The sequence below is a fragment of the Mycobacterium intracellulare ATCC 13950 genome (assembly GCF_000277125.1).
Classification (GTDB): domain Bacteria; phylum Actinomycetota; class Actinomycetes; order Mycobacteriales; family Mycobacteriaceae; genus Mycobacterium; species Mycobacterium intracellulare.
Genome location: NC_016946.1, coordinates 845,887 through 901,349, shown reverse-complemented (window position 1 = coordinate 901,349; position 55,463 = coordinate 845,887). Strand labels below are relative to the sequence as shown.

The following is a 55,463-nucleotide window of genomic DNA, read 5'->3' as shown; positions in this document are numbered from 1 at the left end:
CGCCGCTTTCCTCGACCATGTCGACGTCGCGGTGTCGCTGCACGGCTATGGCCGCGACGGGCGCAGCACACAGCTGCTGGCCGGTGGTCGCAACCGGGAGCTGGCTGCCCATTTGGCCCGCCACATCCGGCTGACCGGCTATCAGGTCATCACCGACCTCGACGACGTGCCACCGGAATTGCGCGGGCTGCACCCGCGGAACCCGGTGAACCGGGTGCGTCAGGGCGGAACCCAGCTGGAGCTCTCGGCGCGGGTCCGCGGGATCAGCCCGCGCAGCCCGCTGCCCGGCGATGACGGTTTGTCGTCGGTCACCAGCGTGCTGATCCAAGGGCTGGCCGAGGCCGCTCGTCGTTGGTCTATGTCGTCGGATCGCTAAAACGGAGGTTGTTGGTGGCCAAGGATTTTCGCTTCGGAATGAGCATGCGGTTCTTTAAGTCCCGCGAGGCGCTGCTCGACAAGGCCAAGCGGGCTGAAGACGCCGGTTTCGACATTCTTTGTGTGCCGGACCATTTGGGCGCGGCGGCGCCCTTCCCGACGCTGACCGCGGTCGCGATGGTCACCACCACGCTGAAGCTGAGCATGTATGTGCTCAACTCCGCCTTCTACAAGCCGGCCCTGCTCAGCCGGGACATGCAGGCCCTCGATCTGCTCAGCGACGGCCGCCTCGAAATCGGGCTGGGCACCGGCTACGTCCGCGAAGAGTTCGAAGCCGCCGAGATCCCCTATCCCAGCGCCGGTGCCCGCGTCGACTACCTCGAACACATGACGAAGTACCTGAAGGAACACCACCCGTCGACGCCGCTCATCATCGCCGGCAACGGCGACCGGGTGCTGACCATCGCCGCCCGCAACGCCGACATCATCGGCCTGACCGGCTCCAAGGTGCGCGCGGTCGAGGACCCATTCGCCGAACGTGTCGATTTCGTCCGCAACGCCGCGGGGGATCGCTTCGACGCCCTGGAGCTGAATCTGGCGATCACGGCGATGCCGCGGGTCGGCGAGACCGAGCCGGACCTGAAGCTGACCCGCAGCTACGCGCCGGACCTGTCCGATGAGGAGATCCTGTCCCAGCCCTCGGTGCTCAGCGGTTCCCCCCGCGAAATCGCCGAGACGTTGATCGCGTACCGCGACAAGTACGGTGTCTCATCCTTCACCGTGCAGGACAACAACATCGAGAACTTCTCGAAGGTGATCGCCGAACTGCGCTGACGCCGTGGCCCTCGGCTTTTGATCCAGCCCGGTAAGCTCAGGCCGTCCGCCCTCGTAGCTCAGGGGATAGAGCACGGCTCTCCTAAAGCCGGTGTCGCAGGTTCGAATCCTGCCGGGGGCACTTTTGTTGTATGACGTCGGTTGATGCTTGTCGTTTCGCCTTCGGGTGATGCTTGACGGTGTTTCGGCAGATGCTTGACAGCTACTTCGGCTGATCCTTGACACTCCCTAGATGAGGGAGTTGAGGACGAGGATGTTCCTATGACCACTGCACCGAACAGCGCCCTCATCCCCACATTCGCCGCACTGCGATTCGCCACCGGTGTCGCCGCATGGGCTGTACCGGCGAGGGCGGCGCGTCTGTTTGGGCTCGCTTCCGCGAGACAGCAGCCATTCATTACTCAGTTGTTCGGGTCTCGCGAACTGACTCTGGCGCTCGCGGTCACGGACCCGTCACAGCAGCTACGCACCCGGGCGTTGCAACTGGGGCTGCTCACCGACGCACTGGACATCGTTGCAGCACTCCGCGGCGTCCAACGCCAGACCTTGCCGCCAGCCGGCGCAATCGTTACCGGGGGTGGCGCAGCGCTGTTTCTTGGCTTAGGCCTTACTGCGTTGGCCAATCAACAACGCGCAAATGCTTCAACGGGATAAGCCGGTGGTGAGTTAGGCCCCTTCTCACTATCCCCACGTTGCCCGTGGCGGTGTGGCCTTGGACTTGTCGGCCGAGGACAAGTGCACCGCGTGGACACCCGGCTTCTTCGACAGCTGATCCAAAAGGCTTTCCAGGTGCGCCTTGTCGGTGTGCCAGTGCTGAACCGACTCCGGCGCCTCCTGCAGTTCCGCCAGGACCGTCTTCAGTTTGTCCGGGGTCTTGTCGTCGTTGTCCGACGAGCGGCGGCCCAATCCCCGGGTGGGGCTTGCGGCGACCGCGCGGGGCACCGCACCACCCAGCGCTCCTCCGGCCAGGCCCGCCAAGCCCAGCTGACCGAGGGCACCCGCGCCGGCCGCGACCGTCGGCGCGGCACCCGCGCTGGTGTACTCCAACACGGTGGCGGCCAGCTTGACCGCGGGACTGGCCACGGCCCAGCTCGGCGGTACCGACAACGCCCCCGCCAGACCCGCATTGCCGAGACCTGCGGTCACCGCAGACGCGCCAACGGCTCCTACGGCCGGGGTGCTCGAACCCAGCGAAGCGAACAGCGGCCCTTCGAGTTCGACGGCGGTGTCACCCCACGTCCGTGCCGTTGCCACCAGGCCCAAACTGAGGCTCAGCAACGTGTCGTTGACCGGGCGGATGCCTTTGGTGACGAACTCGATGTTCGCGGCGATCTTCGCCAACGGCGTGGAATTCAGGTTGTTCAACCATGTCGCCAATGACGACGGATCGGCCGCCGGCAATGCGGAAGGCGACGCGAAGCTTTGCAGCGTTCGCGGGGTCGACGACATCAGCTGCGACAAGGCCGACTGCTCGTGGGCGGGCGCCGTACCGGCGGCTTGGGCGACCGCGCCTGATTGGGCGGCTCCTCCCGCTGGGTTGGTGGTTTGCGGTGGCGCGTTGAAGGGCTCCAATTGCGCAGCGATCGCCGAAGATCCGGCGTAGCCGTACATCGCGGCGGCGTCTTGCGCCCACATCTGTGCGTACTCCGCCTCGCTGGCCGCGATCGCGGCGGTGTTCTGCCCGAGAAGGTTCGTCGCCACCAGCGACGCCAGCCGGCCGCGGTTCTCCGCGATCGCCACCGGGGGAACCGTCGCCGTGAAGGCGGCCTCGTACGCCGCCGCGGCCGCTCTGGCCCGAGAGGCAGCCTGTTCGGCTTGAGCGGCGGTCGTGCTCATCCACGCCGCATACGGCGCGGCCGCACCGGCCATGGTCAGCGAGGACGGCCCCTGCCAACCGCTGGTCAAGTTCGAGATCACCGACTCATACGACGTCGCCGCAGAGTGCAGTTGGGCGGCCAACCCATCCCATGCCGACGCCGCGGCCAACATTGAGCCTGCGCCTTCACCGGCGTACATTCGACCAGAGTTGATCTCCGGCGGAAATGCTCCGAAATCCATTGTCACTCCATGTTCTTCGCGATAAATAGTGCGTGCTATTCCTGCGGGTCGTCCGCGTTGATGACGATGATCGTGGCCGTGGTCGCGGCGCGCCCGAAACCGGCGCCGATGCCCGATGCCCGCGCGGAGCCACCGCCGGTGGCGGCCATGGCGCGCCCGGCCAGACCCGACGCGGCCATGCTGGAGAACAGCGATCCCTCTCCTTCGGCCGCGAGGGCCGAAGGAGCGCCGGCAAAAGCGGTTTGTGGAATCACCGTGGCGACCGGCCGGATCTCCGGGGCGGCCGCCGCCCATCCCGGCGGCACCGACAAGCGCCCGACGACGCCGGCACGACCGATGGCCGGCGACATTCCGGTTCCAGCGGCTCTCGGCGAGCTCACCATTTGCGTCCCCGAATTGGCCTCGCCGCCCAACCGCCCCAGCGCCGACCGGTCCCGGTCCAGCCTTTGCCGGGCACTGTTCACATTCGCCACGTTTTGGGGCACCAGGTAGTTTTCGACGCCCAGCAGATACGGGCTGCCCCCGATGCCGAACAATGACACCGGACCCAACGGGCCCGTGAGCGCCGAGTCGAATGCTGACAGCAGCGATGGTGGATCGGCGGCGGCGGCAGGCGTTGTCAGGGTCTGCAACGATTGCGGCACGGCCGACATCAGTTGCGGAAGAGCCGATTCCGTGTTCGTCGCGACCGAGCCGCCGGTGGCCTGCGCGACGGCGGCGGCCTGTCCCGCGGTCCCGGCCGGATTGGTGCTACGCGGCGGCGGGGCGAATGGCGTCACCTGCGCGGCGGCCGCCGAGGCACCGGCGTAGCCGTACATCGCCGCGGCATCCTGGGCCCACATCTCGGCGTACTGGGCCTCGGTGGCCATGATCGCCGGGGTGTTCTGACCCAGAAAATTGGTCGCGATCAGCGCCATCAACTGCGCCCGATTGGCCGCGATGACCGGTGGCGGCACCGTCGCGAGGAACGCCGCCTCGTACGCGACCACCGCCGCCCTCGCCTGGCTGGCGGTCTGCTCGGCCTGGGCGGCGGTCGCACTCATCCATGCCGCATACGGCGCCGCCGCGGCGGCCATCATGCTCGATGAAGGACCGCGCCACCCGGCGGTCAGGTTCGAGATCACCGACTCGTAAGACGCTGCGGCGGCGTGCAACTGGGCTGCCAGCGCGTCCCACGCCGCGGCGGCGGCCAGCATCGGCCCCGCCCCGGGGCCAGAGTACATTCGACCGGAGTTGACCTCCGGCGGCATCCCTCCGAAATCCATTGCCATACCTCATAACTCGGTGCGCGACGCCCGAGGGCGACGTGAGTCGACCGCTGCATCGCCTGAATGATTTGATGAACTTCTGTAACCGCGCCCTATCGACGCGCGACTCGGCCGGATCGTTTGAGCGGTTATCCGCTGCGGCCCCGGCGATGTGCCGTTATCGTTGTAGCGCAGGGTGATTCAACGACGGGCACATGCATCCCCCGGCTGAGCTGACATGGTTAGTACCGATGCCGCGACCAGATACGTTGCCGCGGTGTGAACTTGCTAGCTGGACACCGGTGTGCATCATCGGCGTGACGAAGCGTCACCGACCGTCGTCGACATGAAGGTCAAAGCCGAAGGCTAGGAACCCCGGTTGCGCCACGGGCGGTGCCGCCGACGCTGCAGATAGGACTCGACGCGGCGGTTGTGCGTATTGGCGATGATTTCAATTGCGCGCCAGCTGTCTTGGCGTGTTTGCTCACGGGCGACCGAGGCGAGGCATAGCCGCACCCGCCCGAGCCGACGGCCGGCCAACGGGGCAAAACTGCGCGCGGCGATCGGACAAGCGCTCACCGCCGTCGATGACGGCAAACCCTCATCGACAGATCTCATCGCGGTGCTCCTGCTTGCATATCAGATAAATGACAGACCACGATCGTACTTATTCCGGTCAGGCCGTGTCCAGTTTGCGTTCACGCCATACCAGCAGGTCGGCGCGCGTCCGCACCTACGCAAACCCGCTCACGATCCCCCACCAGAGCGGCACCCGAAATGCCCAGAGCAAATGCAATCAAGTCCCACAAAGCGCAGGAATGCGGACTACCATCGATACCGTGCGCGTAAGGGAAGAAACGTAGCGACCGTCGCTTCGTTGGGGCATAGCACTTGCCGGGCCTGCGATGCGGAAGCTAGTCGCCACACAGATGGCCGTTGGGGCTTTAATGCTCAGCGGGGCGATCGCACACGCTGAGGACCAGCCGCCACCGCCTCCTCCCGCCCCTTCGTTCTACGCACCGAAGTGCCTGAGTTTCGACCCCAATCCGCCGGCGCACTGGAACTACCTGCCGTGCGGATGGACAACGGATGGCAAGCGGTGGATTCCGCTGCCTCCGTAGCCGATACCGCGTGACCTCGCCCCGCGAAATCCCCTCAGCCGCTGACTAACTGGCCTTGAGGTGTCCGCCTCCCCGGCAGCTAACGCCGCAGACGCCCGCATCCCCCCGGGCGTCTGCGAGCGAAAGCGCCTGGTCAATCGGGAGCCCGCTGCAATCCAAACCGTTGACCACCAGGCCCAGACTGATGGCGCCGTCCGCGCGGGCGCTCTCGATGCACACCTCGATGTCTCGGAGCCCCGGCCTGCCCACGGTCCAGTAATCCGGGCGGTGCCCATCGAACACCGTGTGATCGTCCGCGCCGTCACCGTTCTCCCGCAGTTCGCCCGCCGATGAGGCAGGCACGTCGTCGGGTAACGCGGCCGCGGCGAGAGGAGTGAGCGGATCAGCAAGACCGCAACAGTTGTCGTGATACTCCAAGGCGATCATCATCGCCCTCCTCTCACCAGACCATCGTATCTTCGACGGCGACGTTTCCTACGGCAACACGGTGTGCATCAGCATCACGTCGTACGCCGACCACAGCGACAGGTTGAAGTACAGGTCCCGTCCCGACGACCAGGGATGGATCATCGGCGCATAGATGCCGCCGGGCATCTGGAACGAGGACACCAGCGGTTGCGGGGGACTCCACGGCCCCTGCGGCGCCGGCGCGGTCCGTGCGATGACGTCGTTGCTGCCGCCGTCGGTGTAGAGCACCAGGTATTGCTTGAGGTAACTGTTGTACTGGGCCGACATTTCGCCCACCGGCGCCGGGAAGATCGGCGTCGCCGCACCCGGATTGTTCGGGATCCAACGACCGCCCTCGTCGCCGTTCCAGTACTGGTACTTGGTCAGGTCGGGCAACTGGTTCGGTGGAACCCGCGACAGGAAGGCCGCGCCGCCGCGACCCGACGGCGTCCCGAACTGGTAGATGTAGCCGTCCTTGCCCTTCAAGAAGGCGCCCATCTGGAAGTTCTCGTTTCCAGGCGTAAACCCGGCTCCCGGAATGGCATCCGCGGACGCCGTGCGGATCGTGGTGGGGAAGATCCCCCAGTTCTGGCCGTTGTCGTTGGACCGCGCGATCGCCGAATAGTTCGTTGTCCATTCGCCGTCACGGCCCCACTGGCGGATGGACATGTAGCTCATGTACTGGGTTCTGCCCATCGACATCGCCCCGGTCGGAATGATTCCCGTCTCGTGCGCGGCCTTGTGGATGGTGTTGACGACCTGTTTGGAGAGCCCGGGCGCCCACACCGGCGAGCCGGAATACTTGTCGTTCGGCACGCCGTCGGCGATGTGGATTCCCTTGGACAGATCGCGATCGTTGCTGCGGAACAGGGTGTTGTAGCGCCACTGCTGGCCGTGCACCTTGCAGTAGCCGAAGGTGTCACCGAAGGCCATCAGCACCTGGCGGTTGACGGGATCGCCGTTGTCCCAGGCAATCCCGAGGTCGGTGCCGGAGATGCCGAACCGTTGCAGCGTTTTGTTGGGGCCGTCCGGCCCGGTGACCCAGTCGACGAGGGACGTCGGGGCGCCCGCGATCGACGGAGGCGGCGGGCCCGGCTCGGGTTGCGGCTGCGGCACCGGGGCGGCGTTCGGCCGTAGCGGGTTGGCGTTCGGCAGTTGCGGGACCGCGGGCGGGTTGGGAGCCGGCGGCAGGACCTCGGCTTGCTGTTGCAGCGGCGCGGAGGGTCCGGGTCCCGGCGTCGGCCCCTCGGCTCGCGGATGGACCGGCGCGGAGTAGCGCTGCCCCGGCGTCGCCGGCTTGAGCAACGAGGAGATCAGCGGACCCAGCCTCGGCAGCGGCGCCTGGTCATTCGTGTGACTGGGCCTGCGCCCGGTCGGCGGCTGCACGACCGGTTGAGGTGCGGGCATCGCCGGCTGCGCGGCGGGTGGGTCGACGTTTGCCTCGGGGGCACCGCACGGCGTGGCGTGGGCGGTAGGCGCGGGCCCCACCACGAGGACGAATCCGACAGCGGCCGCCGACGCCATCGATAGCGACACACTTCGAAGAATCGCCGACATGTAACACCTTTCGAGGGGTAGGACACCGCGCTGACGTCCGTAGTTGGCTCATGTGACGATAGTGATCTGCGGGGCATATGTGACCAACGATGAACCGATAGGTATGCATCCGTGACCGTGTCGCAACGCGGCAGTCGCCACCCCGACTTCCCTCGCGCGGCATTAGCTGGAAGCAATATGCAAGCTGTTAATCGGCGTTTCTGATTTTGCCAACGCTGCCACTGGCTGGGTCGGGTATCGACCCGCGAGATGTCACGATGGACCGCAGACCGACCTGCCCCGGGGGTGAGCCCGCCCCGGGCCTTCCACCCGGTCGCCAAGAGCCGGTCGCGTCCTCACGAGCGGCCGCCGGCCCCCGCGGGGTCGTCGCCGGCCCGGGGGTTGACGTCGCGGCCACTTTGCTGGGACGGCCGCAAAACGAACGGCCGACGGGTGCGCATATCGGCTTACACCGCAGCCTCGTGCGACGCCACGATGCGGGGTGGCCGCTTCGCGGTGGGACTGGCCGCACGACGGCGCAACCCCACCACATCGCCGCAGCTCAGACTTCCGGCCGACCGCCTGCCCGAGTGGCCCGCGCGCACCCGGAAAAGGTGAATCGACGTTAACCAGACCCGGCGCCGTCGGCGGCCCGGCATCAACGAGACGTCAAATAGATTGAGGCCGCATGTTTGTCGGCACCGCTGGGGGGCAATGATCCAACAGTAGGCGAGTGCGTCGGCCGGCCTTCGCGCCCGCCTAGGTCCCGTCGGTTCAGCCCGAGAGCCGACGGGGCCGCCCTCTTTGGACCACCCAGGGAGCCGCGGCGGCCCGCCGATAGGCCTCAACAACCGCCGCGCCCGGGAGTACCGTCGGCGTATGGATCGCTCCTCCGGTGTGTGGATTCTCGGCGGTTACCAAAGCGATTTTGCTCGCAACCTCATCAGGGAAGGCCACGACTTCGCCGCGCTGACCGCCGAGGTCGTCGACGCGACGCTGGCGACGGCCAAGCTGGACGCGGCCGACATCGAAGTGGTGCATGTCGGCAACGCGTTCGGCGAGATGTTCGCCCGGCAGGGCCACCTCGGGGCGATGCCCGCCACGGTCTGCGAAGGCCTCTGGGACACCCCGGCGTCGCGCCACGAAGCCGCCTGCGCCTCCGGCAGCGTGGCGGCGCTGGCGGCGATGGCCGATCTGCGGTCGGGCGCCTACGACACCGCGCTGGTAGTGGGCATCGAGCTCGAGAAAACAGTCCCGGGCGACACCGCCGCGCAGCATCTGGGGGCCGCGGCGTGGACCGGTCACGAGGGGGCCGACGCGCGCTACCTGTGGCCGTCCATGTTCGCCCGGGTGGCCGACGAGTACGACCGCCGGTACGGACTGGACGACGCGCACCTGCGGGCCATCGCCCAGCTCAACTTCGCCAACGCCCGCCGCAACCCCAACGCCCAGACCCGCGGGTGGACCGTCCCCGATCCCATCACCGACGACGACGACGCCAACCCGATCACCGAGGGCCGGCTGCGACGCTTCGACTGCAGCCAAATGACCGACGGCGGCGCGGGATTGGTGCTCGTCAACGACGCCTACCTGCGCAACCACCCCGACGCGCGCCCGATCGGCCGGATCGAGGGCTGGGGTCATCGCACCGTCGGGCTGGGGCTGCAGCAGAAACTGGACCGTGCCGGCGACGATCTTTACGTGTTGCCGCATGTGCGGGCGGCGGTGCTCGACGCGCTGCGCCGGGCGGGGCGCGGCCTCGACGACATCGACGGGTTCGAGGTGCACGACTGCTTCACTCCCAGCGAGTACTTGGCCATCGACCACATCGGGTTGACCGGCCCGGGCGAGTCATGGAAGGCGATCGAAAACGGCGAGATCGAGATCGGGGGGAGGCTGCCGATCAATCCCAGCGGCGGGTTGATCGGTGGCGGGCATCCGGTGGGCGCCTCCGGGGTGCGGATGCTGCTCGACGCGGCCAAGCAGGTCAGCGGCGCCGCCGGCGACTATCAGGTCGACGGTGCGCAAACCTTCGGGACCCTCAATTTCGGCGGCAGCACCGCCACCACCGTGAGTTTCGTTGTCAGCAAAGGCGGTTGAGATGGACTTGCCAAAAGATATAGCGATCGTCGGCAAGTTCCTGTCCACCCTTCCCGAGGACGACGACCACCCCTACCGGACGGGCCCGTGGCGTCCTCAGACCACCGAGTGGGACGCCGACGACCTGGCCGCGGTCGAGGGTGAGATCCCGGGCGACCTGGACGGCGTCTATCTGCGCAACACCGAGAACCCGCTGCACCCCGCGTTCAAGACCTATCACCCCTTCGACGGCGACGGCATGGTGCACGTGGTCGGCTTCCGCGATGGAAAGGCCTTCTACCGCAACCGTTTTATCCGCACCGACGGATTCCTGGCCGAGAGCGAGGCCAGCGGGCCGCTGTGGCCGGGGCTGGCCGAGCCCGTGCAACTGGCGCAGGGCCGGCAAGGCTGGGGCGCGCGAACGCGGATGAAGGACGCGTCGAGCACCGACGTCATCGTGCATCGCGGCGTCGCGCTGAGCAGTTTCTACCAGTGCGGCGACCTGTACCGAATCGACCCGTATTCGGGTGACACGCTCGGCAAGGAGTCCTGGAACGGGCGCTTCCCGACCGCGTGGGGCGTGTCCGCACACCCCAAGGTAGACAACGCAACCGGTGAACTGCTGTTCTTCAACTACAGCAAGCAAGACCCGTACATGCATTACGGTGTCGTCGACGAGCGCAACGAACTGACCCACTACGTCGACATCCCGCTGCCCGGTCCGCGCCTCTCCCACGACATGGCGTTCACCGAAAACTACGCAATTCTCAACGATTTCCCGTTGTTCTGGGATCCTCAGCTGCTCGAGCACGACGTGCACCTGCCGCGCTTCCACCCCGACATCCCGTCGCGGTTCGCGGTGATCCCGCGCCGCGGCGGGACCGAGGACATTCGCTGGTTCGAGGCCGACCCCACGTTCGTGCTGCACTTCACCAACGCCTACGAGGACGGCGACGAGATCGTGCTCGACGGCTTCTTCGAAGGCGACCCGTCCCCGCTCGATACCGGTGGAACCAAGTGGGACAAACTGTTCCGCTTCTTAGCCCTGGATCGCCTGCAGGCACGCCTGCACCGGTGGCACTTCAACCTGGTCACCGGCGAGGTGCGCGAAGAGCGGCTGTTCGAATCCGTCACCGAGTTCGGCACCATCAACCCCGGCTACGCGGCCGCCGACTACCGCTACGTCTATGCGGCCACGGGCAAGCCGGGTTGGTTCCTGTTCGACGGCCTGGTCAAACACGACCTGCGCACCGGAACCGAGGAGCGGTTCTCGTTCGGGGACGGCGTCTACGGCAGCGAGACCGCGATGGCACCGCGCGTCGGCGGCACCGGCGAAGACGACGGCTACCTGATCACGCTCACCACCGACATGAACACCGACGCCTCGTATTGCCTCGTGTTCGACGCCACCCGCCCCGGCGACGGGCCGGTGTGCAAACTCCCACTGCCGGAACGGATTTCCAGCGGCACCCACTCGACCTGGGCGCCCGGCTCCGAGCTGCGCCGCTGGGACACCGCCGAGTCCGCCGCGGACGCGATCGGACTGTGATGACCACCGACCAGCACAAGCACCACCGCACGACGCACTGGCCGCCGCAGTTGGCCCCCATCGGCGGCATCCGCTTCGCGCGCCGTTCCTCGCACTTCGCGGAAACGGTGCGGTTCTACCGCGACCTCGTCGGCCTGCCGCTCTATGAGACGTTCGAGGACAGCTACGGCAGCAACGGCGCGATCTTCGGGCTCCCCAGCTGGAACCTCACCATGGAGATCGTGCAGGCCGCCGACGACGTCGCGGTGGACCCCCATGAACAGCTCTGTCTTTATTTTCCGGACCCCAAAGCACAACGAGCCGCACTCGCGCGCCTGCACGACGCGGGCGTCGAACCCGTCGACCAGCACCCGTACTGGGCGGCCACGGGCGCGATCACCTATCGGGATCCCGACGGGCGCGAGATCGTATTCGCGCCCTTCGTGTTCGGCGTCAACGAGCCCGACACCAGCGCCGCTTCGGGGAAGCACGAGTTCCCGTCGGCGTGAGGGCTCAGCGCCGCGGCCGTCCCGAGGCCAACGCCGAGATCACCGCCACGATCGAGCACGCCGCAGCGCACACCGCGCCGCCCGCACCGACGTAGAGGCCGTATTCGGCCGACACCGGCGGGTTGACGTTGAGCTTGTAGTACCACACCGTCAGCGCCACGATCAACAGCGAAATCAGCAGCGCCGCAACCGAAGCGAGCTTCACCGACAATCCTCGGCCCATCATTGCGCCGGCCACCAGCAGCGTCGAGGCCAGCAGCACGATGAGCTGGCCGGCGCCGAACCCCGGGGGCAGTTCCAAGTTGCCGTGGGCGCCTCCGATGGCGTTGGCCCAGCCCCCGCCGTTGACCGCCGTCCTCAGCCACGGCAGCCACGCGCTGGCCGAAACCACCACGGCGAAAAACGCCACCAGCCAACCGGGGCGCAGTCGGCGAGTCATGGTAGCGAGGTTAACCGACTCCGCCGCCGGCCCGCGGCACCGAGCGTCGTCCTAGCGTGGCGGCGCTCGTCAGCTAGGTCTGCAGCGAGGACAGGTTGAACGGGGCGCCCGTCGGATCGGTCGCGGCGGCCAGCCGTCCATACGGGGTGTCCTCGGCGTCGCGCACCACCGCGCCGCCGTTGTCGACGATCACTCGCAGGGTCTTGTCGACGTCCTCGGCGCCGAAGAAGGTCACCCAGTTCGACGGGACGCCCTCGGGTAGCAGCGAGGCGCCGTCCATCACGCCGAGCAATTGCTCGTCGCCGAACCACGCTGTGGTGTAGCGGAATTCGTCGGTATCGGACTCGGATTCGGTACGCCAGCCGAGGACGTCGCGGTAGAAGTCGAGGGCCGCGCCGTAGTCGCGGGTGGTCAGCTGATGCCAGACGGGGGCGCCGGCCGCTCCGATGATCTCGAAACCGCGGTGCTGCAGCGGCTGCCACAAACCGAACGTCGCGCCGGCGGGGTCGGTCGCCAGGCCCATGTGGCCCTTGGCGGGCACCTCCATCGCCATGCAGACCGAACCGCCCGCCCCGGTCACCGCGGCCAGCGTGGTCTGGATGTCGGCGGTGTGGAAATAGGTAACCCAGCGGTCCGGCGCCTCGGCCCCGGCCCGGTTGGCCATGATCCCGGCGACGGGGTGGCCGCCCTTGGCTGCGTTGACATATCCGCCGTACTCGGGCCCGGCGGATTCGAACGTCCAGCCGAAGACCGTGCCGTAGAAATCCTGGGCGCGGGCGACGTCGGACGTGGTCAGATCGATCCAGCATGGGGCGCCCAGCGGGGCGCTGTCACGAATAGGCATGGTGACCTCCTGATGATGTGTCCCCGGAAAAAGGGTTCACACTATCGACCGCGCCCGAGGCGAAAACTCATCGGCGCGGGCGATCAGCGATGCCCGTTGCTGCTCGGATCGGGCCGGGTGAACACCGCCACGAAGTTCTCCAGCGACTGGTCGATATCGCCGCGCAGCGCGGCGGCGACGATCATGCCGATGGGGCCGAACAGCGCGGGGCCACCGAGGTGCACGTCGAAACTGACGAGGGAGCCGTCCCCTTTGGGCTGGATCTTGGCCATCAGCTTGACCTTGACCCCGCCGACTCCGTCGCCGTTGAGCGTCATGCCCTCGGGTGGCTTGTAGCGCACGACCGTCCATTTGATCCGGTTGGGCATGCCCTTGACCTCGACGATCGACTCGACGACCGAGCCCTTCTCGATCTCGTCGGGCAATGCGCTGCGCCACACCCGGTGGATGGTCAGCCAATCCTTGTACCGGGACAGGTCGGAGGCGTGCTGCCAGGCCACCTCGGGCGGCAGCGGGACATCGATGGATCCGGAAAGCTTGGCCATGGCTCAGTTCTGCTGGTCGCCCGTGTCCGCGGCGCCGGCCGCCTTCTTCGCCTGCTCCTGCACCTGGTGAATGGTGTCGGAGTATTTGCCCTGCGTCTTTTCGTCGACGAACTCGCCTGCCTTGTCGATGGCCGTCTCGACCTTGTCGGCGTTCTGCGACAACAGATCCTTGGCCTTGTCCAGGAATCCCATGTGCCCTCCCTTTTTCCGGCATCGTACTTGCCCGGTGAAACCGGCCGGCGCCGAGTTCGCTGTGCTCAGCGCCACAGCCGCGGCTGCACGCCCAGCATCCTGGCGCGGATCCACCACATGGCCTCGACCGCGGCGGCGCCCAGCAGACCGATCCCCAGCGCGATCGCGGTCACCGTGACATTGGACGGATCCAGCAGGAACTGCTTGCGGGCCAGGGGGAGGCTGAAGATCACCACATACGCCAGGCCCGAGACGATTACGAGCGCCACCCGCCACCACTGGTAGGGCCGTGCGACCACCGCGAGCACCCACAGGGCCGTCATGAGCAAGGTGATCAGGGCCGCGGTCGACGCCTGATCCTGTTGCTGGAAGCCGGCGTGCCGGCCGGGGTAGGCGGCCAGGTACGACGCGAAGGTCGCGGTGCCGACGATCAGCCCGGACGGCAGCGCCGAGCTCAGCACCCGGCGCACGAAACCGGGCTCGGCGCGCTCGTTGTTGGGCGCCAAGGACAGGATGAACGACGGTATTCCGATGGTGAACCACGCCGCGATGGTGACGTGGATCGGCTGGAACGGATACAGCAACGGATCGGCTTTCAACGCTTTGGAAAACAGGCATTCGATGCCCACCAACAACGCCAGCAGCACCGAGTACACCGTCTTGGTCAGGAACAGGTTGGCGACCCGCTCGATGTTGCCGATCACCCGCCGTCCCTCGCCGACCACGTACGGTAGCGTGGCAAACCTGTTGTCCAGCAACACTATCTGTGCGACGGCACGGGAAGCCGGGCTGCCGGCCCCCATCGCGACGCCGATATCGGCGTCCTTGAGGGCCAGCACGTCGTTGACGCCGTCGCCCGTCATCGCGACCGTGTGCCCGCGCGATTGCAGGGCGTGTACGACGGCGCGCTTCTGATCGGGACGCACCCGGCCGAAGGTGGTGTGGGTGTCCAGCGCGTCGGCCAATTGCGCGGGGTCTGAGGGGAGTTGGCGCGCATCCATCGTCTCGCCGCGCAACCCGAGCTTGTCGGCGACGGCGCCGACAGAAACGGCGTTGTCCCCGGACAACACCTTGACCGAAACACCCTGATCGGCAAAGTATTCCAGCGTCTCGCGGGCGTCGGGGCGGACCTTCTGTTCGAGCACCACCAGCGCGACCGGGGTGACGTCCCCCGGTGCGCTGGGGTGGTCGACGGCCACGTCGGCGGCGCCCACCAGCAGGACCCGCAAGCCTTGCGCCCCGATCCGCTCGGCCTGTTCGGCCGCCGCCGACGCCGGCTCGAGCAACACGTCGGCCGCCCCCATCACCCAGTCGCCGTGCCCTTCGAAGGACACCCCGCTCCACTTGGTGGCGGACTTGAAAGGTGCTGTCGCCGTGGCGGTCCAGCCCGGCGACTCGTGATAGGTCTCGGCGATCGCGCGCACGCTCGCGTTGGGTCGCGGGTCGGCGGCGGCCAACGCCGCCAGCACGTCGCCGATGCGATCGCGGTGCGCGGCCTCGTCGAGCTCGTCCACCCGGGCGACCCGCATGCCGCTTTCGGTCAGGGTGCCCGTCTTGTCGGCGCAGACCACGTCGACCCGCGCGAGCCCCTCGATGGCGGGCAGCTCCTGCACCAGGCAGCGGCGCTGGCCCAGCCGGACCACCCCGACCGCGAACGCGACCGACGTCAGCAGCACCAGCCCTTCGGGCACCATCGGCACCAGGGCGCCCACCGTCCGCAGCACGGACTCCTGCCAGCCCGCGTGCGTGGTGAACAGCTGGGTGTAGATCGTCAGCAGGCCGGCCGGCACCAGAAGGTAGGTGATGAACTGCAGGATGCGGTTGATGCCGTTGCGCAGTTCGGATTTCACCAATGTGAACTTGCTGGCTTCCTCGGCGAGTTTGGCCGCGTAGGCGTCCGGGCCGACCTTGGTGGCGCGGTAGGCGCCGGCGCCCGCAACGACGAAACTGCCCGACATCACCGCGTCGCCGACGGCCTTGGCGATCGGGTCGGCCTCACCGGTCAGCAGTGACTCGTCGACCTCCAGGTTCGCCTCTTCGATGATCTCTCCGTCGACGACGACCTGATCGCCGGGCCCGAGCTCGATGATGTCGTCGAGCACCACCTCCTCGGGCGGGACCGCACGCGTCCCGGATTGCCTGCGCACCACGGGTTTCGCCTGACCCACGATCGCGAGCTTGTCCAGCGTCTGCTTGGCCCGGATCTCCTGGACCATGCCGACGACGCTGTTGGCGATGATCAACAGTCCGAACATCCCGTTGATCAGCGAGCCGGTCGCCAGCACGATCAGCAGCAACACTCCCAGGATCGCGTTGATCCGGGTGAACACGTTCGCCCGCACGATATCGGTGATGCTGCGCGTCGCCCGTTTCCGCACGGCGTTGCTCTGGCCGTCGGCGACCCGCTGCGCCACCTCGGCGTCGGTCAGGCCGGTGATCAGTGAGGAGCTCATCGGGTGAAGGTCCCCAGCTTCTCGGTGTCGTAGTACTCCAGATTCAGGGTGTCGTTCGAGAAGACCGCTTTGGAAATCGTTCCGGGTGGGGCGTTTTCGTCGGTCAGCGGGAAGGTGAAGGTGTCGCCGTCCCAATGGGTGAGGGCGACCGTGTGGTTTTTCGGGCCCATCGCCAAGTGCAGGGCGCCGTCGTGTTCGGTCACGACGGCCGGACCCCAGTAGTCGCTGGCGTAGACGCCGGCATAGTCGCGAAGCGGCTTGGCCGGCGCGGGATTGGGCGGGGGTTGCTTGCCGACCAGCGAGCCCACCGGATTGTTCAGCCAGCCGATCGCCTTCTGGTACAAGGGACCCCAGTCCTCGCGGATCTGGCCGTATTGGACGAGGTCCATGAATTCGGCGGTCAGGGTTTCCGGGATGCCGTAGGGCGCGCCGTTGGTCAGCGCGATGATGCCCACGTCTTCCGAGGGCATCACCACGAAGTTCGTCGCCGCCCCCAAAGCGAAAGCGCCGGAATGGCTGTATTCGGTGCGGCCCGAGGAATCGACCGACGCGTTGAAACCGTATCCGTAGAACCCGGTGCGCGCCTTGGGCGTCGTCGCGGGTGTCGACACCGTCTGCGGACTGATGGCCGGCAACAGGTCTTCCGGCGCGGCGATCCGCCGCCCGTCGTGAGTCCCGTTGCCCAGCAACATCATCAGCCAACGGGCCATGTCGTTGACCGATGAGCTGACGCCGCCCGCGGGTGACTGGGGATCGGGGTCACGCTGGAAGCGGGACTCCCACTTGTCGGCGACCTTGACGTGATTGACCGCGTGGTTGGGCCGGGCGAGGAAGTCGGCGAAGCGTGAGCTCGTCGACGTCATGTTTAGCGGGCGGTAGAGCGCCTCGTCGGACAGGTCCTCCCATGACTTGCCGGCCGCGGCCGCCACGGCCTCCGCGCCGGCGGTGATCCCATAGTTGGTGTAGGCGTAGCTGATCCGGAAGGGTGCCAGCGGCAGATACCTGAGTCGCTCGAGGGTCTGACGACGGTCGTAGCCCAGGTCTTCGAGTTTGTCGCCCGCGTGATCGGGCAGCCCGGAGCGATGCGAATACACGTCGGCGACGGTCACATGGCTGCTGACATAGGGATCGCCGAGCGTGAACCAGGGCAACTTGGCGGCCACGGGGGTGTCCCAGGCGACGACGTGATCGCTGACCTCGTGCGCGATCACCGTCGCGCCAACCGATTTGGACACCGAGGCCAGCTGGAAGACGGTGTCGGCGTCCACCTTGTTGCCTTGCCCCTCGCCCTTGCTCACATCCTTGACACCGAAGCCCTTGGCGTACAACACTTTCCCGCCGTGGACAACGGCGACCGCCATTCCCGGCACGCCGGTGTTCTTCATCAGGTCGCCGACCAGGCCGTCGATCTTGGCGACGGCATCGTCGATGCGGCCGGCAGGAATCGCCACGCCGGCCACTTGGTTGGGCGGGACGTCAGACAGTGTGGACGGGGCCCCGGCGGTCGGCTGCGCGGAGCCGCATCCCGTCAATCCGAGCAGCACCGAGATGGCAGCGACCGCGCGTTTGGTCATGGCGCACTCTAACGCGGTGGGGTTGCCGGACTCGCGAATCAGAGCTGCCACCACGGGTTCGATTTCACCGGGGCCGCGAGATCAATGCGCTGGCCCGGCACCGGAACCGCCACGTTCACCTGCTCGGGCTCCGCGGCGACGAGCAGCCGCTCGACCGGTTCGGCCCACGGGTGCGGGGCCAACCGGAAGGTGCCCCAGTGGATCGGCACCAACAGCCCCCCGTCAGTGACGTCCAGGTGCGCCCGCAGCGCCTCCTCGGGGTTCATGTGCACGTCAGGCCACGCCGTGTTGTACGCCCCGATGGGCAGCAGGGTCAGGTCGAACGGTCCGTGGTCGGCGCCGATCTGGGCGAAGCTCTTCGTGTACCCGGTGTCGCCGCCGAAGTACGCGCGATGGGTCGGCCCGCGAAAGACCCACGACGCCCACAGCGTCGTGTTGCGATCCAGGAAGCGCCCCGAAAAATGCCGCGCCGGCACGCACACCACGGTGAGCTCGTCGACCGTCGCGCTCTGGTGCCAATCGAGCTCGACGATGCGGTGCTCGGGTATCCCCCACCTGCGCAGGTGGGCGCCGACACCGAGCGGAACGAAGAACGGGGACCGCTGCGTGCGGGCCAACGTCCGAATCGTGTCGATGTCGAGGTGGTCGTAGTGATCGTGGCTGATCACCACCGCGTCGACGGCGGGCAACCCCTCGAGTTGAATCGGCGGCGGGTGCAGCCGCTGCGGCCCGACGACGTCCGACGGCGAACACCGGTCGCTCCACACCGGATCGGTGAGCACCCGGTAGCCGTCGATTTCCACCAGCGCCGTGGAGTGGCCGAACCAGCTGACGGCCAGCCCGCTCGGATCCGCGCGGAAGACCCCGGGGGCCGTCAGCGGGATCGGCCCGCGCGGCCGGCTTCCACCCCGGTTGCCCACCAGCTCCCACGCGATGAGCCGCAGTTGCTCGCGGTCCATCTTGGTTTCCGAGGCGGGCTCGAGGTTGACGAAGACGCCGTCGCGACAGTTCGGGGACCCCGCGGTCGCCGCGGCGATCGATGCGGGGTGGGCGCCGAGGGCGTCCGGCGCGCCGTGCAGCGCGCGCAGCAGCCAACCCCCGCCCGCCAGCGACGCCGTGCCGGCGATCAGCCGTAGCGTCCCCCGCATGGCTCGTCAGGCCCCCTGGAACTTCGGTGGCCGCTTCTCGATACGCGCGACCTGGGCCTCGATGACGTCCTGGCTGCCCCACGCCTTGTCGAAAAGCTCCTTGTGCACCGGGCCGGCCTCCTCGATGGCGCCGTCGTCGTTGAGCACCCGCTTGGCGTGCTGGATCGCCAGCGGGGCCAGGCCGGCGATCTCGGCGGCCCAGGCCTGGGCGTCGGACAGCGTCCCGATGCGGTTGGCCATCCCGGTCTGCAGGGCCACGTCGGCTGTCAGCTTTTCGGCGGCCAGCAGCATCGCGCGGGCCCGGCCGTGACCGACCAGTGAAGCCAGGCGCCGGATGCTCCAGTTGTCAAGGGCCAGACCGTATTTCGATGTGGGGAATTGGAAGAAGGCGTCCGGCGCGACGACCCGGAGATCGCATTGCATGGCCAGCTGCAGGCCCGCGCCGATGGCCGGGCCGTTGATGGCGCCGATCACCGGGATGAGGGTGGCGTCCAAGACCCTGTGCAGCTCGATGAGGCGGTCGGGATAGTCGGCGGCGAATGCGTCACCACTCAGGTCCGCGCCGGCGCAGAACACCGTGCCCTGCCCGGTCAGCACGATCGCCCGGGTGGAGCCGTCGCCCGCCTTCAGCACCGCCTCGCGCAGCTCCTCGACGAGCTGGGAATTCAAGGCGTTGCGGCGCTCGGGGCGCTGCAACTCGATGGTCAAAACTGCTTCGGCCTGGCTGACACCGATCATGGCAGCCACCCTATATAGCCTCGTCACGTGAGTCGTATCACGGCTGGTCAACTACGCGACGCGGTCCTGGACGAGAATTCCTTCATCCGCTGGGACAGCGAGCCGCTCGCCGTGCCGGCCAGCGCCGCCTATGCGCGAGAGCTGGCCGATGCCCGCGCTGCGACGGGCCTGGACGAATCCGTGCTGACCGGCGAAGGGCGCATCTTCGGGCGCCGGGTCGCGGTGGTGGTCTGCGAATTCGGCTTTCTGGGTGGCTCGATCGGGGTGGCCGCCGCCGAACGGATCACCGCGGCGGTGCAGCGGGCGACCGCCGAGGGGCTGCCGCTACTGGCCTCGCCGAGCTCCGGCGGCACCCGCATGCAAGAGGGCACGGTCGCGTTCCTGCAGATGGTGAAGATCGCCGCGGCCGTCCGGCTGCACACCCGGGCTCACCTGCCCTACCTGGTCTATCTGCGCAATCCGACCACCGGTGGGGTCTTCGCGTCGTGGGGCTCGCTGGGCCACGTCACGCTCGCCGAACCGGGCGCGTTGATCGGCTTCCTCGGACCTCGCGTGTACCAGCTGCTCTACGGCGAACCGTTCCCCGAGGGCGTCCAGACCGCGGAGAACCTGCAGCGGCACGGCGTGATCGACGACGTCATCCCGCTCGACGAGCTGCGCCCGACGCTGGACCGAGCGATGACCGTCATCGCCGACCCGCCCGGGCCGCTGCCCACGCCGCCACCACCCGAACCGACACCCGACGTCGCAGCGTGGGATTCGGTGGTGGCATCGCGGCGTCCGGACCGGCCGGGCGTCGGACTTCTGTTGCGGCACGGCGCAACCGACCAGGTGCTGTTGTCGGGGACCGGCCGGGGAGAGGCGGCGACGACGTTGTTGGCGCTGGCCCGATTCGCCGGTCAGCCGGTGGTGGTGCTCGGCCAGCGGCGGATAGCGGGCGGCCGGGCGAGCACCGTGGGCCCCGCGTCGTTGCGCGAGGCCCGGCGCGGCATGGCGCTGGCCGCCGAGTTGCGCCTGCCGCTGGTGCTGGTGATCGACACGGCGGGGCCGGCGCTGTCGGCCGACGCCGAACAGGGCGGGCTCGCCGGGCAGATCGCCCAGTGCCTGGCCGAGCTGGTGACCCTGGACACCCCGACGGTCTCCGTGCTGCTGGGCCAGGGCAGCGGCGGGCCGGCGCTGGCGATGGTGCCGGCCGATCGGGTGTTGGCCGCGCTGCACGGCTGGCTGGCGCCGCTACCGCCGGAAGGCGCGAGCGCGATCGTCTTCCGCGACACCGATCACGCCGCCGAACTTGCCGCCGCACAAGGCATTCGGTCGACCGACCTGTTGGCGTCCGGGATCGTCGACGTCGTCGTCGCGGAACATCCCGATGCCGCCGACGAGCCCGTCGAGTTCTCGCGGCGACTGTCCCGCGCCATCGCCGCCGAGGTGCAGGCGCTGCGCGGGATACCCGCCTCCGAGCGGCTGGCCGCCCGGCTGCAGCGCTACCGCAACATCGGTCTGCCCTGAAACGCTCGCGACGGTGGTGCCTCCCGCATCCATAGGCGGCAATCAGGCAAGATGGGCGGCATGGACACAGGAGCTAGCTCACCTCGGGTCTTGGTCGTCGACGACGACTCCGATGTGCTCGCGTCGCTGGAACGTGGCCTGCGCCTGTCCGGGTTCGAGGTGTCGACCGCGGTCGACGGCGCCGAGGCGTTGCGCAGCGCCACCGAAACGCGGCCGGACGCGATCGTGCTCGACATCAACATGCCGGTGCTGGACGGGGTCAGCGTCGTCACCGCGCTGCGCGCCATGGACAACGACGTCCCGGTCTGCGTGCTCTCCGCCCGCAGCTCGGTCGACGACCGGGTGGCGGGCCTGGAGGCCGGCGCCGACGATTACCTGGTCAAACCGTTCGTGCTGGCCGAGCTGGTCGCGCGGGTCAAAGCGCTGCTGCGCCGCCGCGGCGCCACCGCAACCTCCTCGTCGGAGACCATCACGGTGGGACCGCTGGAAGTCGACATCCCCGGCCGGCGGGCCCGCGTCAACGGCGTCGACGTCGACCTGACCAAGCGGGAATTCGACCTGCTGGCGGTGCTGGCCGAACACAAGACCGCGGTCCTGTCCCGCGCGCAGCTACTCGAGCTGGTGTGGGGCTATGACTTCGCCGCCGACACCAACGTCGTCGACGTCTTCATCGGATACCTGCGCCGCAAGCTCGAGGCCCACGGCGGGCCCCGGCTGCTGCACACCGTGCGCGGAGTGGGATTCGTGCTGCGCATGCAGTAACCCGGTCGAGCGGCCATGAACTTCCTGTCCCGGATCCTGACCCGTACGCCGTCGCTACGGGCCCGGGTCGCGGTCGCGACGGCGATCGGCACCGCGATCGTGGTGGTGATCGCGGGGGCGGTCGTGTGGTTCGGCATCACCAGCGCCTGGAAGGAGCGGCTGGACCGCCGCCTGGACGAGGCGGCCGGTTTCGCCATCCCCTTCCTGCCCCGGGGCCTCGACGACATCCCGCGCGCACCCCACGACCAGGACACCGTGATCACCGTCCGGCGCGACGGCCAGGTCAAGTCCAACTCGGACGTCACACTGCCGCCGCTGGAGGTGGGGTATGCAGACACCTACATCAACGGGGTGCGCTATCGCGTCCGAACCTTGGAGGTCGCCACGCCGCAGCCGGCGACGGTGGCAGTGGGCGCGACGTACTACGACACGATCGCCCAGACCAACAACCTGCATCGCCGGGTGATCCTGATCTGTGCGCTGTCGATCGGCGCGGCGGCGGTGTTCGCTTGGCTCCTGGCGGCTTTCGCGGTGCGGCCGTTCAAACGCCTGGCCCAGCAAGCCCGTTCGATCGACGCCGACGAACGGCCGCAAGTGGCGGTGCGCGGTGCCACCGAGGCGGTCGAGATCGCCGAGGCCATGCGGGGCATGCTGCAGCGCATCTGGACCGAGCAGGACCGGACCAAGGATGCGCTCGCGTCTGCGCGCGACTTCGCCGCCGTGTCCTCGCACGAGCTGCGCACCCCCCTGACCGCGATGCGCACCAACCTCGAAGTGCTCTCCACCCTGGACATGCCGGACGAACAACGCAAAGAGGTGCTGGGCGACGTCATCCGCACGCAGTCGCGCATCGAGGCCACGCTGACCGCCCTCGAGCGCCTGGCCCAGGGCGAGCTGTCGACGTCCGACGATCACGTGCCGGTCGACATCACCGAGCTGCTCGACCGCGCCGCCCACGACGCCACCCGCGTCTACCCCGGGGTCGACGTCTCACTGGTGCCCTCGCCCACCTGCATCATCGTCGGGCTGCCGGCCGGGTTGCGCCTCGCGGTCGACAACGCGATCGCCAATGCCGTCAAGCATGGCGGCGCCACCCGCGTCGAGCTGTCGGCGGTCAGCTCCCGCGCCGGCGTGGAGATCGCCATCGACGACAACGGGCGCGGCGTCCCGGAGGACGAGCGCCAGGTGGTGTTCGCGCGGTTCTCCCGCGGATCGACGGCCTCGCATTCCGGGTCGGGCCTGGGATTGGCCTTGGTAGCCCAGCAGGCCGAGCTGCACGGCGGGACTGCCGAGCTGGAAAGCAGCCCGCTGGGCGGTGCGCGGCTGGTGCTGCGACTACCCGGACCCAGTTAGCCGCGGGCCGTCGGCGGCTATCCGCCCCCTCCCGAGTCGGGCAGACTGGAGCGATGGCCAACGGCAGCAAACCCACCGACAACGACACCCTGGCACACATCCGCGAACTGGTCGCCGAAGAAAAAGCGCTGCGGGCCCAACTGCAGCGCGGTGACATCGACACGTCGGAGGAACATGACCGCCTTCGGCGCATGGAGATCGAACTCGACCAGTGCTGGGATCTGCTGCGGCAGCGCCGGGCGCTACGCGAGAGCGGCGGCGACCCGCGCGAGGCGGAGGTGCGGCCGCCCGACGAGGTCGAGGGCTACCTGAGCTGAGCGGCCACGCGGACGCCGACGACGCGGTGGACGTCGCCGTCGTCGGGGGCGGGCACAACGGCCTCGTCGCGGCGGCCTACCTCGCCCGGGCCGGCCTGCGGGTGCGCCTGCTGGAACGGCTGGAACAGACCGGCGGCGCCGCGATCTCGGCGCAACCCTTCGACGGGGTCGGCGTCCGGCTGTCGCGCTACTCCTACCTGGTCAGCCTGCTACCGAGCCGCATCGTCGAGGACCTGGGCGCCGGGATTCGCCTGGCCCGGCGTCCCTATTCGTCGTACACGCCCGACCCCGCCACCGGCGGCCGCAGCGGGCTGCTGATCGGGGCGCCCGGTAACACCTTCGCCGCCATCGGCGCGGCCAACGACGCCCAGGGCTTCGCGGACTTCTACCAGCGCTGCCGGCTGGTGACCGAGCGGCTGTGGCCGACGCTGCTCGAACCGCTACGCAGCCGCGAGCAGGCCCGCCGCCACGTACTGGAAAGCAACGACCGCCGCGCGGCGGCCGCCTGGGAAGCCCTGATCGAGGAACCGGTCGGCGAGGCCATCACCGACGCGGTGGGCAACGACCTGGTTCGCGGGGTGATGGCCACCGACGCCCTCATCGGCACCTTCGCGCGCCTCGACGATGAGTCGTTGACGCAGAACGTCTGCTTCCTGTACCACGTGCTCGGCGGCGGCACCGGGGACTGGGACGTCCCGATCGGCGGGATGGGCGCGCTGACCACCGCCCTGGCCGCGGCCGCCGTCGGCCACGGCGCCGAAATCATCAGCGGCGCAGAGGTTTACGCGCTCGACCCGAGCGGCGAAGTGCGCTATCGCAGCGGCGGCCATGAGCGCCGGGTCCGGGCCCGGTTCGTCCTCGCCGGCGTCACGCCCACCGTGCTGGCCGGGCTGCTCGGCGACGAACCGCCACCGGCGGACGGCGGCGCGCAGGTCAAGGTGAACATGGTGCTGCGGCGCCTGCCGCGCCTACGCGACCGGGGCGTCACGCCCGAACAGGCCTTCGCCGGCACGTTCCACGCCAACGAGACCTGGACGCAACTGGATACGGCCTATACCCAGGCGGCCGCGGGGCAACCGCCGAATCCCCTGCCGTGCGAAGCGTATTGCCACTCCCTGACCGATCCCAGCATCCTGTCCGATGACCAGCACCGCTCGGGCGTCCAGACGATGACGGTGTTCGGCCTGCACACCCCGCACGCGCTGTTCGGCGACGCCGACCCGGACGCGCTGCGCGAGCGGCTCACCGAGAAGGTGCTGGGATCGCTGAATGCTGTTCTGGCCGAACCGATTCAAGAACTGCTGCTGCACGATGCGCAGGGGCGCCCGTGCATCGAGACGACGACCACATCAGATCTCGAGCGCACCCTCGGCATGAGCGGCGGCAACATTTTCCACGGCGGGCTGTCGTGGCCGTTCGCCGATGACGACGATCCGCTGGACACCCCGGCGAGGCAGTGGGGCGTGGCCACCGCTCACGAACGAATCATGTTGTGCGGCTCGGGCGCTCGCCGCGGTGGGGCGGTGTCGGGCATCGGCGGGCACAACGCGGCGATGGCAGTGCTCGCCTCCCTCGCGACCAGGCAGAGAATCGCGTAAATCCCGCCGCCCGCAGGCGATTCTGCGTCTGCTCGGCAGGAAACTAGCGCGCGTCGATCGTCGCGTAGTCGCGCTCGGTGTAGCCGGTGTAGATCTGGCGCGGACGGCCGATCTTGCTGTCGCCCTCGTCGTGCATCTCACGCCAGTGCGCGATCCAGCCGGGCATCCGGCCCAGCGCGAACAGCACGGTGAACATCCGGGTCGGGAACCCGAGGGCGCGGTAGATCAGGCCGGTGTAGAAGTCGACGTTGGGGTACAGCTTGCGTTCGACGAAGTAGTCGTCGGTCAGCGCCGCCTCTTCGAGCTCCTTGGCGATGCTGAGCAGGTCGTCGTCGCCGCCGAGCTTGGCCAGGATCTTGTCCGCCTGCTCCTTGACGATGCGGGCCCGCGGGTCGTAGTTCTTGTAGACGCGGTGGCCGAAGCCCATCAGCTTGACGCCGGCCTCGCGGTTCTTCACCTTGCGGACGAATTCACTGACGTTGTCGTCGCTTTCGCGAATCTGCTCGAGCATCTCGAGGACCGCCTGGTTGGCGCCGCCGTGCAGCGGGCCCCACAGCGCGTTGATCCCACCGGAAACGGAGGTGAACAGGTTCGCCTGCGACGACCCGACCAGCCGCACCGTCGACGTCGAGCAGTTCTGTTCGTGGTCGGCGTGCAGGATGAGCAGCATGTCCAGCGCCCGGATGATCTCGGGGTCCGCCTGGTACGGCTCGGCCGGTAGGCCGAACGTCATGCGCAGGAAGTTCTCCACCAGGGTCAGCGAGTTGTCCGGGTAGAGGAACGGCTGACCGACCGACTTCTTGTATGCGTAGGCGGCGATGGTCGGCAGCTTGGCCAACAGCCGGATGGTGGACAACTCGACCTGCTCGTTGTCGGTCGGGTCGAGGGAATCCGGGTAGTACGCCGAGAGCGCGTTGACCGCGCTGGACAGCACCGGCATCGGGTGGGCGTTGCGCGGAAATCCGTCGAAGAACCGCTTCAGGTCCTCGTGCAGCATGGTGTGCAGCTGAATCCGCTTGGTGAACTCGGCCAGCTGCTCCTTGCTGGGCAGCTCACCGTAGATCAGGAGGTAGCTCACCTCGATGAAGGTCGACTTCTCGGCCAGTTGCTCGATCGGGTAGCCGCGGTAACGCAGGATTCCGGCGTCGCCGTCGATGTAGGTGATGGAGCTCTTGCACGACGCGGTGTTGACGAAGCCGTTGTCGAACGTGGTGTAGCCGGTCTTGGACAACAGCGAGCCCAGCGCGATGCCGTCGGCGCCTTCGGTGGCGCTGACGATCTCCAGGTCGGTCTCACCGCCCGGGTACTTCAGAGTGGCGGTGTCGTCGGTGTCGGCCACGAGAACCCCTTCGTGCTTCCGGCTGATATGGCTGCCCCTGACTTGGTGCTTACAGCTGAAGGTAGTCGTTATCGCGACGAGGCGCCCGTCCGGGGTCGGGTCTGGGAACCTTCCTTAAGCTTTCATCAGGTAGCGCGGTGACGATCCCGGCAGCTCGTGTCTTTCGCCGCTGCGCGCCCGGCGGTCGGCGACGCGTGCCGCGCGGATCCGGCGTGGCGCGGGCCACAACAGGTACGGCGTACCGCCGTTGTCCGGGAAAGCGGCGCCCATCACCCCGCCGTGGACATCGGCCCGGCCAACCCGAAGGCGTGAGCGGCGTTGTCGTGTAACACCTTTCGCAGCCACACATCGTCGATGCCGGGCAGCCGGGTGAGGACCTCGACCGCGTCGACGTAGCCGTACGGGATGTTGGGAAAGTCGCTCCCGAAAAGTATGCGGTCGGCGAGATCACGGAGGCGTCCGTACTCGGCGGGCGGGAAGGGCATGGCCTCCTCGACGAACGGGGTGAACGCCATCGTGGTGTCGAGCCGCACGTCGTCGTAGCGCTCGGCCAGGTCGAGGAAATCCGTGTACTCGGGCATGCCCAGGTGGGCGATGATCAACCGCAGGTGCGGATGGCGCGCGAGCAGTGCCGCGACGGGCCCGACGCCGGTGTGTTCGCCGGGGACGGGACCCGAGCCGCAGTGGATGATCACGGGGATCGCGGCGTCTTCGATGACGCCCCAGGCGCCGTCGAGCAACGGGTCGGTGGGGCTGTAGCGGCCGACCTGAATGTGGGCCTTGAATACGCGGGCGCCGGACGCGATGGCCTGACCGACGTAGTCCTCGACGCCGGGTTCGGGGTACAGCGTCGCGGTGTGCAGGCAGTCGGGCGTCGTCGCCGCGAACGATCGGCCCCACTGGTTCAACCAGGCCGCCATGTGCGGCTTGTGCGGATAGATCAGCGCCGTGAACGCCCGGACCCCAAAGCCGCGGAGGGTTCGCAGTCGCTGTTGTTCGTCGCTGCGGTAGGCGATCGGCCAATGCCGTCCCACCAGCGGGCCGGCGTCATCGAAGTACCGCCACACCTTGTCCATCACGGATTTGGGCATGAAGTGCGTGTGCACGTCGACGATGCCGGGCAGCCCGAGCGCCGTCCAGATCCGACGTACCGAATCCGTTTCGTCCATCGCCAGCCAAGTTAGCCGCCGCGCGGGCACGCTACGGCTGGAGGCGCTCGATGCGATCGCCGCTGACCCGGATGCGGTTATGCAACCGGTTTTCCCGTCCCTGCCAGAACTCGACCACCTCGGGCGCGATGAGATAGCCGCCCCAGCCCGGCGGCACCGGAACCTGCTCGCGGTCGGCGAAGCGCGCGGTCACCTCCTCCAGCTGGCCCAGCAGGGCCGCCCGCGACGCGATCGGTTGCGACTGATGCGAGGCCCAGGCGCCCAGCTGTGATCCGCGCGGTCGTTTCGACCAGTACTCCTGGGTCGCCTCCGCAGTGACCTTGCTCACCGGGCCGCGGACGTGGACCTGGCGGCCGAGCTGGTACCAGGGAAACGTGACCGCGGCGTACGGCGTCGCGGCCAGATCGCCGCCCTTGGCCGAGTCATAGTTGGTGAAAAAGGTGATCCCGGTCTCGTCGACGCCCTTGCACAGCACCGATCGGCTCGCCGGCCGCCCGTCGGCGGTGACGGTGGCCAGCACCATCGCGTTGGGCTCGGCGACACCCGATCGCTCGGCGTCGTCGATCCATTTGCGCAACAACGAAACCCAACCATCGCCGAGCCAGTCCGCGTCGAGATCGGGACTGCCGTCCTTCTCCGCCGATCCGTATTCCACACGCATTCTTTGCAGGTGCTCTTTTCCTGGCTCGGGGTCCCGTCGTGCCATCGCGTCAACGCTACCGGCGCTTGCTACCGGCCGGTAGCGTCGGCCCGAGCGGGGGGTGCGAGAATTTTCGGCATGACTGTGGTCCCCGAAGACTTTGTCCCCGGCCTCGAAGGCGTGGTCGCCTTCACCACCGAAATCGCCGAGCCGGATAAAGACGGCGGCGCGCTGCGCTACCGCGGTGTCGATATCGAAGACCTGGTGGGTCAGCAGGTCACTTTCGGCGACGTGTGGGCGTTGCTGGTCGACGGAAAGTTCGGCCACGGGCTGCCGCCCGCCGAGCCGTTCCCGCTGCCCATCCACACCGGCGACGTGCGCGTCGACGTGCAGGCCGGCCTGGCGATGCTCGCCCCGATCTGGGGGTACAAGCCGCTGCTGGACACCGATGACGCCACCGCCCGCAACCAGCTGGCCCGGGCGTCCGTCATGGCGCTGTCCTACGTTGCCCAGTCCGCGCGCGGCATCTATCAGCCCGCGGTGCCGCAGCGGGTGATCGACGAATGCGAAACGGTCACTGCCCGTTTCATGACGCGCTGGCAGGGCGAGCCGGACCCGCGCCACGTCGAAGCGATTGACGCCTACTGGGTTTCGGCCGCCGAGCACGGGATGAACGCCTCGACGTTCACCGCGCGCGTGATCGCCTCCACCGGCGCCGACGTGGCGGCGGCGCTGTCCGGGGCGATCGGCGCGATGAGCGGTCCCCTGCACGGGGGCGCGCCGGCGCGGGTGCTGCCGATGATCGAAGAGGTCGAGCGCACCGGCGACGCGCGCGGCCTGGTGAAGAAGATCTTGGACAGCGGCGACAAGCTGATGGGATTCGGGCACCGGGTGTACCGCGCCGAGGATCCGCGGGCGCGGGTGCTGCGCGCCACCGCCGAGCGGCTGGGCGCACCGCGCCACGAGGTTGCCGTGGCGCTGGAGCAGGCCGCGCTGGCCGAGCTGCGGGAGCGGCGCCCGGACCGGGCCATCGAGACCAACGTCGAGTTCTGGGCCGCGGTCATCCTGGACTTCGCCCGGGTGCCGGCCAACATGATGCCGGCGATGTTCACCTGCGGACGCACCGCCGGGTGGTGCGCCCACATCCTCGAGCAGAAGCGGCTGGGCAAGCTGGTCCGGCCGTCCGCCATCTACGTGGGCCCCGCCCCGCGCAGCCCGGAATCCGTCGAGGGTTGGGACCGCAGCCTCACCAACGCCTGAGGCCTTCCTGGTTGTCGGTGCCCGGCGATCTAATGGTTGCTGTCGCGCGATGACTTTGCGTCGCCGACGCAGTCATACGTCGTGAGCCTGTCCGCGGTGGGCAGGCGACGGAACCGACAGCAAGGAGAATCAGGATGGCGATCAACATCGAACCCGCACTGTCCCCCCACCTCGTGGTCGACGATGCCGCCGCGGCAATCGACTTCTACGTCAACGCTTTTGGGGCCGAGGAGATCGGGCGCGTGCCGCGCCCGGACGGCAAACTGGTGCACGCCGCGCTGCGCATCAACGGCTTCACGGTGATGCTCAACGACGACTTCCCGGAGGTGTGTGGCGGCAAGTCGATGACACCGACCTCGCTGGGAGGCACCCCGGTGACGATCCACCTCACCGTCACCGACGTCGACGCCAGCTTCCAGCGGGCGCTGGACGCCGGTGCCACCGTGGTGGCCCCGTTGGAGGACCAGTTCTGGGGCGACCGCTACGGCGTGGTCGCCGACCCGTTCGGCCACCACTGGTCGCTGGGGCAGCCGGTCCGCGAGGTCAGCATGGAAGAGATCACCGCGGCGATGTCCGGGCAGGGCGCCGGCTAGCGGCGATCGCAAGCGCGGCCGCGGCCGGGCGCGGCGGGTCGCCGCCATCGGCATTAACCGAGCAGCCGGTCCAAGAGCCGGCGTCGCGGTGGCGGCGCCGGCTCGGCGGTCGCGGCGGCCGCGAGCATCGCGGCGACGTCGGTGAACTTGTTGCGGGGCCGGCCGTCACCGCTGCCGCGCGCGATTTCGGCGGCGTCGATGGCACGCCATCCCGCCGCGTCGACGGCCTCAGGCCGACGGGAGCGCACCAGGGCGGCCAGCGCCTCGGGCTTGGCCGCCGGTTCGGTCAGCTTGCCGGCGTTGAAATCGGCCACCAGGGCCTGCACGGTCTCAAACGAGCACGACTTGTTGGTCCCGATGAACCCGCTCGGTCCCCGCTTGATCCAGCCCGCGACGTACGCGCCGGGCACGGGTGCGCGCGAGGCGGGATCGACGACGCGCCCGCCGTCGTTGGGCACCACGGCCGACGATTCGTCATAGGGAAGCCCACGAATCGGCTTGCCGCGGTAGCCGATCGACGTCAGCACCAGGCCCGTGTTCAGGCGGCGCGCCTCATCGGTGCCGGTGACCGAGAACTCCAGACCGGAGACACGCTGCTCCCCCAGCACACGGGTCGGGGTGAGCCGGTATGCCAGCCTGATCCGCGGGCGTGCCGCCGGCACCGAATCGTCGCCGAGCGTGCTCAGGATTTCCAGCTTGTTTTTCGTCAAGGGATCCGACGCCGTCGCCAGGTCGGCCGCGACCAGTTCGTGGTCGGCCGCGCTGAGGACGACCTCGGAGCTGCCCGTGAGCCCGATCAGCTCGGGCAACGTGAACGCCGACTGGGCCGGGCCGCGCCGGGCGGCGATCACCACCTCACGCACAGCCGAGCCGCGCAGCGCCGCCAAGGCGTGGTCGGCGATGTCGGTGCGGGCCAGGTCGTCGGGGTCCGCGGTGAGCACCCGGGCGACATCGAGGGCGACGTTCCCGTTGCCGATGATTACCACCCGCTCGTGGCCGAGATCGACTGGCAGGTCGGCGAAGTCGGGATGCCCGTTGATCCAGGCCACCAATTCGGTCGCGGTCCCGGTGCCGGCCAAACCCATGCCCTCGATGTCCAGGCGACGGTCGTCGGGCGCACCCACGGCGTACAGCACGGCGTGGTGGTGAGCCAGCAGGTCGTCGTGGCTGAGGTGTTCGCCGATCTCGACGTTGAGATAGAAGCGGAAGCGCTCGTGGCCGGCGACCCGCTCGAAGAGGCGGGTGACCCGCTTGGTGTTCTGGTGATCGGGCGCCACCCCGGCCCGCACCAACCCGTACGGGGTGGGCAACTTCTCAAAGACGTTGACGCGCACGCCATGCTGGGTGAGTAGCTCGTCGGCGGCATACATCGCCGCCGGACCCGATCCGACGATGGCCACGGTCAGCGGCCGGCGGCGCGCCCGCACTTCGGCGGCCGGGATGACCGGCGCCAGCTTCGACGTCGGCGGAAGCTTCTCACCCTCGGGCCGTTTCGGGTAGAACGACGCGTTGATTTCGACGAAGGGCAGCTGGTTGGTGTCCAACCGGGTGTCGGGCGCGATGGCCCCGACCGGGCACGCGCTCACGCAGGCGCCGCAGTCCACGCAGGCCGCCGGATCGATGTAGAGCATCTCCGAGGTGGCGAAGCCGGGCTCGTCCGGCGTGGGGTGAATGCAATTCACCGGACACGCGAAAACACAGGACGCGTCGTTGCAGCACGACTGGGTAATAACGTGCGGCATGAAACCTACAGACCGGACTCGTTACGCGGCCGGGACCGAGGCCAGGTGCTGGCGCTGCGGCTCGCTGCGGTAGCGCGACGGCTTGCCGTTGATCTTGCACAACCGCCACATCAGCCGCGCCGAGCGCATCTCCATCAGGCCGGTGTCATAGGCCAGCATCCGCACGTCGCCGAACATGTCGCTGAGCCACTTACGCGATTCCGGCGAGCGGAAGAACAGTTCCTTCTTGACCTCGCGCGGGATGTCGAACTCCTGCCAGAAAGCCTTGGGCGGCACCACAATCGCGCGGCAGAGCACCTTCATGGTCAGCGGCAGGTACAACGCGGTCCAGAACCGCTGCCTCTTGGTCAATTCCGGCACCCGCTTGCGCAGGAACTCGTGAGCGAACGAGATGTGGCGCGCTTCCTCGGCGACGTGGATCGCCATCACCCGTTCCATGATCGGGTGCAGGGACTTGCCTTCGCGCAGCACATTTTTCTGTGTGTGGTCGATGGGCTCCTCGCCGGCGAGCACGCCGATGAAGAACGCTACCGGCAGCGGCCCCGCCACCAGCGGAACCAACGGCGACAGCCACTTGAGCATCCGCGGCATGCCCGGGACGTCGGCGCCGATCCGGTTCACCATCTCCTGGAACATCATGGTGTGGTTGCATTCTTCGACCGACTCGTGCAGGCAGTACCGGTATTCGGGCGAGCCGTTGGGCACCCAGAACGTGTAGTTCATCAGGCCGCGGATCAGGATGGATTCGAAGTGCAGTCCCACCTTGGCCACGTTGGCCTGCCGCCACATCCCGATCTTGATCTTGCGCTCGTCGGACTGCGCCAGGTACCAGGGATGACGGCCCAACGGGTCGGTCTCCGGCAGGATCCACCGAGGGTCGTTCTCGGTGACAGCGAATTCCGGTGAGTCCCAATCGATGTCGGTGTACGGGTTGAAGTTGCGCCGCACCGACCCCTCGGACAGTGTGGCAAGCATGTTGACGTAGTCAGCGTCGTCGCGCACTTCCATGTTGCGGCGCCAACGCCGGACCAATCGCGTCCTAGCCATAACCTAGGCCTCCTCAATGAGGTTTACATTTGGACGTGCTATGTCCAGACAGTACCGGAGGTACCGGATATTTCCTAGACCCGTCCGAGGCACTGTGACCTGACCAGTGGTCATCGAATTCGTATGCCCTGGATCACAACGGAGGAAACGTCGGAGGCCCCCCGAGCAGGCGTTTTGCGTTGACGGCCCGGTCCGACGGTCGGCCCGCCGCAACGGCCCGCCAGGGTGGCTCACTACCCTGATGAGCATGGCTGACCAGCTCGCAGATTCCCTTCAAATTCCCGACGCCATCAAGCCCCGCGACGGCCGCTTCGGGTGCGGCCCGTCCAAGGTCCGGCCCGAGCAACTGCAGGCGCTGACCACGACGGCGGCGCCGCTGTTCGGGACCTCGCACCGGCAGGCGCCGGTCAAGAATCTGGTGGGCCGACTGCGGTCGGGGCTCGCTCAGCTGTTCTCGGTGCCGGACGGCTACGAGGTCATTCTGGGCAACGGGGGGGCGACGGCGTTCTGGGACGCCGCGGCGTTCGGCCTGATCGACAAGCGCTCGCTGCACCTGTCCTATGGGGAATTCAGCTCGAAGTTCGCCTCCGCGGTGGCCAAGAACCCCTTCGTCGGCGACCCCGTCGTCATCAAGTCGGATTCGGGCGGCGCCCCCGAACCCCAGAGCGATCCGTCGGTGGACGTGATCGCGTGGGCCCACAACGAGACCTCGACCGGGGTCGCGGTGCCCGTGCGCCGACCCACCGACTCCGGTGACGCGCTGGTCGTCATCGACGCGACGTCCGGGGCCGGCGGCCTGCCCGTCGACATCGCCGAGACCGACGCCTACTACTTTTCGCCGCAGAAGAACTTCGCCAGCGACGGCGGGCTGTGGCTGGCCGTCATGAGCCCCGCCGCGCTGGCCCGCGTCGAGTCCGTCGCCGCTTCGGGCCGCTGGGTGCCCGACTTCCTGTCGCTGCCCATCGCGGTGGAGAACAGCCTGAAGGACCAGACCTACAACACCCCCGCGGTCGGCACCCTGGCGCTGATGGCCGAGCAGGTCGACTGGATGCTGGGCAACGGCGGGCTGGACTGGGCCGTCAAGCGCACGGCGGACTCCTCGGGACGGCTGTACTCGTGGGCACAGGAGCGGCCCTACACCACCCCGTTCGTCAGCGACCCGAAGCTGCGCTCGCAGGTGGTGGGCACCATCGACTTCGCCGACGACGTCGACGCCGCGGCCGTGGCGAAGGTCCTGCGGGCAAACGGCATCGTCGACACCGAGCCGTACCGCAAGCTCGGCCGCAACCAGCTGCGGGTCGGGATGTTCCCGGCCGTGGATCCCGACGACGTCAGCGCCCTCACCGAGTGCGTCGACTGGGTCGTTGAGCGGCTCTAGTCGCGCGCCCTTGAACAGCCGGTAATCGGCGCGCCGCCGCCCAGCGTGTCAGCACAGATGATGGGCGGTTGCTGGACTAAAGTGCGCCGTGACGGGTCCGTCGCTGATCTGCACGGAGCCTGCGAGGAGATAGCCATGCGGGAACTCAAAGTGGTTGGGCTCGATGCCGACAGCAAATATGTCATCTGCGAGAGCGATGATCCCGCGGAGCAGTTCAAGCTGGCGGCCGACGACCGCCTGCGGGCCGTTCTGCGCGACGCGGCCCAGCACCCCGAGCAGCCGCAGCTCGAGATCGAAGTCACCAACATGCTCAGCCCCAAAGAAATTCAGGCCAAGATCCGCGCCGGCGCGTCCGTCGAGCAGGTCGCCGCGGCGTCGGGGTCGGACGTGTCGCGGATCCGCCGCTTTGCCCACCCGGTGCTGTTGGAACGGTTCCGGGCCGCGGAGCTGGCAACCGCCGCCCATCCCATGCTGGCCGACGGTCCCGCCGTGCTGACCCTGCTGGAGACCGTCAGCACCGCCTTGGTGACGCGCGGCCTCGATCACGACAAACTCAGCTGGGACGCCTGGCGCAACGAAGACAACCGGTGGACGGTCCAGCTCGCGTGGAAGGTCGGCCGTTCGGACAACCTCGCGCATTTCTGCTTCACGCCCGGCGCCCACGGCGGGACCGTCACCGCCATCGACGACGCGGCCAGCGCGTTGATCGACCCGACCTTCGAGCGTCCGCTGCGGCCGGTGGCGCGGGTGGCCCACGTCGACTTCGAAGAGCCCGCGAAGCCGCCCGTCACGCAGGAGCCGGCCCCGGAGCCGGAAGAAAAACCCGTGCACACGCGCCGGGGCAAGCCGGTCATCCCGGCGTGGGAGGACGTGCTGCTCGGCGTGCGCTCGGGAGGGCAGCGCTAGCCCGCTAGGCGCGGCCCGCTTCGCCCGGCTGCGCCGCGCTCGCGATCACCACTAGGCGCGGCCCGCGGCCGCCAGGGCGAGAAGCGCGACCCACGCTCCCGTCACGCCGACTCCGGCGCCGAGCACGAACCAGCGCAGGACCGGGGTGCGCCGCCACCCCCACAGGGTCGGCGCCAGTCCCCCCGCGGCCACGATGTTGAGCCCGACGGCCAGCAGCAGGTGCACGCGAACCAAGCCCAGAGTGAGCACGACGATCGCCGCGGCGGTGACCGCCGCGACGAACGCGGCCACCGTCAAACCCGTTGCCCAGGGCACGGACTCGTCCTTCATCAGCCGAAGCCTAGCCTGACCGTTCATCGCCGCCTTTCGTCACCGAGCGCTCGTAGAACGCCAGCGCAGCCGCGGTCGCGACGTTGAGCGAGTCGGTGCCGCGCGACATCGGAACGCGCACCCGCACATCGCTGCACCGCAAGGTGGCCGGCGTCAGCCCGGGACCCTCGGCGCCCACCAGCACCGCGACGCGTTCGCCGCGCGCGGCCGTCATCGCCTCGGCCAGCGGGCACGCCGACTCGTGCGGGGTCATAGCCAGCAGCCGAAACCCGTTCTCCTTCAACGTCATCAGCTCGGCCGGCCAACAGGTTGCGCGCGCATACGGCACCAGCAGTGCGTGTCCCATCGACACCCGGACGGCGCGGCGGTACAACGGGTCGGCGCACCCACTGCCGAATACCACGGCGTCGACGCCGAGCCCGGCCGCGTTGCGGAAAATCGAGCCCAGGTTCTCGTGATCGTTGACCCCTTCGAGCACGGCGACGGTGCGAGCGCCGGCGATCACCTCGGCCACGCTGGGCTCCCCCACCCGCCGGGCGGCCGCCAGCACGCCGCGATTGAGGTGGAAGCCGACCACGCGCGCCATGACGTCGGCGGACGTCCGGTAGAAGGGGACGGCGCTGCCGGCGAGGTCGTCTTTGAGCTCGGTGAGCCGGCGGTCGGTGCCGAGCAGGGCATGCGGGTGGAACCGGGACGCGAGCATGCGCTGAACCACCAGCACGCCTTCGGCGATCACCAGCCCCTTGCCCGACGGCAGGTCGGGACGGCGATCGACACTGTTCAGGTCCCGGAAGTCGTCGAGCCTCGGGTCATCGGGATCCTCGACGTCCTGGACGTTGCCGGCATCGGCGCTCACGGGCTTTCGTCGACCAGCGCCAACATCAAATCGGCGGCGCTGCGCAGGATGTCGCGCTGCTCGGTGTCCAACGTCGACAGCCGCTTGGCCAGCCATTCCTGACGGGCGCGACGGTTGGCCTTGACCAACTCGGCCCCGGATTCGGACACCGAGACGAGCACCTGCCGGCCGTCGACGGGATGCGGCACGCGGTCCACCAAACCCATCTCGGCCAGCGACGCGATCACCCGCGTCATCGACGGCGGCCGAACCCGTTCGCGAATCGCCAGGGCGCCCGGCGTCATCGGACCTTCGTTGGCCAGCATCGCCAGCGCCGACAGCTGCGACAGTGACACCGGCGACGACGGGTTGCGGAACCGCAGCTGGCGGGCCAGCCGCATGACAGCCAGTGACAGGTCGCTGGCGAGCCGCGCATCGCTGTCAGGCATGGCGCGAGGTTACACGCAAGCCTGAGAAACCGGGACACCAACCGGCTCTTGATTCGTTCCGCCAAATGCCGCGGAATTTCATCGAAGCGCTTAGTTTCGGCAAGTAGGTGAGCGCCCGGCGGGGACCGGCGGCGGGCTATGTTATTCGCGATGTCCGCCGAACCTGATCACCACCGCGCACCGCCGCCGCTGCCGGCGGTACTGGTGCACGCGTGGGCGTTCATCGCGCTCGGGGCGCTGGGTTGGGTCGCCGCGGCGGCCGCGGCGTTCCTGGTGCCCGCCCTGACGAGCTGGCGCCCGGTGACGCTGGCCGGTCTGGGCGTGGGGCTGCTCGGTACGACCATTTTCCTGCTCCAACTCGCGGCGGCACGCCGCGGCGCCCGCGGCGCCCAGGCCGGACTCGAAAACTACCTCGACGAAAAATGATTCGCTGACCCATTGGAGGAGCGATGGTAGCCCCGCTATTGCAAGCGCACGTCGACATCAACGCACCGGTTGCCAAAGTGTGGGAATTGATTTCCGACCTTCGGCGAATGCCGGAGTGGAGTCCGCAGTGCCGCTGGATGAAGCCGTTCGGCCCGCTGCGTCAGGGCACGCGCACCCTGAACCTCAACCGCCGCAACCGGATGTTCTGGCCGACCACCTGCACGGTGGTCGAGATCGTCCCGGACCGCAAACTCGCGTTCCGCGTCGACACCAACAACACAATCTGGAGCTATGAGCTCGAACCGGCCGGCGAGGGCACCCGGGTGATCGAGAGCCGCCACGCCGAAAACGGTGTCACCGCGTTTTCGAACCTGTCGGTCAAAGCGCTCTTCGGCGGCACCGACAACTTCGAACACGAATTGCTCGACGGCATGAACGCCTCGCTGGCGCGCATCAAGGCCGCCGCAGAAAAGGGCTAGTCCAGCGACTCGCTCTGGGGCTCGGGTGCGGACTGCTGCTCGGATTCGGCAGTCTCGGTCTCGGACTGCGCCTCCGGCGCTCGGATCACCGACTCCGGCTGGGCTTCCGACGTCTCCTGCGTCGGCTCGGCCGCCTCCTCCGTGGTCTCGGTCGTCTCTTCCGTCGGCTCGGACGGCGCGGTCGGCTCGACCGGCGCCTGGGTGACGTCCAGCAGGCCATCGTCGTAGGGCTCGTACGCGGGGGACCCGGTGCCCGCGGGCGCCGGGGTGTCCGAGTGCGCACCGCAGCCATACTGCTTGTCGACGATGTGCCCGTCGGCCGACAGCTCGTTGCCGCACACGCCGAACATCGCGCCGAGGGATCCCGATAGCGGCAGGAAGAAGCCGCAGTCGCGGCAAACGCGCTTGGTGGATCGTGCCATCGGCGAGTCGGGGCCGTAATCGCCGGTGTGCCAGCGTTCGGCCGCTGCCGCGCGGCCCTCGCCGCTCATCACCCAGCGACGGCCCAGCCCGATCTCGGCGGCGGTCTCGTCGACCTGCGGGTCGCCGCTGGCGGTGTAGCCGGGAACCAGGCGGGGATCGTCGGCGGCGGGCGCCAACAAATCCCCGGGACTGAGGTCCCCGGGGCGCACCCGGTGTTCCCACGGCACCCATTCCGGCGCCAGCAAAGCCGTCGGCCCCGGGACCAGCACCACCTCGCTGACGGTGGCGTGATCGGCGCCGGGATAGGCGGCCACGACCACGGCCCACTGCCACCCCTGGTAGCCGGGTAGGTGCGCCAGGAACCGGTGGGTGGCGGTGTTGGGGTCTTCGTAGCCGACGCCCAGGTAGTCGCCGACCATCTCCGGTCCGCTGAACTCCGCAACAGCCGCCCTGGCCTGGTCGGCCGCGCCCGTGAGCACCGCCGCCAGCCCTTCGGGCCACTCGTCCACGGTCGCCACGGAGGATCCTTCGGTGGGTCTGGTCACGTTGTCTTCTGTCTGCATTGCGGTTCCAATACTAGGTTGACGAGCCACGCCCCGTTACCTGCAGACGCATGTCGCCGGCATAGGGGAGAATCGGGGAGTGTCTGGGCGGCGGCAACACGATCCGGGCCGGGTGGCCTCCAAGCCGGGCCGCCGGGCCCCTAATGGCGTGGCCGCACAACATCCGGGCGCGGCCAACTACCCCGCCGGCGACGGTGCGCAGCGCCGAACGCGCCGCCCGCCGCCGATGCCGAGCGCCAACCGCTATCTGCCCCCGCTGGGCCAGCAGACGGAGCCGGACCGTGGCAGCAGCGCGCCCCCTCGCGGGCCGTCTTCGGGCGAGCGGATCACCGTCACCCGCGCCGCGGCGCTGCGCAGCCGCGAGATGGGTTCGCGGATGTATTGGATGGTGCAGCGCGCGGCGACGGCCGACGGCGCCGACAAGTCCGGCCTGACGGCGCTGACGTGGCCCACGGTGGCCAACTTCGCGGTCGACGCCGCGATGGCCGTCGCGCTGGCCAACACGTTGTTCTTCGCCGCGGCGACCGGGGAGAGCAAGGGCCGCGTCGCGCTGTATCTGCTGATCACCATCGCGCCGTTCGCGGTGATCGCGCCCCTCATCGGTCCGGCGCTGGACCGGCTGCAGCACGGCCGCCGCGTCGCGCTCGCCGCGTCGTTCGCCCTGCGCACGGCGTTGGCGCTGGTGCTGATCCTGAACTACGACGGCGCCAGCGGGAGCTACCCGTCGATGGTGCTGTACCCGTGCGCGCTGGCCATGATGGTGTTCTCGAAGTCGTTCAGCGTGCTGCGCAGCGCGGTGACGCCCAGGGTGATGCCGCCGACCATCGACCTGGTGCGGGTCAACTCGCGGCTGACCATGTTCGGTCTACTGGGCGGCACCATCGCCGGGGGCGCCATCGCCGGGGGCGTCGAATTCGTCTGCACCCACCTGTTCAAGCTGCCCGGCGCATTGTTCGTCGTCGTAGCCGTCACCGTCGCCGGGGCGTCGCTGTCCATGCGGATTCCGCGCTGGGTCGAGGTGACCGCCGGGGAGGTGCCCGCCACCTTGAGCTACCGCCACGACAGCGAACCCCTGCGCCGAAGCTGGCACAGGGAGGTCAGCGGGGCACTTCGGCAACCGTTGGGCCGCAACATCATTACTTCGCTGTGGGGTAACTGCACCATCAAGGTCATGGTGGGGTTTCTGTTCTTGTATCCGGCATTCGTCGCCAAGGCGCATGACGCTAGCGGGTGGGCGCAGGTCGCCATACTCGGGGTGATCGGCGCAGCGGCCGGCATCGGCAACTTCGTCGGCAACTTCACCAGCGCACGTTTGAAACTGGGCCGGCCCGCCGTGCTGGTGGTGCGCTGCACGCTGGCGGTGAGCGCGGTCGCGTTGGCGGCCTCGGTGGGCGGCAACCTGATGCTGGCCGCGATCGCCACGTTGGTGACGTCGGGGGCCAGCGCGATCGCGAAGGCCTCCCTGGACGCCTCGTTGCAGAACGACCTGCCGGAGGAATCCCGCGCTTCGGGGTTCGGGCGCTCGGAGTCGACGCTGCAGTTGGCCTGGGTCCTCGGCGGCGCCGTGGGGGTGCTGGTGTACACCGAACTGTGGGTCGGTTTCACCGCGGTCACTGCGCTGCTCATCCTGGGCCTGGCGCAGACGCTCGTCAGCTTCCGCGGCAACTCGCTGATTCCCGGCCTGGGAGGTAATAGGCCCATCATGGTCGAGCAGGAGGGCGCGCGTCGCCGTGTCGGCAGCCCGGCGGTGGTCGCCGAGTGAAATCCCGAATCAACCGCGGCACGGCCGTGTTGCTGGCCTGCCTGATGGCCCTGCTTTGTGTGGGCGTCGGGGTCGGCACCTGGCTGCTGGTGGGCCGCTCCGGTCCGCAACGCCCGGAGATCAGCGCGTACTCGCATGGACACCTGACCCGGGTGGGGCCCTACCTCTATTGCAACGTGCTCAACCTTGAAGACTGCGCGACGCCGCAGACCCAGGGCGAGCTCCAGGTCAGCGAGCGGTATCCGATTCAGCTCTCGGTGCCCGATGCCATCTATCGGGCGCCGTGGCGCCTGGTGCAGGTGTATGAGGATCCAACGAACAGCACCAGCACCATCTTTCGGCCGGGCACCCGACTCGCCGTGACCATTCCGCCGGTGGACCCGCATCGCGGTCGCCTCGCCGGGATCGTCGTGCAGTTACTGACTTTGGCGGTGGACCCGGCCGGCGAGCTCCGCGATGTCCCGCACGCGGAATGGTCTGTGCGGCTCGTCTTCTAGGTCTTTTCCGCCGAACGTTCGCCGCCCTCCGCGCCCACGTTCGACACCCTCCGCGCCCAGCGTCGCCACCCTCCGCGCCCAGCGTCGACTTGTTGCGACGACACGCCGCAAATTCCCGCCACAACCCCACGTTCGACCAGACGTGTCGGTGCCGACCGGCACCGTGTCCCCATGGAAATCCCGGACTGGCCATTTCGAGGCACCGACGCACTGGCCGCTGGAGTTATTACTCGGCACCGATTGCGAACCGAATTCGAGATGGTTCATCGCAACGTCTACATCCGCCGTGGACAAATGTTGACGCCGGTGACCCGAGCGGTCGCCGCCTGGCTGTGGTCTGGAAGGACCGCAACGCTGGCGGGGCTATCCGCGGCGGCGCTACACCGCACCAAGTGGATCGACGACTGGCTGCCGGCCGAGCTCAACCGTGCCGGCCGCGACAAAGCACGGGGCATCATCGTGCACAGCGACACCTTGGACGACGACGAAATATGCACGCGCGACGGGATGCGCCTGACCACGCCGGCGCGCACGGCGTTCGACCTTGGTAGGCGAAAGGGCTTGACCACAGCGGTGATTCGGCTCGATGCCCTCATGCATGCAACAGACTTGAAGCCAGCCGACGTCGAACTGCTGGCCGACCGCCATCGTGGCGCCCGCGGCCTGGTGCAGTTGCGAACTGCTCTGACCATGGTCGACGGGGGCGCTGAATCGCCGTACGAGACGAGGACCCGGTTACTACTCGCCGGCAGCGGATTGCCGCGGCCACAAACCCAGATCGAAGTGCTCAACGAATGGGGCGCGGTGCTGGCGCGCATCGATATGGGCTGGGAGGAATGGAAGGCCGGTGTGGAATTCGACGGCGCGCATCACTGGACCGACCCGGCGCAGCGGGCCCGAGACATCGATCGCCTGGCAGAACTCGAAGCCCAGGGCTGGTCAATCATCCGGGTGAGCGCCGAGATGCTGCGGTACCGGCCGTACGTCGTCGTGGAGCGCGCCCGCGGCGCTTTGGTCGCGGCGGGTTGCCCGGTCTCAGCCGCCGAGCGTGGACTTGTTGGGCCAAAACGCCGTGATTTCCCGCCACAACTCCACGTTCGGCGGTAGGGGTGGGCCACGCTCGGCGGTAGGGGGTGGGCCACGTTCGGCGGTAGGGGGTGGGCCACGTTCGGCGGTAGGGGGTGGTCCACGTTCGGCGGTAGGGGGTGGGCCACGCTCGGCGGTAGGGGGTGGGTCACGCACCGTGGCCGGGCGGTACCCGTTCGCCTTCGACGGGCGGACCCGGGGGCGTCCCCTCCCCGAAGGGCTTGCCGCCCAAGCTCTCTCGCCCGTGCGGCGATAGCCACCCGGACAGGTCGGGACCCTTGGGCACGATGCGGGTGGGGTTGATGTCGGCGTGGACGATGTAGTAGTGCTGCTTGATCTGGACGAAGTCGACGGTGTCCCCGAAACCCGGCGTCTGGAACAGGTCGCGCGCGTAAGCCCACAGCACCGGCATCTCGCTCAATTTGCTGCGATTGCACTTGAAATGCCCGTGATACACCGGGTCGAAGCGGACCAACGTGGTGAACAACCGCACGTCGGCCTCGGTGATGGTGTCGCCCACCAGATAGCGCTGGCCGCCCAGCCGATCGCTCACCCAATCCAGCGCGGCGAACAGCCGGTCGTAGGCGGACTCGTAGGCCTCCTGCGAGCCGGCGAAGCCGCACCGGTATACGCCGTTGTTGATTTCGGTGTAGACCCGCTTGTTGACCTCGTCGATCTCCGCGCGTAGCCGCTCCGGGTAGAGCTCGGGCGCGCCGTCGCGATGAAAGGCCGACCACTCCGTCGACAGGTCCAACGTCATCTGCGCGAAGTCGTTGGTGACCACCGCCCCACTCGGCACATCGACGATCGCGGGAACCGTGATGCCCTTGGGGTAATCGGGGAACCGCTTGAAGTAGGCGTCCTGCAGCCGCGGGATCTTCAAGACCGGGTCCACACCACCGGGATCGAGATCGAACGTCCAACTGCGCTCGTCGTGCGTCGGGCCGCAAAAGCCAATGGAGAGAACGCCTTCGAGGCCCAACAACCGGCGGACGATGATGGCGCGGTTGGCCCACGGGCACGCGCGCGCCACGACGAGCCGGTACCGATCGGGCTCGACCGGGTAGCCGTCACGGCCATCGGCGGTGATGCGGGTGGTGATGTAGTCGGTGTCGCGATTGAACTCGCCTTCTTGGGCGATGTAGGAAGCCATGTGTTCCATCGTGGCTCAACGCGGACTCGTTGCCGAACGGTCGCCGGATGAGAACCGCCGGGCCAGATTGGCCTCGGTCGACTCACCCTCTTCCCAGTGGGCGATCCACGGCCCGGTGCCCTCGGACTGATCGATGATCCCGGCCTCGAGCCAGCCGTACCGGCCCTGCAGCAGGTTGCGCGTCAGCTGCACATCGCTTGCGTCGGTGTTGTCCCACAACCCGCGAAACAGCGCCTCCACCCGCACGGTCGCCTGGGCGCAGAACGCCTCGGCCAGCTCGTAGGCCTGTTGCCCCACCACCGGATCGGCGGCGCGTTGCGACTCCGCGTGCACGCACGCCGCGGACATCGCGAACAGCTCGGCACCGATGTCGACGACGCGCCCGAGGAACCCCTGCCGCTGCTCCAGCTTGGCCTGCCAGCGCGCCATGCCATAGAAGGTGTTTCGTGCGAGCTTGCGGCTGGAGCGTTCGATGAACCGCAGGTGCGCCGCCAGCGGACCGAACTCGTGGTAGGCCCGCGGCCGCTGTCCTTCACCGAACACCAACTGCGGCAACCACTTTGCATAGAATCCGCTCGCACCGACCGCCGCGGCGGCCTTCTGCCGCAACCCCGTGTCGGGCTTGGCGAGGTCGCCGGCCGCGGCAAGGTGCGCGTCGACCGCCTCGCGCGCGATGAGCAACCTCATGATCTCGCTGGAACCCTCGAAGATGCGGTTGATCCGCAGGTCCCGCAACGCCTGCTCGACGGGCACGGCGCGTTCGCCGCGTGCGGCCAGAGACTCCGCGGTTTCGTAGCCCCGCCCGCCCCGGATCTGCATGACCTCGTCGGCGATCACGCAGGCCATCTCGCTGGACCACAGCTTGGCCAGCGCCGCCTCGATCCGGATGTCGTTGCGCCCTTCGTCGGCCATCTGCGCGGACAGCTCGAGCACGGCGTCGAGCGCATAGACGGTCGCGGCGATGAACGAGAGCTTGCGGGCCACCGCTTCGTGCTCGGCCAGCGGCTTGCCCCACTGCACACGCTCGCCGGACCATTCGCGCGCGATCTTCAACGCCCACTTCGACGAGCCCGTCGCGCTCGCGGGGATCGACAACCGTCCGGCGTTGAGCGTGGTCAACGCGATCTTCAAACCGTCTCCCTCGGAGCCGATCAGGTTTTCGCGCGGGACCCGAACGCGGTGCATCCGGGTCACGCCGTTTTCGATGCCGCGCAGGCCCATGAATTTGTTGCGCCGCTCCACGGTGATTCCGGGCGAATCGGCCTCGACGACGAAGGCGCTGATGCCGCCGCGGCGCCCTTCGCTCTTCGGCACCCGCGCCATGATCACCAGCAGTTCGGCGACCACGCCGTTGGTAGTCCACAGCTTCACGCCGTCGAGCTCGTAGGCCTGCCCGTCGTCGATGGGGGTCGCCGTCGACGCCAATCGGGCGGGATCGGAGCCGACGTCGGGTTCGGTCAGCAAAAACGCCGATATGGCGCCGGCGGCGCAGCGCGGCAAAAACTTCTCTTTCTGCTCCGGGGTCCCGGCGAGTTTGAGCGGCTCGGGCACCCCGATGGATTGATGGGCCGACAGCAGTGCGCCCAGACTGGGATGAACGCTCGTCACCATCATCAGCGCCCGGTTGTAGGCGACCTGCGACATCCCCAGGCCGCCGTATTCGGTGGGAATCTTCATCCCGAAGCAGCCCAGGTCGGCCAAACCCTTCACGTACTCGTCGGGAATTTGGGCGTCGCGTTCGATGACGCTGCCATCGACGGTCTCCAGGAATTCGCGCACGCTGTCGAGAAACGCGCGGGTGCGGGTCTCGTCGGCTTCCGCGGGGGTGGGGAACGGGTGTATCAGCTCCAGCGGAAAACGACCGAGAAATAGTTCTTTCGCGAAGGACGGTTTATCCCAACCTGTTTCGCGAGACTCCTCGGCGAGCGCTCTCGCCTGTTCCTCGGTGACCTGCGCTTGCTGTGCCATCGCAGCCTCCTTGCTAGACGACCGTCATGGGGTGTGGAGTACCCCATCTGCGGCTCGCCACCGAGCCGTCGCCTGCGAATTGGCTGCGTTTCGCGCGTTAGGCGTCGAGCTCCCGCGCCACGGCCTTGACGACCTCGGACACCCGGCGCGCGGTCTTGCGGTCCGGGTAGCGACCCTTGCGCAGCTCGGGCTGCACGGTGCTCTCCAGCAGCGTGATCATGTCCTCGACCATGCCGTGCAGTTCGTCGGGGTTGTGCTTGTGTTCGGCGGGCGCGTCGCGCCGCGCCTTGGTCAGGCTGGGCGGCGGCTCAATCAGCTTGAGGCTCAACGCCTGCGGTCCGCGCCGTCCCGAAGCGATACCGAATTCCACCCGCTGGCCCGCCTTGAGCCCCTCGACCCCAGCGGGCAGCGCCGACGAGCGGACGTAGACGTCTTCGCCGTCCTCTTGCGACAGGAAGCCGAAGCCCTTGTCAGCGTCGTACCACTTAACCTTGCCGGTCGGCACTGGTCTCACCTGCTTGTCTTACGGATCAATAGAAATAGGCAACACAATAAGCGTCCCGCCTGCGCAGGACGCCGTATTAAGAGTCTGATCCTACTCGGATGCGGCCCTAACGAGCACCCCCGTTATTGGCCACTCGGTACGCTTGGTATTACCCGCGGAGGTGATATGCGCCTGATCCTGAACATCATCTGGCTTCTGTTCGGCGGCCTATGGATGGCCGCCGGATACCTCGTCGCGGCGCTCGTCAGCTTTCTGCTGATCATCACCATCCCGTTCGGCTTCGCGTCGCTGCGCATCGCCTCGTACGCGCTGTGGCCGTTCGGCCGCACGATCGTCGACAAGCCGACCTCGGGGTCGGGCGCCTTGATCGGAAACATCATCTGGGTGGTGCTGTTCGGGCTCTGGCTCGCGATCGGTCATCTGGTCAGTGCGGTGACGATGGCGCTGACGATCGTCGGCATTCCGCTGGCGCTGGCCAATCTCAAACTGATTCCGGTGTCGCTGATGCCGCTGGGCAAGGAGATCGTTCCCGTCGACTCGCCGGTTCATTACGCGCCGCCGGTGGCCGCATGACCCTGACGGCGTTGGGTTTCCCGACGGTGCGGAGCCGCCCTGACGGCCCGGCCGGCGGGCGTGCCGTTGCTGGGACGGCGCCGTCCGCGGGCCCACTGGTGGACACCTACGGGCGGGTCGCCACGGATCTGCGGATCTCGCTCACCGATCGCTGCAACCTGCGCTGCACCTACTGCATGCCCGCCGAGGGCCTGGACTGGTTGCCGGGCGAGCAGCTGCTGACTGCCGGCGAGCTGGCCAGGCTGATGGACATCGCGGTCACCCGGCTGGGGGTCACCAACGTTCGGTTCACCGGCGGTGAGCCGTTGCTGGCGCGCCACCTCGAAGAGGTGATCGCCGCGGCGGCCGGGCTACGGCCCCGCCCCGAGATCTCCCTGACGACCAACGGCGTCGGGCTGGCACGGCGGGCCGCCGGGCTCGCCCGGGCGGGCCTGGACCGCGTCAACGTCTCGCTGGACAGCGTGGATCGGCAGCATTTCGCGGCCATCACCCGCCGTGATCGGCTCGACGACGTGCTGGCCGGGCTGGCCGCCGCCCACGAGGCCGGCCTGGCGCCGGTGAAGGTGAACGCCGTGCTCGACCCCGCGACGGGACGCGAGGACGTGGTGGACCTGTTGCGGTTCTGCCTCGAGCACGGCTACCAGTTACGTGTCATCGAGCAGATGCCGCTCGACGCCGGGCACCAATGGCGGCGCGACGCGGCGTTGAGCGCCGAGGACGTGCTGGCCGCGCTGCGCCCGCATTTCCGGCTGCGACCGGACCCGGCGCCGCGGGGATCCGCTCCCGCCGAGCTGTGGCTGGTCGACGAGGGACCCGGCACGCCGGCCGGCAAGGTGGGTGTTATCGCGTCGGTCTCGCACGCGTTTTGCTCGACGTGTGACCGCACCCGGTTGACGGCCGACGGCCAGATCCGCAGCTGCCTGTTCGCCAAGGAAGAGACGGACCTTCGGGCGCTGCTGCGCAACGGCGCACCCGACGAGGCGATCGAGGCGGCGTGGCGCACCGCGATGTGGGGCAAGCCCGCCGGCCACGGCATCAACGACCCGAACTTCATCCAGCCCGACCGCCCGATGAGCGCGATCGGTGGCTAGCCCCATGGGGCAGTCCCCCGCCCAGGAGACCGGCATCGGAGTGACGGTGCGCTACTTCGCGGCCGCCCAGGCGGCCGCGGGCGTCGAAGCCGAGACGCTGGTGGTGCGCCCCGGCACCACTGTCGGCGAGCTGGTCGAGCGGCTGGCCGCGCGCGGATCACGCCTTGCCACCGTCTTGAGCCGATGCTCGTACCTGTGCGACGGGGTCGCCGTGCGCGACGAGACCACCGCGTTGCGATCCGGTGACACGATCGATGTCTTGCCGCCGTTTTCCGGCGGCTGAAACTGTGAAACATCTCACATAACGGAACGATAACGGCGCGGTCACGCTCCAATCTCGAGTGTAATGACCTGCGCAAACACCGTGTGTTGCTGCGGTTTTCGCGGATGACCGAGAGCGAAACGCCAGGTTTCGCGACACGTGACGAGACCAACAGAAACCGTTACGGTCTCCGAAGGCTCGCCAGCCATCCCGATTGGCGGACCTCCCCTCCCTATCGCGCCGAGCTCCATCCAATAGGCGGGGGCCACCAACTCATGGATGGAGACGGGGGACCCACCGGTCCACCGTGATCGGACTGGGGCCGTTCGCGGCCCCTAGGGGTGAAGCCGGCGTCGTCCTCGACGGCCGCGCCGGCCGGGTGGCCTCTCCAACCCGAACCCGACAGCTGACCTCGCAGGCGCGTGACGAGAGAGGAATACATCGGCGCGCATGAGCGGACGTCACCGTAAGCCCACCGCATCCAGTGTCAACGTCGCCAAGATCGCCTTTACCGGCGCAGTGCTCGGTGGCGGCAGTATCGCCCTAGCCGGCCAGGCGGCCGCCGCCACCGACGGCGAATGGGACCAGGTAGCCCGTTGCGAGTCCGGCGGCAACTGGGCCATCAATACCGGCAACGGCTACCACGGCGGGGTGCAATTCAGCGCCAGCACGTGGTCCTCGCACGGTGGCGGCCAATACGCCCCGTCGGCCGAGCTTGCGACCAAGGAACAGCAGATCGCCGTCGCCGAGCGGGTGCTGGCGACCCAGGGCCGCGGCGCATGGCCCGTCTGCGGCGGCCCGCTGTCGGGTCCCAGCCCGCGCGAAGTGCCCGCCCCGGCCGGCCTGGACGCCCCGCTGGATGCGCCCGGCGTCAACGGCGCCCCGGCGCCCGACGCTCCGCCGCAGGACGCCCCGCCGCCCGCTCCAGTACAGCTGGCCTCCTTCGACCGTCCGGCACCGCCGGAGGCTCCGCCCGCAGACCTGCCGGCGCCCCCCGAGGAGCTGCCGCCCGCTCCCCCCGCGGACGCCGCTCCCCCGGCCGATCTGCCCCCCGCCCCGCCCGCCGACGCGATGCCGCCCGCACCTGTAGCGGACGCGGACTTCCACGGTTTCGTCCCGGTCGGCATGCCGGAGCTCGCCTCCGACGCCAGCTACACCCAGCAGCTGTGGGAAGCGATTCGGGCACAGGATGTTCAGGGGAACGACGCGCTGGACGCCCTGGCGCAGCCGTCGCCCAACGCCTGAGGCTCTAGCGCCACCAGATTCCCCGCACGCCCCGAAAACCCTCCTGTTCGGGGCGTGTTGGGCACGGCGCACCAACTCCCGGACTCAGCTGGCTACGGCGTCAGGCCGAGCCCACCCACTCCTCGGTGCCGTCGGCGAAGAACTGGTGCTTCCACACCGGTAGCCGCGCCTTGATGGTGTCGACGAGTCGCGCACAGGTGGTGAACGCCGCCTGGCGATGGTCGGCGGCGACGGCCGCGACCAATGCCGCCTCTCCGATGTGCAGCACACCGACGCGGTGGCTGGCGGCGACGGCGCGGACGCCGCTGGACTGCGCCGCCACATCGGCAACCACGTCGGCCATGACCTGGGCGGCCGAGGGGTGCGCCGAGTACTCCAGCCGCACCACCCGGCGCCCCACGTCGTGGTCGCGGATCATGCCGACGAACCCGACGATGGCCCCCGCCGACTGATGGCCCACCAGCTCTTCGTGCTCAGCCAGAAGAATCGGCTGCTCGGTCATGGCTGCGCGCACGACCAGCGTCATCGCTGATGGTCTTTACCGGCGAGTTGATCGAGCGCGTGGTCGAGCACGTCGGCGAGCACCCCGAGCCCGTCGCGCACCCCACCGGGTGAACCCGGCAGGTTGACGATCAGGGTCCGTCCGGCCACCCCGCACACGCTGCGGGACAACACCGACGTCGGCACCTTGGGCAGGCCCGACTGGCGGATCGCCTCCGCCAGGCCGGGGATGAGGTAATCGATGACGGCCACGGTCTGGTCCGGGGTGCTGTCACTGGGTGAGATGCCGGTGCCGCCGGAGGTGAGGATGACGTCGACGTCGTCATCGATCGCGTTGCGCAGCGCATCACCGACCGGCGACCCGTCGGCGACCACCTCCGGCTCCCCGGCCGAAAAGCCCCGCTGGGTCAGCCATTCGGTGATGATCGGCCCGCATCGGTCTTCGTACTGTCCGGCCGACGCCCGGGTCGAGGCGATGATGACGCGGGCCGATCGGGTGCTCATGACCGCGTCCACATTCCGGTTTTGCCGCCTTCCTTGCGCAGGACTCGAATGTCATCGATCCGCGCGGCCGGGTCGACCGCTTTGATCATGTCGTAGAGCGTCAGGGCCGCGACGCTGACGGCGCTCAGCGCTTCCATCTCCACCCCCGTGCGGTCGGTGCTGCGCACCGTCGCGGTGATCTCGATGTCCGACTCCGCCACGTCGAAGTCGATGTCGACCCCGGTCAGCGCCAGCTGATGGCAGAGCGGGATGAGCTCGCTGGTGCGCTTCGCCGCTTGGATACCCGCTACCCGGGCGGTGGCAAGCGCGTCGCCCTTGGGCAGGCCCCCGGTCGAGATCAGCTCCACCACGTGTGCCGATGTGCGCAGGGCGCCCGCGGCGACGGCGGTCCGCTTGGTGGCTACCTTCTCGCTGACGTCGACCATGTGGGCCGCCCCCTGGTCGTCCACGTGTGACAGCGCACCCGAGCGGGATTCTCCCGACGCCCAGGTCGCCGAGGCTTTCGAGGCCTCAGAGGCCCTAGCCATGGAAAGACCTACCGATTGACGACGGTGACCGGGTGCAGGTAGGGCAGCTCGGTGGAGGGCAGCGGGAACGTCAGCTCGCCGAAGGGCGACAGCGCACCCGTCCGGTCGGTGACGAGTTCACTGACCGCGTGGTCGTCGGGGTCCGTCGTCGGCCAGCCGTTGTCGACATACTTGGTTTTGCGAGCTTTGCCCTCAGCAGTGTCAGCCACGAGGTCCATTCTGACAGGTGACCCAGGAGCGCGTGGCGCAAGACCGTAGGTTCGCGCCGCCCCTTCGCGATCTGCTCGGCATCCACGACCTGCTTTACGCTGGTCAGCGATGACCGACAACACCCCGGATATCCCGCTGGGGTCGTGGCTGGCCGAGTTGTCCGATGAGCGCCTGATCCGGCTGCTGGAATTGCGGCCGGACCTCGCCCAGCCCCCGCCCGGCAGCATCGCCGCACTGGCGGCCCGAGCCCAGGCCCGCCAGTCGATCAAGGCCGCCACCGACGACCTCGACTTCCTGCGGCTGGCGGTGCTCGACGCGCTGCTGGTGCTGCGGGCCGACGCGGAACCGGTGCCGACCGCGAAGCTGCTGGCGCTGATCGGTGATCGCGCCCCCGAAGGCGACGTCCTCGACGCGGTCGACGACCTCCGGCAACGCGTCCTGGTCTGGGGCGAGACCGCGCTGCGGGTCGCCCCCGACGCCGGGACGGGAATGCCGTGGCATCCGGGGCAGGTCATGCTCGAGGACACCTCGCGCGACGCCGAGCAGATCGCGGCCCTGATCGACGACCTCGACCGGGCGCAGCTCGAGGTGCTGGAGAAACTCCTCGAAGGCTCCCCGATGGGCCGCACCCGCGACGCGGCGCCGGGCGCGGCGGTGGACCGCCCGGTGCCCCAGCTGCTGGCCATGGGCCTGTTGCGGCGCATCGACGCCGAGACCGTGATCCTGCCCCGCCACGTGGGACAGGTGCTGCGCGGCGAGCGGCCCGGCCCGATGCAACTGACCGCGCCGAACCCGGTGGTGTCGACCACCACCGCCGACGACGTCGACGCGACGGCCGCCGGAGCCGCCATCGACCTGCTGCGGGAGCTCGACGTTCTGCTCGAAACGCTTTCCGCCGCACCGGTTTCCGAGCTGCGCAGCGGGGGCCTGGGAATCCGGGACGCCAAGCGGCTGAGCAAGGTGACCGGGATCGACGAGTCACGGCTGGGTTTGATCCTCGAAGTCGCCGCCGCGGCCGGGTTGATCGCCAGCGGCATGCCCGACCCCGAACCGGCCGCCGGCGAGGCACCGTACTGGGCGCCGACGGTCGCCACCGATCGGTTCGCCGCGCTGTCCGCCGCCGAGCGTTGGCACCTGTTGGCCAGCAGCTGGCTCGACCTGCCCAGCCGGCCGGCGCTGATCGGCACGCGCGGTCCCGACGCCAAACCTTATGGGGCCCTTACCGATGCCCTGTATTCCACCGCCGCGCCGCTGGACCGCCGCCTGTTGCTCGGCATGCTGTCCGGGCTCCCGCCCGGGGCCGGCGTCGACGCGGCGGAAGCATCGGCCGCGCTGATCTGGCGGCGTCCGCGGTGGGCCAAGCGGTTACAGCCGGGGCCCGTCGGGGATCTGCTCGCCGAAGGCCACGCCATGGGGCTGGTGGGGCGCGGGGCGATCAGCACGCCCGGCCGGGCGCTGCTGGACGAGGACAAAGATCCGCAGGCCGCGATCGACGCCATGACCAGGGCGCTGCCCGAACCGGTCGATCACTTCCTGGTGCAGGCGGACCTGACGGTTGTCGTGCCGGGTCCGCTGCAGCGCGACCTGGCCGAGCAACTCGCCACCGTGGCCACCGTCGAATCGGCGGGCACGGCGATGGTGTACCGCGTCAGCGAGCAGTCGATCCGGCATGCGCTCGACGTCGGTAAGACCAGCGACTGGATGCACGCCCTGTTCGCCAAGCACTCCAAAACGCCGGTGCCCCAAGGGCTTACCTATCTCATCGACGACGTCGCGCGCAGGCACGGGCAGCTGCGGATCGGCATGGCCGCGTCGTTCGTGCGGTGCGAGGATCCGGCGCTGCTGGCCCAGGCCGTGGCCGCTCCCGCGACCGAAGAGGTGCAGTTGCGCGCCCTGGCCCCCACGGTGGCGGTGTCGCCGGCGCCGATCGGCGAGGTGCTCGCCGCGCTGCGAGCCGCGGGCTTCGCTCCGGCGGCCGAAGACTCGACCGGCGCCATCGTCGACGTCCGGCCCCGGGGCGCCCGGGTGGCCACACCGCAACAACGCCGTCCCTATCGCCCGCTGCGCCGTCCCAACAGCGACAGCCTCCACGCGGTGGTCGCGGTGCTGCGCAAGGTCACCGCCGCACCGTTCGGCAATGTTCGCGTCGATCCGGCGGCCACCATGACGCTGTTGCAGCGCGCCGCCCGGGAACAAGACACCCTGGTGATCGGTTATCTAGACGCGGCCGGCGTGGCCACCCAGCGCGTCGTGTCGCCGATCACCGTCCGGGGCGGTCAGCTGGTGGCCTTTGATTCGGCATCGGGCAGGCTGCGCGACTTCGCCATCCACCGCATCACGTCGGTGGTGTCGGGCTCGGGCCGATAATGGACGGCATGCCGGAGCTTATGCAGGGCGAAGCGATGAGGAGTGGCGCCATCTATGTCTGACGGACCGTTGATCGTGCAGTCAGACAAGACGGTGCTGCTCGAGGTGGAGCACGAACAGGCCGGCGCGGCGCGGGCCGCGATCGCGCCGTTCGCCGAGCTGGAACGCGCACCCGAGCACGTGCACACCTACCGCATCACACCGCTGGCACTGTGGAACGCCCGCGCCGCCGGGCACGACGCCGAACAGGTCGTCGACGCGCTGGTCTCCTTCTCCCGCTACGCGGTGCCGCAGCCGCTGCTGGTCGACATCGTCGACACCATGGCCCGCTACGGCCGCTTACAGCTGGTGAAAAACCCGGCGCACGGCCTGACGCTGGTGAGCCTGGACCGCGCGGTGCTCGAGGAAGTGCTGCGCAACAAGAAGATCGCCCCGATGCTCGGCGCCCGGATCGACGACGACACGGTCATCGTTCACCCCAGCGAGCGCGGCCGGGTCAAGCAAATGCTACTCAAGATCGGTTGGCCCGCAGAGGATCTCGCTGGCTACGTCGACGGCGAGGCGCATCCGATCAGCCTGGCCCAGGACGGCTGGCACCTGCGCGACTACCAGCAGATGGCCACCGACTCGTTCTGGTCGGGTGGCTCCGGCGTGGTGGTGCTTCCCTGCGGCGCCGGCAAGACGTTGGTGGGGGCCGCCGCGATGGCGAAAGCCGGTGCGACAACGCTGATTTTGGTCACCAACATCGTCGCGGCGCGGCAGTGGAAGCGTGAGCTGATCGCCCGCACCTCGCTCACCGAGGACGAGATCGGCGAATACTCCGGTGAGCGCAAGGAAATTCGGCCGGTGACCATCTCGACGTACCAGATGATCACTCGCCGCACCAAGGGCGAGTACCGCCACCTCGAGCTCTTCGACAGCCGCGACTGGGGGCTGATCATCTACGACGAGGTCCACTTGTTGCCGGCGCCGGTGTTTCGGATGACCGCCGATCTGCAATCCAAGCGGCGTCTGGGGCTGACCGCCACGCTGGTCCGCGAGGACGGCCGCGAGGGCGACGTGTTCTCCCTGATCGGCCCGAAACGCTATGACGCGCCGTGGAAGGACATCGAGGCGCAGGGGTGGATCGCGCCGGCGGAGTGCGTCGAGGTGCGGGTCACCATGACCGACAACGAGCGGATGATGTACGCCACCGCCGAGCCCGAAGAGCGCTACAAGCTGTGCTCGACGGTTCACACCAAAATCGCTGTGGTCAAATCGATTCTGGCGAAGCATCCGGGTGAGCAGACCCTGGTGATCGGCGCGTACCTCGATCAGCTCGACGAGCTGGGCGCCGAGCTGGGCGCCCCGGTGATCCAAGGCTCCACGCGGACCAAGGAACGCGAGGAGCTGTTCGACGGCTTCCGCCGCGGCGAGGTGAACACGCTGGTGGTGTCCAAGGTCGCCAACTTCTCCATCGACTTGCCGGAAGCCGCGGTGGCCGTGCAGGTTTCGGGAACCTTCGGCTCGCGCCAGGAAGAGGCGCAGCGGCTGGGCCGGTTGCTGCGGCCCAAGGCCGACGGCGGCGGCGCCATCTTCTATTCCGTGGTGGCGCGCGACAGCCTGGACGCCGAATACGCCGCCCACCGGCAGCGTTTCCTGGCCGAGCAGGGTTACGGCTACATCATCCGCGACGCCGACGACCTCCTGGGTCCGGCCATCTAGCGAGCGAACGCAAAAGCCCCCGAAACTCCGTTGTTTCGGGGGCTTTTGTGTCTGGCGGCGCTACCGAGACAGGATGGTCGCCGAGGCGGTGCCGGGCGCGCCGTACACCTGGGCCAGGCCGACGCGCGGATCGCCGGGGACCTGACGCTCCCCCGCCTCGCCGCGCAACTGGCGCACCAGTTCGTGCATCTGCCGCAGCCCCGACGCGCCGATCGGCTCGCCGTTGGCGATCAGCCCGCCGTCGGTGTTGACGGGAATCGAGCCGTGGATCTCGGTGGCGCCGTCGGCCAGCAGCTTCTCCTGTTCGCCGTCCGCGCACAATCCGGTCTCGGCCATGTGGATCACCTCGGCGCCGGCGTCGGTGTCCTGCAACTGCGCGACGTCGACGTCTTCGGGTCCGATGCCGGCCGCCTCGTAGGCGGCCTTCGCCGCGTACACGGTCGGTGACGCGTCCTCGTCCAGCGGCGCCGACGTGGCGTGCACCTCGTAGGCGCCGAAGCGCCGGGTGCGAATCTCGCAGGCGCGCACATAGACCGGCTTGTCGGTGAACTTCTCGGCCATGTCGGCGCGACACATGATGACCGCGGCCGCCCCCTCGTCGGGCGCGCAGAACATGTACTGCGTCAACGGGTAGTTCAGCGCGGGCGAGGCGAGGATCTCCTCGACGGAGATCTCCTTGCGCCGGAAGGCATTCGGGTTCAGCGCACCGTTGCGGAAGTTCTT

General features: G+C 68.6%; 56 protein-coding genes, 1 tRNA gene, 1 pseudogene and 1 riboswitch (2 of these 59 only partly in view). Of the genes and pseudogenes, 28 read left to right on the top strand and 30 right to left on the bottom strand.

Translation table 11 applies throughout. From position 1 onward, the window contains the following. The 4 genes from OCU_RS29530 to OCU_RS50150 all read left to right on the top strand — a co-directional run. On the top strand, positions 1–376 hold the final stretch of the coding sequence (locus tag OCU_RS29530; RefSeq protein ID WP_008253936.1) for a poly-gamma-glutamate hydrolase family protein. It extends 704 nt beyond the left edge of the window; only the last 376 of its 1,080 coding nucleotides appear in the window; its start codon lies beyond the left edge, outside the window; the stop codon is at positions 374–376. 8 nt (positions 377–384) lie between these two features. Next, positions 385–1,209: an LLM class F420-dependent oxidoreductase gene (locus tag OCU_RS29525; RefSeq protein WP_009953038.1), complete on the top strand. Its 825-nt coding sequence runs from the start codon at positions 385–387 to the stop codon at positions 1,207–1,209. Between the two features lie 48 nt (positions 1,210–1,257). Next, a tRNA-Arg gene (locus OCU_RS29520) sits at positions 1,258–1,330 on the top strand. Positions 1,331–1,470: 140 nt separating this feature from the next. After that, complete coding sequence (locus tag OCU_RS50150) at positions 1,471–1,863, top strand: hypothetical protein (protein ID WP_080587917.1); 393 nt, start codon at positions 1,471–1,473, stop codon at positions 1,861–1,863. Positions 1,864–1,890: 27 nt separating this feature from the next. Here OCU_RS50150 and OCU_RS29515 read toward each other — a convergent pair whose 3' ends face one another. The 3 genes from OCU_RS29515 to OCU_RS50145 form a co-directional block, all read right to left on the bottom strand. Then, positions 1,891–3,267, bottom strand: a complete 1,377-nt coding sequence (locus OCU_RS29515; protein ID WP_036458247.1) for a PPE family protein — start codon at positions 3,265–3,267, stop codon at positions 1,891–1,893. 35 nt (positions 3,268–3,302) lie between these two features. Beyond that, positions 3,303–4,532, bottom strand: a complete 1,230-nt coding sequence (locus OCU_RS29510; RefSeq protein WP_193375132.1) for a PPE family protein — start codon at positions 4,530–4,532, stop codon at positions 3,303–3,305. A gap of 348 nt (positions 4,533–4,880) precedes the next feature. Next, entirely contained in the window at positions 4,881–5,132 is a 252-nt protein-coding gene (locus tag OCU_RS50145; protein ID WP_148278267.1) for a hypothetical protein, read from the bottom strand. 287 nt (positions 5,133–5,419) lie between these two features. Between OCU_RS50145 and OCU_RS51805 the strand changes: the two genes are divergently transcribed. Then, positions 5,420–5,635, top strand: a complete 216-nt coding sequence (locus tag OCU_RS51805; protein WP_080587915.1) for a hypothetical protein — start codon at positions 5,420–5,422, stop codon at positions 5,633–5,635. A gap of 45 nt (positions 5,636–5,680) precedes the next feature. Here the strand turns inward: OCU_RS51805 and OCU_RS29505 are convergent, their stop codons facing one another. Together OCU_RS29505 and OCU_RS29500 are read right to left on the bottom strand one after the other, a co-directional pair. After that, positions 5,681–6,061: a hypothetical protein gene (locus OCU_RS29505; protein WP_036458265.1), complete on the bottom strand. Its 381-nt coding sequence runs from the start codon at positions 6,059–6,061 to the stop codon at positions 5,681–5,683. A gap of 48 nt (positions 6,062–6,109) precedes the next feature. Beyond that, positions 6,110–7,639: a DUF4185 domain-containing protein gene (locus tag OCU_RS29500; RefSeq protein WP_014379257.1), complete on the bottom strand. Its 1,530-nt coding sequence runs from the start codon at positions 7,637–7,639 to the stop codon at positions 6,110–6,112. 858 nt (positions 7,640–8,497) lie between these two features. Between OCU_RS29500 and OCU_RS29495 the strand changes: the two genes are divergently transcribed. Genes OCU_RS29495 through OCU_RS29485 form a run of 3 tightly spaced genes read left to right on the top strand, consistent with a single transcriptional unit; the run spans position 8,498 to position 11,734 of the window. Beyond that, positions 8,498–9,718, top strand: a complete 1,221-nt coding sequence (locus OCU_RS29495; RefSeq protein WP_014379256.1) for an acetyl-CoA acetyltransferase — start codon at positions 8,498–8,500, stop codon at positions 9,716–9,718. Position 9,719: 1 nt separating this feature from the next. Then, positions 9,720–11,246 (top strand): carotenoid oxygenase family protein, encoded by a 1,527-nt coding sequence (locus OCU_RS29490; RefSeq protein WP_014379255.1) that lies wholly within the window; start codon positions 9,720–9,722, stop codon positions 11,244–11,246. Further along, positions 11,246–11,734, top strand: coding sequence for a VOC family protein (locus OCU_RS29485; protein WP_036458243.1), 489 nt, complete (start codon positions 11,246–11,248; stop codon positions 11,732–11,734). Before OCU_RS29490 ends, OCU_RS29485 begins: the two co-directional genes overlap by 1 nt. A gap of 4 nt (positions 11,735–11,738) precedes the next feature. Here the strand turns inward: OCU_RS29485 and OCU_RS29480 are convergent, their stop codons facing one another. The 8 genes from OCU_RS29480 to OCU_RS29445 form a co-directional block, all read right to left on the bottom strand. After that, a complete protein-coding gene (locus tag OCU_RS29480) occupies positions 11,739–12,173 on the bottom strand; it encodes a hypothetical protein (RefSeq protein WP_008253914.1) in 435 nt (144 codons plus the stop codon). 73 nt (positions 12,174–12,246) lie between these two features. Further along, entirely contained in the window at positions 12,247–13,017 is a 771-nt protein-coding gene (locus OCU_RS29475) for a VOC family protein (RefSeq protein WP_014379253.1), read from the bottom strand. 83 nt (positions 13,018–13,100) lie between these two features. Then, on the bottom strand, positions 13,101–13,562 hold the full coding sequence (locus OCU_RS29470; protein ID WP_014379252.1) for a type II toxin-antitoxin system Rv0910 family toxin: 462 nt from the start codon (positions 13,560–13,562) through the stop codon (positions 13,101–13,103). A 3-nt stretch (positions 13,563–13,565) separates the two neighbouring features. Further along, complete coding sequence (locus OCU_RS29465; protein WP_009957321.1) at positions 13,566–13,754, bottom strand: antitoxin; 189 nt, start codon at positions 13,752–13,754, stop codon at positions 13,566–13,568. Between the two features lie 65 nt (positions 13,755–13,819). Next, a complete protein-coding gene (locus OCU_RS29460; protein ID WP_014379251.1) occupies positions 13,820–16,207 on the bottom strand; it encodes a cation-translocating P-type ATPase in 2,388 nt (795 codons plus the stop codon). Further along, positions 16,204–17,781: a serine hydrolase gene (locus OCU_RS29455; RefSeq protein ID WP_014379250.1), complete on the bottom strand. Its 1,578-nt coding sequence runs from the start codon at positions 17,779–17,781 to the stop codon at positions 16,204–16,206. The genes OCU_RS29460 and OCU_RS29455 overlap by 4 nt, the downstream gene beginning before the upstream one ends. Positions 17,782–17,819: 38 nt before the next feature. Further along, positions 17,820–18,929 (bottom strand): MBL fold metallo-hydrolase, encoded by a 1,110-nt coding sequence (locus OCU_RS29450; protein WP_014379249.1) that lies wholly within the window; start codon positions 18,927–18,929, stop codon positions 17,820–17,822. 6 nt (positions 18,930–18,935) lie between these two features. Beyond that, a complete protein-coding gene (locus tag OCU_RS29445; RefSeq protein WP_009957316.1) occupies positions 18,936–19,667 on the bottom strand; it encodes an enoyl-CoA hydratase in 732 nt (243 codons plus the stop codon). A 27-nt stretch (positions 19,668–19,694) separates the two neighbouring features. Here OCU_RS29445 and OCU_RS29440 point away from each other — a divergent pair, with 27 nt between their 5' ends. From OCU_RS29440 to OCU_RS29420, 5 genes are read left to right on the top strand one after another with little or no spacing between them, the layout of a single operon-like run. Beyond that, on the top strand, positions 19,695–21,176 hold the full coding sequence (locus tag OCU_RS29440) for an acetyl-coenzyme A carboxylase carboxyl transferase subunits beta/alpha (protein WP_014379248.1): 1,482 nt from the start codon (positions 19,695–19,697) through the stop codon (positions 21,174–21,176). Positions 21,177–21,227: 51 nt separating this feature from the next. Then, a complete protein-coding gene (gene prrA, locus OCU_RS29435; protein WP_008253900.1) occupies positions 21,228–21,938 on the top strand; it encodes a two-component system response regulator PrrA in 711 nt (236 codons plus the stop codon). Between the two features lie 15 nt (positions 21,939–21,953). Then, entirely contained in the window at positions 21,954–23,291 is a 1,338-nt protein-coding gene (locus OCU_RS29430; RefSeq protein WP_008253899.1) for a sensor histidine kinase, read from the top strand. Between the two features lie 53 nt (positions 23,292–23,344). Then, complete coding sequence (locus OCU_RS29425; protein ID WP_008253898.1) at positions 23,345–23,608, top strand: DUF2630 family protein; 264 nt, start codon at positions 23,345–23,347, stop codon at positions 23,606–23,608. Positions 23,609–23,634: 26 nt separating this feature from the next. After that, positions 23,635–25,206 carry a phytoene desaturase family protein gene (locus tag OCU_RS29420; RefSeq protein ID WP_014379247.1) on the top strand — a complete coding sequence of 524 codons (1,572 nt, stop codon included), beginning with the start codon at positions 23,635–23,637 and terminating at the stop codon, positions 25,204–25,206. Between the two features lie 43 nt (positions 25,207–25,249). Here OCU_RS29420 and OCU_RS29415 read toward each other — a convergent pair whose 3' ends face one another. From OCU_RS29415 to pdxH, 3 genes are all read right to left on the bottom strand, one after another. Next, on the bottom strand, positions 25,250–26,545 hold the full coding sequence (locus OCU_RS29415) for a citrate synthase (protein ID WP_008253896.1): 1,296 nt from the start codon (positions 26,543–26,545) through the stop codon (positions 25,250–25,252). A gap of 269 nt (positions 26,546–26,814) precedes the next feature. Beyond that, entirely contained in the window at positions 26,815–27,714 is a 900-nt protein-coding gene (locus OCU_RS29410; RefSeq protein WP_014379245.1) for an amidohydrolase family protein, read from the bottom strand. A 31-nt stretch (positions 27,715–27,745) separates the two neighbouring features. After that, positions 27,746–28,375 (bottom strand): pyridoxamine 5'-phosphate oxidase, encoded by a 630-nt coding sequence (gene pdxH / locus OCU_RS29405; protein WP_036397685.1) that lies wholly within the window; start codon positions 28,373–28,375, stop codon positions 27,746–27,748. Between the two features lie 117 nt (positions 28,376–28,492). On the opposite strand from pdxH, the gene OCU_RS29400 reads away from it, so the two are divergent. Continuing rightward, positions 28,493–29,614: a citrate synthase 2 gene (locus tag OCU_RS29400; protein WP_008253892.1), complete on the top strand. Its 1,122-nt coding sequence runs from the start codon at positions 28,493–28,495 to the stop codon at positions 29,612–29,614. Positions 29,615–29,748: 134 nt separating this feature from the next. Next, positions 29,749–30,207 (top strand): VOC family protein, encoded by a 459-nt coding sequence (locus OCU_RS29395; protein ID WP_009957306.1) that lies wholly within the window; start codon positions 29,749–29,751, stop codon positions 30,205–30,207. A 53-nt stretch (positions 30,208–30,260) separates the two neighbouring features. Here OCU_RS29395 and OCU_RS29390 read toward each other — a convergent pair whose 3' ends face one another. Next, complete coding sequence (locus OCU_RS29390; RefSeq protein ID WP_014379243.1) at positions 30,261–31,949, bottom strand: FAD-dependent oxidoreductase; 1,689 nt, start codon at positions 31,947–31,949, stop codon at positions 30,261–30,263. A 21-nt stretch (positions 31,950–31,970) separates the two neighbouring features. Next, positions 31,971–32,996, bottom strand: coding sequence for an AurF N-oxygenase family protein (locus OCU_RS29385; protein ID WP_009957570.1), 1,026 nt, complete (start codon positions 32,994–32,996; stop codon positions 31,971–31,973). Positions 32,997–33,243: 247 nt separating this feature from the next. Between OCU_RS29385 and serC the strand changes: the two genes are divergently transcribed. Further along, positions 33,244–34,374, top strand: coding sequence for a phosphoserine transaminase (gene serC / locus OCU_RS29380; protein ID WP_085981100.1), 1,131 nt, complete (start codon positions 33,244–33,246; stop codon positions 34,372–34,374). Positions 34,375–34,509: 135 nt separating this feature from the next. Beyond that, positions 34,510–35,280, top strand: a complete 771-nt coding sequence (gene sepH / locus OCU_RS29375; RefSeq protein ID WP_014379240.1) for a septation protein SepH — start codon at positions 34,510–34,512, stop codon at positions 35,278–35,280. A gap of 51 nt (positions 35,281–35,331) precedes the next feature. Here the strand turns inward: sepH and OCU_RS29370 are convergent, their stop codons facing one another. Genes OCU_RS29370 through OCU_RS29360 form a run of 3 tightly spaced genes read right to left on the bottom strand, consistent with a single transcriptional unit; the run spans position 35,332 to position 36,894 of the window. Further along, positions 35,332–35,610 (bottom strand): DUF2537 domain-containing protein, encoded by a 279-nt coding sequence (locus OCU_RS29370; protein ID WP_008253878.1) that lies wholly within the window; start codon positions 35,608–35,610, stop codon positions 35,332–35,334. A 10-nt stretch (positions 35,611–35,620) separates the two neighbouring features. Continuing rightward, the gene (locus OCU_RS29365) at positions 35,621–36,466 is read right to left on the bottom strand and encodes a TrmH family RNA methyltransferase (RefSeq protein WP_014379239.1); all 846 of its coding nucleotides are present in this window, start codon (positions 36,464–36,466) and stop codon (positions 35,621–35,623) included. Continuing rightward, on the bottom strand, positions 36,463–36,894 hold the full coding sequence (locus OCU_RS29360) for an Rv0880 family HTH-type transcriptional regulator (RefSeq protein ID WP_008253872.1): 432 nt from the start codon (positions 36,892–36,894) through the stop codon (positions 36,463–36,465). The genes OCU_RS29365 and OCU_RS29360 overlap by 4 nt, the downstream gene beginning before the upstream one ends. Before the next feature lie 150 nt (positions 36,895–37,044). On the opposite strand from OCU_RS29360, the gene OCU_RS29355 reads away from it, so the two are divergent. Beyond that, positions 37,045–37,320, top strand: a complete 276-nt coding sequence (locus tag OCU_RS29355; protein ID WP_008253869.1) for a DUF2530 domain-containing protein — start codon at positions 37,045–37,047, stop codon at positions 37,318–37,320. 23 nt (positions 37,321–37,343) lie between these two features. Next, complete coding sequence (locus tag OCU_RS29350) at positions 37,344–37,799, top strand: SRPBCC family protein (protein ID WP_008253866.1); 456 nt, start codon at positions 37,344–37,346, stop codon at positions 37,797–37,799. A 185-nt stretch (positions 37,800–37,984) separates the two neighbouring features. Here the strand turns inward: OCU_RS29350 and OCU_RS29345 are convergent. Continuing rightward, positions 37,985–38,767, bottom strand: a pseudogene (locus OCU_RS29345) (DUF3027 domain-containing protein); the annotation flags it as partial. 130 nt (positions 38,768–38,897) lie between these two features. On the opposite strand from OCU_RS29345, the gene OCU_RS29340 reads away from it, so the two are divergent. The 3 genes from OCU_RS29340 (at position 38,898) to OCU_RS29330 (ending at position 42,151) form a co-directional block, all read left to right on the top strand. Further along, positions 38,898–40,547, top strand: coding sequence for an MFS transporter (locus OCU_RS29340; protein WP_036458239.1), 1,650 nt, complete (start codon positions 38,898–38,900; stop codon positions 40,545–40,547). Between the two features lie 8 nt (positions 40,548–40,555). Continuing rightward, positions 40,556–41,044: a DUF2771 domain-containing protein gene (locus OCU_RS29335; protein WP_029385570.1), complete on the top strand. Its 489-nt coding sequence runs from the start codon at positions 40,556–40,558 to the stop codon at positions 41,042–41,044. 171 nt (positions 41,045–41,215) lie between these two features. Continuing rightward, positions 41,216–42,151: a hypothetical protein gene (locus tag OCU_RS29330; RefSeq protein ID WP_014379234.1), complete on the top strand. Its 936-nt coding sequence runs from the start codon at positions 41,216–41,218 to the stop codon at positions 42,149–42,151. Between the two features lie 127 nt (positions 42,152–42,278). On the opposite strand, the gene OCU_RS29325 is transcribed toward OCU_RS29330, so the two are convergent. The 3 genes from OCU_RS29325 to OCU_RS29315 all read right to left on the bottom strand — a co-directional run bounded on the left by OCU_RS29325 (position 42,279) and on the right by OCU_RS29315 (position 45,756). Then, positions 42,279–43,283, bottom strand: coding sequence for a glutathione S-transferase family protein (locus tag OCU_RS29325; protein WP_041787167.1), 1,005 nt, complete (start codon positions 43,281–43,283; stop codon positions 42,279–42,281). A gap of 15 nt (positions 43,284–43,298) precedes the next feature. Further along, the gene (locus tag OCU_RS29320) at positions 43,299–45,251 is read right to left on the bottom strand and encodes an acyl-CoA dehydrogenase family protein (protein WP_014379232.1); all 1,953 of its coding nucleotides are present in this window, start codon (positions 45,249–45,251) and stop codon (positions 43,299–43,301) included. Between the two features lie 97 nt (positions 45,252–45,348). Then, a complete protein-coding gene (locus tag OCU_RS29315; RefSeq protein ID WP_008253852.1) occupies positions 45,349–45,756 on the bottom strand; it encodes a cold-shock protein in 408 nt (135 codons plus the stop codon). Between the two features lie 165 nt (positions 45,757–45,921). Here OCU_RS29315 and OCU_RS29310 point away from each other — a divergent pair, with 165 nt between their 5' ends. From OCU_RS29310 to OCU_RS29295, 4 genes are all read left to right on the top strand, one after another. Continuing rightward, the gene (locus OCU_RS29310; RefSeq protein WP_009957585.1) at positions 45,922–46,329 is read left to right on the top strand and encodes a YccF domain-containing protein; all 408 of its coding nucleotides are present in this window, start codon (positions 45,922–45,924) and stop codon (positions 46,327–46,329) included. Beyond that, entirely contained in the window at positions 46,326–47,420 is a 1,095-nt protein-coding gene (gene moaA / locus OCU_RS29305) for a GTP 3',8-cyclase MoaA (RefSeq protein ID WP_009957586.1), read from the top strand. The genes OCU_RS29310 and moaA overlap by 4 nt, the downstream gene beginning before the upstream one ends. Positions 47,421–47,424: 4 nt before the next feature. Beyond that, complete coding sequence (locus OCU_RS29300) at positions 47,425–47,703, top strand: MoaD/ThiS family protein (RefSeq protein ID WP_009957587.1); 279 nt, start codon at positions 47,425–47,427, stop codon at positions 47,701–47,703. 232 nt (positions 47,704–47,935) lie between these two features. Beyond that, positions 47,936–48,119: riboswitch (cyclic di-AMP (ydaO/yuaA leader) on the top strand. Between the two features lie 13 nt (positions 48,120–48,132). Next, positions 48,133–48,927 carry a transglycosylase family protein gene (locus tag OCU_RS29295; RefSeq protein WP_014379230.1) on the top strand — a complete coding sequence of 265 codons (795 nt, stop codon included), beginning with the start codon at positions 48,133–48,135 and terminating at the stop codon, positions 48,925–48,927. A 100-nt stretch (positions 48,928–49,027) separates the two neighbouring features. On the opposite strand, the gene OCU_RS29290 is transcribed toward OCU_RS29295, so the two are convergent. The 4 genes from OCU_RS29290 to OCU_RS29275 are packed head-to-tail and all read right to left on the bottom strand — an operon-like array spanning position 49,028 to position 50,668. Next, positions 49,028–49,453, bottom strand: coding sequence for a molybdenum cofactor biosynthesis protein MoaE (locus OCU_RS29290; protein WP_008253842.1), 426 nt, complete (start codon positions 49,451–49,453; stop codon positions 49,028–49,030). Beyond that, the gene (locus OCU_RS29285; protein ID WP_009951770.1) at positions 49,450–49,932 is read right to left on the bottom strand and encodes a MogA/MoaB family molybdenum cofactor biosynthesis protein; all 483 of its coding nucleotides are present in this window, start codon (positions 49,930–49,932) and stop codon (positions 49,450–49,452) included. The genes OCU_RS29290 and OCU_RS29285 overlap by 4 nt, the downstream gene beginning before the upstream one ends. After that, on the bottom strand, positions 49,929–50,459 hold the full coding sequence (moaC, locus tag OCU_RS29280; protein WP_026071397.1) for a cyclic pyranopterin monophosphate synthase MoaC: 531 nt from the start codon (positions 50,457–50,459) through the stop codon (positions 49,929–49,931). The genes OCU_RS29285 and moaC overlap by 4 nt, the downstream gene beginning before the upstream one ends. 8 nt (positions 50,460–50,467) lie before the next feature. Next, positions 50,468–50,668: a hypothetical protein gene (locus tag OCU_RS29275; protein ID WP_008253834.1), complete on the bottom strand. Its 201-nt coding sequence runs from the start codon at positions 50,666–50,668 to the stop codon at positions 50,468–50,470. Between the two features lie 109 nt (positions 50,669–50,777). Here OCU_RS29275 and OCU_RS29270 point away from each other — a divergent pair, with 109 nt between their 5' ends. Together OCU_RS29270 and OCU_RS29265 are read left to right on the top strand one after the other, a co-directional pair. Continuing rightward, on the top strand, positions 50,778–53,036 hold the full coding sequence (locus OCU_RS29270) for a helicase-associated domain-containing protein (protein ID WP_014379228.1): 2,259 nt from the start codon (positions 50,778–50,780) through the stop codon (positions 53,034–53,036). A gap of 54 nt (positions 53,037–53,090) precedes the next feature. Then, positions 53,091–54,740, top strand: a complete 1,650-nt coding sequence (locus tag OCU_RS29265; RefSeq protein ID WP_014379227.1) for a DNA repair helicase XPB — start codon at positions 53,091–53,093, stop codon at positions 54,738–54,740. A 60-nt stretch (positions 54,741–54,800) separates the two neighbouring features. On the opposite strand, the gene OCU_RS29260 is transcribed toward OCU_RS29265, so the two are convergent. After that, a protein-coding gene (locus OCU_RS29260) for a thiolase family protein (RefSeq protein ID WP_009951777.1) crosses the window boundary here: on the bottom strand, positions 54,801–55,463 show its 3' portion. 483 nt of this gene lie beyond the right edge of the window; the window shows 663 of its 1,146 coding nt (coding positions 484–1,146); its start codon lies off the right edge, out of view; its stop codon occupies positions 54,801–54,803.

Excerpts from the sequence above, each read along its gene's own strand:
- OCU_RS29460 (WP_014379251.1), bottom strand. The coding sequence starts at position 16,207 with ATGAGCTCCTCACTGATCACCGGCCTGACCGACGCCGAGGTGGCGCAG.
- OCU_RS29475 (WP_014379253.1), bottom strand. The coding sequence starts at position 13,017 with ATGCCTATTCGTGACAGCGCCCCGCTGGGCGCCCCATGCTGGATCGAT.
- sepH (WP_014379240.1), top strand. The coding sequence starts at position 34,510 with ATGCGGGAACTCAAAGTGGTTGGGCTCGATGCCGACAGCAAATATGTC.
- OCU_RS29300 (WP_009957587.1), top strand. The coding sequence starts at position 47,425 with ATGGGGCAGTCCCCCGCCCAGGAGACCGGCATCGGAGTGACGGTGCGC.
- OCU_RS29265 (WP_014379227.1), top strand. The coding sequence starts at position 53,091 with ATGTCTGACGGACCGTTGATCGTGCAGTCAGACAAGACGGTGCTGCTC.
- OCU_RS29290 (WP_008253842.1), bottom strand. The coding sequence starts at position 49,453 with ATGACGCTGGTCGTGCGCGCAGCCATGACCGAGCAGCCGATTCTTCTG.
- OCU_RS29480 (WP_008253914.1), bottom strand. The coding sequence starts at position 12,173 with ATGACTCGCCGACTGCGCCCCGGTTGGCTGGTGGCGTTTTTCGCCGTG.
- OCU_RS29355 (WP_008253869.1), top strand. The coding sequence starts at position 37,045 with ATGTCCGCCGAACCTGATCACCACCGCGCACCGCCGCCGCTGCCGGCG.
- OCU_RS29505 (WP_036458265.1), bottom strand. The coding sequence starts at position 6,061 with ATGATCGCCTTGGAGTATCACGACAACTGTTGCGGTCTTGCTGATCCG.
- OCU_RS29320 (WP_014379232.1), bottom strand. The coding sequence starts at position 45,251 with ATGGCACAGCAAGCGCAGGTCACCGAGGAACAGGCGAGAGCGCTCGCC.
- OCU_RS29350 (WP_008253866.1), top strand. The coding sequence starts at position 37,344 with ATGGTAGCCCCGCTATTGCAAGCGCACGTCGACATCAACGCACCGGTT.
- OCU_RS51805 (WP_080587915.1), top strand. The coding sequence starts at position 5,420 with ATGCGGAAGCTAGTCGCCACACAGATGGCCGTTGGGGCTTTAATGCTC.
- OCU_RS29470 (WP_014379252.1), bottom strand. The coding sequence starts at position 13,562 with ATGGCCAAGCTTTCCGGATCCATCGATGTCCCGCTGCCGCCCGAGGTG.
- serC (WP_085981100.1), top strand. The coding sequence starts at position 33,244 with ATGGCTGACCAGCTCGCAGATTCCCTTCAAATTCCCGACGCCATCAAG.
- OCU_RS29500 (WP_014379257.1), bottom strand. The coding sequence starts at position 7,639 with ATGTCGGCGATTCTTCGAAGTGTGTCGCTATCGATGGCGTCGGCGGCC.
- OCU_RS29310 (WP_009957585.1), top strand. The coding sequence starts at position 45,922 with ATGCGCCTGATCCTGAACATCATCTGGCTTCTGTTCGGCGGCCTATGG.
- OCU_RS29325 (WP_041787167.1), bottom strand. The coding sequence starts at position 43,283 with ATGGCTTCCTACATCGCCCAAGAAGGCGAGTTCAATCGCGACACCGAC.
- pdxH (WP_036397685.1), bottom strand. The coding sequence starts at position 28,375 with ATGCGTGTGGAATACGGATCGGCGGAGAAGGACGGCAGTCCCGATCTC.
- OCU_RS29330 (WP_014379234.1), top strand. The coding sequence starts at position 41,216 with ATGGAAATCCCGGACTGGCCATTTCGAGGCACCGACGCACTGGCCGCT.
- OCU_RS29455 (WP_014379250.1), bottom strand. The coding sequence starts at position 17,781 with ATGACCAAACGCGCGGTCGCTGCCATCTCGGTGCTGCTCGGATTGACG.
- OCU_RS29425 (WP_008253898.1), top strand. The coding sequence starts at position 23,345 with ATGGCCAACGGCAGCAAACCCACCGACAACGACACCCTGGCACACATC.
- OCU_RS29465 (WP_009957321.1), bottom strand. The coding sequence starts at position 13,754 with ATGGGATTCCTGGACAAGGCCAAGGATCTGTTGTCGCAGAACGCCGAC.
- OCU_RS29385 (WP_009957570.1), bottom strand. The coding sequence starts at position 32,996 with ATGGCTAGGACGCGATTGGTCCGGCGTTGGCGCCGCAACATGGAAGTG.
- OCU_RS50150 (WP_080587917.1), top strand. The coding sequence starts at position 1,471 with ATGACCACTGCACCGAACAGCGCCCTCATCCCCACATTCGCCGCACTG.
- OCU_RS29295 (WP_014379230.1), top strand. The coding sequence starts at position 48,133 with ATGAGCGGACGTCACCGTAAGCCCACCGCATCCAGTGTCAACGTCGCC.
- OCU_RS29495 (WP_014379256.1), top strand. The coding sequence starts at position 8,498 with ATGGATCGCTCCTCCGGTGTGTGGATTCTCGGCGGTTACCAAAGCGAT.
- OCU_RS29285 (WP_009951770.1), bottom strand. The coding sequence starts at position 49,932 with ATGAGCACCCGATCGGCCCGCGTCATCATCGCCTCGACCCGGGCGTCG.
- moaC (WP_026071397.1), bottom strand. The coding sequence starts at position 50,459 with ATGGCTAGGGCCTCTGAGGCCTCGAAAGCCTCGGCGACCTGGGCGTCG.
- OCU_RS29410 (WP_014379245.1), bottom strand. The coding sequence starts at position 27,714 with ATGGACGAAACGGATTCGGTACGTCGGATCTGGACGGCGCTCGGGCTG.
- OCU_RS29390 (WP_014379243.1), bottom strand. The coding sequence starts at position 31,949 with ATGCCGCACGTTATTACCCAGTCGTGCTGCAACGACGCGTCCTGTGTT.
- OCU_RS29510 (WP_193375132.1), bottom strand. The coding sequence starts at position 4,532 with ATGGATTTCGGAGGGATGCCGCCGGAGGTCAACTCCGGTCGAATGTAC.
- OCU_RS29400 (WP_008253892.1), top strand. The coding sequence starts at position 28,493 with ATGACTGTGGTCCCCGAAGACTTTGTCCCCGGCCTCGAAGGCGTGGTC.
- moaA (WP_009957586.1), top strand. The coding sequence starts at position 46,326 with ATGACCCTGACGGCGTTGGGTTTCCCGACGGTGCGGAGCCGCCCTGAC.
- OCU_RS29395 (WP_009957306.1), top strand. The coding sequence starts at position 29,749 with ATGGCGATCAACATCGAACCCGCACTGTCCCCCCACCTCGTGGTCGAC.
- OCU_RS29445 (WP_009957316.1), bottom strand. The coding sequence starts at position 19,667 with ATGATCGGTGTCAGCCAGGCCGAAGCAGTTTTGACCATCGAGTTGCAG.
- OCU_RS29270 (WP_014379228.1), top strand. The coding sequence starts at position 50,778 with ATGACCGACAACACCCCGGATATCCCGCTGGGGTCGTGGCTGGCCGAG.
- OCU_RS29370 (WP_008253878.1), bottom strand. The coding sequence starts at position 35,610 with ATGAAGGACGAGTCCGTGCCCTGGGCAACGGGTTTGACGGTGGCCGCG.
- OCU_RS29490 (WP_014379255.1), top strand. The coding sequence starts at position 9,720 with ATGGACTTGCCAAAAGATATAGCGATCGTCGGCAAGTTCCTGTCCACC.
- OCU_RS29430 (WP_008253899.1), top strand. The coding sequence starts at position 21,954 with ATGAACTTCCTGTCCCGGATCCTGACCCGTACGCCGTCGCTACGGGCC.
- OCU_RS29515 (WP_036458247.1), bottom strand. The coding sequence starts at position 3,267 with ATGGATTTCGGAGCATTTCCGCCGGAGATCAACTCTGGTCGAATGTAC.
- OCU_RS29360 (WP_008253872.1), bottom strand. The coding sequence starts at position 36,894 with ATGCCTGACAGCGATGCGCGGCTCGCCAGCGACCTGTCACTGGCTGTC.
- prrA (WP_008253900.1), top strand. The coding sequence starts at position 21,228 with ATGGGCGGCATGGACACAGGAGCTAGCTCACCTCGGGTCTTGGTCGTC.
- OCU_RS50145 (WP_148278267.1), bottom strand. The coding sequence starts at position 5,132 with ATGAGATCTGTCGATGAGGGTTTGCCGTCATCGACGGCGGTGAGCGCT.
- OCU_RS29450 (WP_014379249.1), bottom strand. The coding sequence starts at position 18,929 with ATGCGGGGGACGCTACGGCTGATCGCCGGCACGGCGTCGCTGGCGGGC.
- OCU_RS29485 (WP_036458243.1), top strand. The coding sequence starts at position 11,246 with ATGACCACCGACCAGCACAAGCACCACCGCACGACGCACTGGCCGCCG.